This is a genomic window from Cellulosimicrobium composti (assembly GCF_009711085.1).
In the GTDB taxonomy this organism is placed as follows: Bacteria; Actinomycetota; Actinomycetes; order Actinomycetales; family Cellulomonadaceae; genus Cellulosimicrobium; species Cellulosimicrobium composti.
This window is the reverse complement of sequence record NZ_WMKA01000018.1, coordinates 1-55,721: the sequence shown is the minus strand read 5'-3', so window position 1 is coordinate 55,721 and position 55,721 is coordinate 1. Positions and strand designations below refer to the sequence as shown.

The following is a 55,721-nucleotide window of genomic DNA, read 5'->3' as shown; positions in this document are numbered from 1 at the left end:
CTCGCGCGGCGCCTGGACCAGGTGAGCCGCCTCGGGCAGGCGCTCGACCCCGCGGCGGACCGCCTCTTCATCCTCGTCACCCTCCTCGGCCTCGCGTGGCGCGACGTCGTGCCCGTGTGGCTCGTCGTCGTCATCGTCGCGCGCGACGTGCTGCTCGCCGGCCTCATGCCGCTCCTCGCCCGCCACGGGTACGGCCCGCTCCCGGTGAGCTTCGCCGGCAAGGCGGGGACGTTCGCGCTGCTGTACGCGTTCCCGCTGCTGCTGCTCGCGGAGATGCCGGGCTGGGTCGGCGACGTCGCCGCCGTCACCGCGTGGGCGTTCACCTGGTGGGGCGTCGGCCTGTACTGGCTCGCGGGCGCGCAGTACGTGCTGCAGACCCGGGCCCTCGTGATCAGCGACCGCGCCGCGTCCCGCCGGGGCGAGGACGCGGGCCCCGCGACGGAGGAGGCGCCGTGACCCCGCAGCGACCCGAGCAGCGACCGGGCGTGCGCCGGGCACCGGTCGACGCGTCCATGACGCTGCTCAACGAGGTCATGTTCCGCCCGCTCGACCCCGGGTACGCGGACGCGGCCGCGCGCCGCGCCGCCGGGGGAGCGCCGCCGCGCGGCCGGGCCGGCGCGGTCGGTCTCGTCGCCCTCGCGGTCGTGCTCGGGCTCGTGACGACGGCCGCCGCCGTGCAGCTGCGCGCCCCGCAGCCCGGGGTGATCGCCGCCCGCGAGACGCTCGAGCAGGAGATCCTCACCCGGCAGGGCGTCGCCGAGGAGCTGTCCGTGCGGGGCGCGGCGCTCTCCGCGGAGATCGAGCAGCTGCAGGGCGAGGCGCTCACCGGCGCGAGCGCCGACGTGCTGCAGGGCCTGCAGGCGGAGGGCGCGCTCACCGGCACGCAGGCCGTCGAGGGGGAGGGCGTCGTCGTCACGCTCGACGACACGAGCGGCGGCCTGTCGTCCGACGACGTCGACGCCAGCTCGCTCGTGCACGACTCCGACCTGCAGCGCGTCGTCAACGCGCTCTGGGCCGGGGGCGCCGAGGCCGTCGCCATCAACGACCAGCGCCTCACCGGGCTGTCCGCGATCCGCAGCGCCGGCGACGCCGTGCTCGTCGACCTCCAGCCGCTCGTCGGACCCTACCGGGTCGAGGCCGTCGGCGACCCCGACGCGCTGCGCACCTCGCTCCTGCGCTCCGGCACGTCCGACTTCCTGCAGCTGCTCGGCACCCAGTACGGCATCCGGTCGAGCGTGACCACGCAGAGCCGCATCGACCTGCCGGGCCGCTCCGCCCCGACGCTGTTCTTCGCGCAGCCGCCGGACGCGACCGTAGACTCCGACGCACCCGCCGGGACCACCGACGGCACCACGACCGACGGGTCCGGGGCGGGCCCGGACGCGCACGAGACAGGGCAGGAGATCGTCGAATGATCGCAGCAGTCGGACTGGTGGTGGGCATCGTCGCGGGGCTCGTCCTGCAACCCACCGTGCCCGTGTCGCTGCAGCCCTACCTGCCGATCGCCGTCGTCGCCGCGCTCGACGCCCTGTTCGGCGGTCTGCGCGCCCGGCTCGACGGCCTGTTCGACGACAAGGTCTTCCTCGTGTCGTTCCTGTCGAACGTCGTCGTGGCCGCGCTCATCGTGTTCCTCGGCGACCAGCTCGGCGTCGGGAGCCAGCTGTCCACCGCGGTCGTCGTCGTGCTCGGCATCCGCATCTTCTCCAACGCCGCCGCGATCCGGCGCCACATCTTCAAGGCGTGAGCGTGAGCCCCGACCCCCGCGACCGGACCGGCGCCGACACGCCCCAGGACCAGACCCCGGCCGCCGTCGACCCCGACGTGGCCGAGACCGGCCCGCCCGCGCCCACCGACGCCACGGCCGACGCGCCCGACGCGGGACGGACCGACGACGGCCGCACCACCGACACGCCCGTCGCCGAGACGTCCTCGGACGACGCCCCGGCCCCTGACGAGGACGTCCCGGCCGACGGCTCCGCGCCCGACGACGCGCGCGAAGCTGCCGACGCCGCGACCGAGCCGGCCGACGAGGCTGCTGACGCCGTGGGGACGGCCGCCACCGAGCCGGACGCTCCCGCACCGGCGCAGGAGCCGGCGCCGACGGACCCGGACGACGAGGACACGGGCGAGGACGGCGGGGCGGTCGCGTCCGCACCGGACGCTGCAGACGTGGACACCGCGGACGTGCACACCGCAAACGTGGACACCGCCACCGAGGACGACGACCCCGGCACCGCGGTCGACGACCACGCGACGCACGACGACGCCGCCACGGACCCTTCCGACGCTCGGCAGGCCGCGGACGCGGACGTGCCCGGCGACGCGCCCGCGGAGCCCGCAGCCGCGACGACACCGGGCCGGCCGGAGGAGCCGCCGGCCACGACGGGCGCGATCGGCGCGGTCGGGCGGCACGGCACGCCCAGCCGGCCCGAGCCCCGCGGCCTGCGCGGCCTCGGCAGCGCGCTGCGGCCCCGCGCGTCCCGGTCGCAGATCGTCGTCGGCGTGCTGTGCGCGCTGCTCGGGTTCGCGCTCGTCGTCCAGGTGAGCCAGACGCAGGAGGACCAGCTGTCCTCGCTGCGCCAGAGCGACCTCGTGCGACTGCTCGACGACGTGACGCAGCGCTCGGGCGAGCTCGAGGACCAGGTGTCGTCGCTCGAGGCGACGCGCGACGAGCTGCAGTCCGGCTCCGGCCGCGAGCGCGCGGCGCTCGAGCTCGCGGAGGAGCAGGCGCAGACGCTCGGGATCCTGTCGGGGCGCCTGCCCGCCGAGGGGCCGGGGGTGACGATCGACGTCGTCGAGGGTCCCGAGGCGCTCGACGCGTTCGCGCTCTTCAACGTGCTCGAGGAGCTGCGCAACGCCGGCGCGGAGGCCATGGAGGTCAACGGGGTCCGGCTCGTCGCGAGCAGCTACTTCGAGGACTCGGCGGACGGCGTCGTCGTCGACGGGCAGACGATCGAGTCCCCGTACCGGTGGTCGGTGATCGGCGACCCGTCGACGCTCGAGACCGCGCTCGAGATCCCGGGTGGCGCCATGGCGTCGCTGCGTGCCGACGGCGCGCGCACCACGGTCACGCAGGAGGACCGGGTCGAGGTCGGCGCGACCGTCGAGCCCCGTGCGCCCGAGTACGCGACCCCCGTCCCGGCCGACGAGTGACCGCGGCTTCACGCAGCCCGTGGGCCGGGGTAGGTTGGGACGACTGCGGGTCGCGTGCACCGTGTGACCTGCGGGTGTAGTAGTTTTCGAGCACGATTCCCCGCACGAGGGCCGGTGCCCTCCGGTGCGGGATTTCCGAGGTCGAGCACGACGTGCGTGAGCCCCGAGGAGGCGAGATGAGTGTCCCAGGCGGTCCTGAGGTGCCGAACCGGGCGGGTAGCGACACGACGGTCAGCTTCGGCCGGATCGAGGCCCCGATCGAGGAGGGCGTGCAGCCCGGTGGCCTGAGCCCCGAGGAGCACGCCGCGGTCGCGGCCCTGCCGCGCCACTCCGCCCTGCTCATCATGCAGCGCGGCCCCGGGCAGGGGTCGCGCTTCCTCCTCGACGCCGAGCGCACCGTCGCCGGCCGGTCCGAGCACGCGGACATCTTCCTCGACGACGTCACCGTCTCGCGCAAGCACGCCGAGTTCGTGCGCGAGGGCGAGCGGTTCGTCGTGCGCGACGTCGGGTCGCTGAACGGCACGTACGTGAACCGCAGCCGCATCGACGCCGTCGCGCTCTCGACGGGCGACGAGGTGCAGATCGGCAAGTACCGGCTCACGTTCCACGCCAGCCCGCACGCGGGGGCCCCGGCGGGCGGCACGGCACCGCGGTCGTGAGCGCCTCGACGGGAGCCGCGCACGCCACGGTGCCCGAGCCCGCGGGCGGCCCCGAGCCGTGGCCGCAGGGCATCTCGCGGCGCGCGACCATGCGGATCTCCGACGTGCTGCGGGCGCTGCGCGCCGAGTTCCCCAACGTCAGCCACTCCAAGCTGCGCTTCCTCGAGGAGCAGGGGCTCATCGAGCCCGTGCGCACCGCGTCGGGGTACCGGCAGTACAGCCCCGCGGACGTGGAGCGCCTGCGCTTCGTGCTCGTCGAGCAGCGTGACCGGTACCTCCCGCTGAAGGTCATCAAGGAGCGCCTCGCCGCGCTCGACGCGGGCACCGAGGTCGAGCAGCTCGCCCCGCGCCTCGCGACGAGCGACGGCGAGCCCGGCTCCGCGGCCGTGCGCCAGCGGTACACGGTCGACGCGCTCGTGTCCGCGGCGGGCGTCGAGCGCGAGCTCGTCGAGGGCCTCATCGAGGCGGGCGTGCTGCGGCAGGCGCCGGGCGGTCAGCTCGACGCGCGGTCGCTCGACGTCGTCGTGCTCGCCGCGGGCCTCGCCGAGTACGGCATCGAGCCGCGCCACCTGCGCTCCCTGCGCACCGCCGCCGACCGCCACGTGAGCCTCGTGCACCAGGTCGTCTCGCCGTGGCGCGGCCAGCAGAGCGCGTCCGCCCGCGCCCACGCGGGGACCGTCGCGTCGGAGGTCGGGGAGCTCTGCGCCCAGCTGCACACCGTGTTCGTGCGGCAGGGCATCGACGACCTCACCCGCTGACCGCCGGGACGCGCCCGCGTCACGACGAGTCGGCCGCACCCCCTGCCGGATGCCGGGCGGAGTCGTACCGTGGAGGGGTGAGCGACGACGTCCCGATGGTCCCGGTCGAGGTGCTGGGGGTCCGTCAGCAGCAGCGCGACCAGGAGATCGTGGTGCTGCTGCTCGACGACGCGTCCGAGCTCGTCGTCCCGATCGTCATCGGGCCGCGCGAGGCCAGCGCGATCGCGATGGCCCAGGCCGGGCTGCCCACGCCGCGACCCATGACGCACGACCTGCTGCGCGACCTCCTCGACGCGGTCGGGGTCCGGCTCGAGCGGGCGGAGATCGTCGCGCTCGACGGCGGGATCTTCTTCGCCGAACTCGTCCTGAGCAACGGCGTGCGGCTCGACTCGCGCGCGTCGGACGCGATCGCGGTCGCGGTCCGCACCGGCAGCCCCGTGCTGTGCTCGGCGGAGGTCGTCGCGACCGCGGGCGTCGAGGTCGTGGACGTCGCCCAGCAGGAGGAGGTCGAGAAGTTCCGTGACTTCCTCGACCACGTCCAGCCCGAGGACTTCTCGGTGGACGAGTAGGGGAGCCCGGCACGCTCGACCTCCAGGACAGGTCGAGACCTCCGGGCACAACGGACGAAGCGGACCTTCGACCTCAGGTTGAGGGTTGGGCGGTCGGGTCGGCGCACGCGCGGGCGCGACACACCCCCGCGCTCGGGCGGTCGGTCGTTGACGGCCCCCGGCGGCGCCCATAGCGTGGTCGTGGACATCACCCCAGGAGGCGACAGTGAACAGCAGCGGTGAGGCGAGCGTCGGTGCCGGCGCGGCAGTTCCGCAGGGTGCGCAGGGTCTCCTCTTCGGGGAGGACATCACCGAGCAGGACACCACGACGGGCTACCGCGGACCCACCGCGTGCCGCGCCGCCGGCATCACGTACCGCCAGCTCGACTACTGGGCCCGCACCGGGCTCGTCGAGCCCACCGTGCGCCCGGCGTCCGGTTCCGGCTCCCACCGGCTCTACAGCTTTCGCGACATCCTCGTGCTCAAGGTCGTCAAGCGGCTCCTGGACACCGGGGTCTCGCTGCAGCAGATCCGCCAGGCCGTCGAGCACCTGCGCGAGCGCGGGGTCGACGACCTCGCGCAGATCACGCTCATGAGCGACGGCGCGAGCGTGTACGAGTGCACGTCGCCCGACGAGGTCGTCGACCTCGTGCAGGGCGGGCAGGGCGTGTTCGGCATCGCGGTCGGCCGGGTCTGGCGCGAGGTCGAGGGCACGCTCGCGGAGCTGCCGACCGAGTCGCTCGAGGACGACGACGCCACGGCGAGCCCGCAGGACGAGCTCGCCCAGCGCCGTCGCGCGCGCTCCGCCGGCTGACGCCGCCCACCCGCGCCCGCTGCGGTCGGGCGCCCCGGACCCGCCCGACGGCTGTGGACCACGTCACAGCCGGTGCGGCGGCCTGCCCTGCGAGGCCGTGGGAGGATCGCCCGGTACGTGGTGCGTCGCGCCCTCCCCGGTGCGTCGGCGCCGCCGGTCGAGGGATGGAGTCCCGGTGTTCTCGAAGGTCCTGGTCGCCAACCGCGCGGAGATCGCCGTCAGGGCGTTCCGCGCCGCCTACGAGCTGGGGGCCCGCACGGTCGCGGTCTTCCCGCAGGAGGACCGGAACTCCGAGCACCGCCTCAAGGCCGACGAGGCCTACCTCATCGGGGAGCCCGGCCACCCCGTGCGCGCCTACCTCGACATCGACGAGATCGTGCGCGTCGCGCGCGAGGCCGGCGCGGACGCCGTCTACCCCGGTTACGGCTTCCTGTCCGAGAACCCGGACCTCGCGCGGGCGTGCGCCGACGCCGGCCTGACCTTCGTCGGACCCCCGCCCGAGGTGCTCGAGCTCGCCGGCAACAAGGTCCGCGCGCTCAAGGCCGCCCGCGAGGCGGGGCTCCCCGTCCTCGCGTCGAGCGAGCCGTCGTCCGACGTCGACGAGCTCGTCGCGGCCGCCGACGCCATCGGCTTCCCCGTGTTCGTCAAGGCCGTCGCCGGCGGCGGCGGGCGCGGCATGCGGCGCGTCGACACGCGCGAGGAGCTCCCCGAGGCGCTGGCCGCGGCGATGCGCGAGGCCGACGGCGCGTTCGGCGACCCGACCGTGTTCCTCGAGCAGGCCGTGCTGCGCCCGCGCCACATCGAGGTGCAGATCCTCGCCGACGGCGCCGGGAACGTCGTGCACCTGTACGAGCGCGACTGCTCGCTGCAGCGCCGCCACCAGAAGGTCGTCGAGATCGCGCCCGCGCCGAACCTCGACCCCGCGATCCGCGACGCGCTGTGCGCCGACGCCGTGCGGTTCGCGCGCCACATCGGGTACCAGAACGCGGGCACGGTCGAGTTCCTCGTCGACACGGTCGGGGAGCGCGCCGGGCAGCACGTGTTCATCGAGATGAACCCGCGCATCCAGGTCGAGCACACCGTGACCGAGGAGGTCACCGACGTCGACCTCGTCTCCGCGCAGATGCGCATCGCGTCCGGCGAGACGCTCGAGGACCTCGGCATCCGCCAGGAGGACGTGCGCGTCAACGGCGCCGCCCTGCAGACCCGCATCACGACCGAGGACCCGGCGAACGGGTTCCGCCCCGACACGGGCCGCATCATCGCCTACCGCTCCCCGGGCGGCGCGGGCGTCCGGCTCGACGGCGCGACCGCGACCGCCGGGTCCGTCGTCTCCGGCCACTTCGACTCGATGCTCGTCAAGCTCACGTGCCGCGGGCGCGACTTCCCGACGGCGGTGCGCCGCGCCCGGCGCGCGCTCGCCGAGTTCCGCATCCGCGGTATCCGGACGAACATCCCGTTCCTGCAGGCCGTCCTCGCCGACCCCGAGTTCGTCGCCGGGAACGTCGCGACGTCGTTCATCGACGAGCGCCCCGAGCTGCTCGCCGCGCGCGAGAGCGCCGACCGGGGCACGCGCCTGCTCGCCCACGTCGGCGACACGACGGTCAACCGCCCGCACGGCGAGCCGCGGCGCACGATCGACCCCGCGACGAAGCTGCCCGCGCTCGACCTCGCCGTCGCGCCCCCGCCCGGGTCGCGCCAGCAGCTCCTCGAGCTCGGCCCCGAGGGCTTCGCCCGCGCCCTGCGCGCCGAGCAGCGGCTGCGCGTCACCGACACCACGTTCCGCGACGCCCACCAGTCGCTGCTCGCGACGCGCGTGCGCACCCACGACCTCGCGGCTGTCGCGCCGTACGTCGCGCGAGCCACCCCGCAGCTGTGGTCCGTCGAGGCCTGGGGCGGCGCCACGTACGACGTCGCGCTGCGCTTCCTCGGCGAGGACCCGTGGGAGCGGCTCGCCGCGCTGCGCGAGGCGATGCCGAACCTCGCGATCCAGATGCTGCTGCGCGGGCGCAACACCGTCGGCTACACGCCGTACCCGCACCGCGTCACCGAGGCGTTCGTCGAGGAGGCCGCGGCCACCGGGATCGACGTGTTCCGCATCTTCGACGCGCTCAACGACGTCGACCAGATGCGCCCCGCGATCGAGGCCGTGCGCGCGACCGGCACCACGGTCGCGGAGGTCGCCCTGTGCTACACGGGCAACCTCCTCGACCCGGCCGAGGACCTGTACACGCTCGACTACTACCTGCGCCTCGCCGACCGCATCGTCGAGGCGGGCGCGCACGTGCTCGCGATCAAGGACATGGCGGGGCTGCTGCGCCCCGCCGCCGCGACGCGCCTCGTGAGCGCGCTGCGCGAGCGGTTCGACCTGCCCGTGCACCTGCACACGCACGACACGTCCGGCGGGCAGATGGCGACGCTCCTCGCCGCCGCCGCGGCGGGCGTCGACGCCGTGGACGCCGCGAGCGCCGCGATGGCCGGGACGACGAGCCAGCCGTCGCTGTCGGCGCTGGTCGCGGGGCTGGAGCACACGGAGCGTGACACGGGACTGTCGCTCGCGGCGGTCGCGGACCTCGAGCCGTACTGGGAGGCGGTGCGCCGCGTGTACGCGCCGTTCGAGTCGGGTCTGCCGGGGCCGACGGGGCGCGTGTACGAGCACGAGATCCCGGGCGGGCAGCTGTCGAACCTGCGGCAGCAGGCGATCGCGCTGGGTCTGGGGGACAAGTTCGAGCAGGTCGAGGCGATGTACGCGGCGGCGGACCGCATCCTCGGGCGTCTGGTCAAGGTGACGCCGTCGTCGAAGGTCGTGGGCGACCTCGCGCTGCACCTGGTGGCGGTGGGTGCGGACCCGGCGGAGTTCGCGGCGGACCCGCAGGCGTTCGACATCCCGGACTCGGTCGTCGGGTTCCTCGGCGGCGAGCTCGGTGACCCGCCCGGCGGGTGGCCGGAGCCGTTCCGGTCGCGTGCGCTGGCGGGGCGTGCTGCGCGCGGCGGCGTGACGCCGTTGGCGCCGGAGGACGAGGCGGAGCTCGCGCAGCCGGGGGAGGTGCGCCGTCGTCGGCTCAACCACCTGCTGTTCGCGGGGCCGACGAAGGAGTTCGAGCAGGTGCGCCAGACGTACGGGGACGTGTCGGTGCTGGACACCCCGACGTACCTGTACGGGTTGGAGCCGGGTCAGGAGGTCGCGGTCTCGCTGGGCAAGGGCGTGCGTCTGCTCGTGGGCCTGGAGGCGATCGGGACGCCGGACGAGCGCGGCATGCGTACGGTGATGTTCACCCTGAACGGTCAGCTGCGCCCGATCCAGGTGCGCGACCGGTCGGTCGACGTGGACGTGCGCACCGCGGAGAAGGCGGACCCGACGCAGCCGGGGCAGGTCGCGGCGCCGTTCGCGGGCGCGGTGACGCCGGTGGTCGCGGTGGGCGACGTCGTCGAGGCGGGCCAGACGGTCGCGACGGTCGAGGCGATGAAGATGGAGGCGGCGATCACGACGCCGGTCGCGGGCACGGTCCAGCGTGTCGCGGTGGGTGCGGTGCAGCAGCTCGAGGGTGGCGACCTGGTCCTCGTGGTGGGCTGACCGCAGCAGGACGGCGGCCGGCTCGCGACGGGCCGGCCGGGTGAGAGGGCGAGTCGAGGAGGTTCCATGCGCGTCACGTTCCACGGCCACGCGTGCGTCACGGTGCGCCACGGCGGGCAGGTGGTCGCGGTCGACCCGGGCGCGTTCAGCGACGCCGCGGGTGCGCTGCGCGACGCGGACACGGTGCTCCTGACGCACCAGCACCCGGACCACCTCGACGTGGCGGCCCTCGGCGCGGCGCTGGCGTCCCGGCCGTCGCTCGCGGTGTGGGGGTCCGAGGCGGTCGCGGACGTGCTGCGCGGCGCGCTGGCGACGGACACGACGTCGCGCGTGCACGTCGTCGCACCGGGCGACCGGCTCGACCTCGGCGGGCTGGAGGTCGTGGTGGGCGGCGGGCTGCACGCCGTGATCCACGACGACGTGCCGCGCCTGACGAACCTCGCGTACCTCGTGCGCGGGGACGGCGGCGCGCTGTGGCACCCGGGCGACTCGTTCGACGAGCCCGCGCCCGGTCTGCTCGGGGGTGAGCGGCTCGACGTGCTCCTCGCGCCGGTGTCCGCGCCGTGGCTCCGGCTCGGCGAGACGATCGACTTCGTGCGGTCCCTGGACCCGTGGGTCGTGGTGCCGGTCCACGACGCGGTGCTGTCGGACGCGGGGCACGCCCTCGTGGACCGGCTGCTGGGGGAGCAGCGCACGGGCGGGACGTACGCGTACCGCCCGCTCGCGGTCGGGGAGTCGCTCGACGTCGCGGCGGGGAGCCTGGACGGCGCCGCGGACGCCGCGGCGGGGGCCCTGCGGCGGGAGCACCCCGAGTTCGGGGAGGTCGCCCTGCTCGAGGCGGACGAGACGGTGCCGCCGCGCCCCGAGGAGGCCGTCGCGGACGTGGCGCGGTCCGACCCCGCCCGGTGACGCCGTCGACGGGCTGCGGCCCGCGCCCGGGTGCTACAGGAGCGGGCGCAGCGGCGTGAGGACGATCTCGCTGAGCTTTGCGGCGAGCGACCGCGACTCCCACTCGGCGAGGGTGAGCTCGCGCGAGTTCGACAGGTCGACCTCGAACACCTTCTCCATCTGCTCGGCGACGCCGGGGTCGGTGATCTCGAGGTTGACCTCGTAGTTGCCGGTGAGGGACAGCCGGTCGATGTTGGCCGTCCCGATCGTCGTCCACGCGCCGTCGATGGTCGCGGTCTTGGCGTGCACCATCGCGTCCTCGTACAGGTGGATGCGCACCCCGCCCTTGAGCAGCGCCGTGTAGAGGCCGCGGGAGAGCCAGTCGGCGAGCACGTGGTTGGAGCGTTCCGGCACGAGGACCCGCACGTCGACGCCGCGGGCCGCGGCCGCGAGGAGCGCCGCGAGGATCTCGCGGTCGGGGATGAAGTACGCCTGCGTGATGTAGACGTGGGAGCTCGCGCGGTCGATCGCGTCGAGGTAGATCCCGCGGATGGGGAACACGAGGTGCGCCGGCGCGTTGCGGGCCGCGCGCAGCCGCGGCTCCCAGTGCACCGAACCCGGGTCGGCGAGCAGCGGCTGGTCGGACGCGCGGTTCGCGTTCCAGAAGTCGACGAACGCGTTGCGCAGCTCCCACGCGCTGGGGCCGACGAGCCGGACGTGGGTGTCGCGCCACTGCGTCGCGTACAGGGCGCCGATGTTGTACCCGCCGACGAACGCGATCTCGTCGTCGACGACGAGGATCTTGCGGTGGTCGCGGCCCGACTTGCGCACGTTGAGCAGCAGCACGCCGGGCCGGAACACGGGGTAGCGGATGACGTGGATCGGGGCGGGCAGGTCGAAGAACGACTGCGGCACGACGAGGTTGGCGAACCCGTCGTAGACGACGAACACCTCGACGCCGCGCTCGCTCGCCTCGACCAGCGCGCGCTTGAACTCCTCGCCGAGCGCGTCGGCCTTCCAGATGTACGTCTCGAAGAGGATGCGGCGGCGGGCGCCGCGGATCGCGGCGAGCATCTCGCGGTACACGTCCTCGCCGTACGTGAAGACGGTCGTCGTGGTGCCCGCGACCTCGACGTCGGCGGGGGAGGAGCGGGGGAACGTCGCCTCGACCGTGTTGCGGCGCTTGCGCACCGCGTCGGTGGCGACGAGCACGCCCGCGACGGTGACCGGCGCCGCGACGGCGAGCACGAGCGCGCGGGAGAGCAGGCGGCGGGTGGTGCGCAGGACGGCGTCGGCGGACAGGTGCACGCACTCACCGTAGCGGGCGGCCTCCACGGCGCGACCCGGGCGCGAGCGGGGGCGCGGGTGAGATCCGCCGCACCGCGGCTCGCGCGCGGCCGCGGTGCGGCGCCCCGACCGTCAGTGCGAGCGCAGGGCGCGCACGAGCTCCGCCTTGCGCATCGAGGACCGGCCGTCGATGCCGATCTCGGCGGCCCGCTTGCGCAGCTCGTCGACGGTCCAGTCGTCGTAGTCGCCCGACTTCCCGCCCTTGCGCGCGACGCTCGAGCGGGACGACCCCGCTGCGGCGTTCGCGATGCGGGCCGCCTTCTCCTTCGAGTCGCCCTCGTCGCGCAGCTTCTCGTACAGCTCGGGGTCCTTCACGCTCGGGCCCGGCTTGCGCTTCGGCACGTCGGCCTCCCTCCCGTCGGTCCGGCAACCCGGTCGGCGCCGGCTCCTCGCCAGGCTCTCGCCGACCGGTGGTGCTCGCACGCGGAGGTCGCTCGTGCACGACGACGGGCCGCGGCGTCCGGGCCGGGTGCGCCCGACGCCGACGTGCGGTCCCCTACGCTCTCCGGATGGGTCTGAGCTTCTCTCTGCTGGCGTACTCGCGGGACGGCGCGCTCGACCTCACGAGGCCTGCCGGCGAGGCGGAAGCCGAGTCCGTGATGCGGCGCCTCTTCCCGCGAACCCCCTACCGCCTGGTGGGGCTGCGCCCCCTGCTCGAGACCTGTTTCCCGCCGCGGGAGAGACCTGCGGTGGGGGTGTTCGACGACGGGGTGCTCATCGCGACGAGGGACGCCCACCTGTACGACCCGTCCATGCTCCACGCGCGGTACCTCAAGCTCGCCGAGTGGCCCGACGTGGAGCTGCTCACCGCGTCGTCGTCGAACGACATGTTCGCCTACGGCCGGTGGTTGTCCGGTGCGCTGTCACGCTCCCTCTCGGTCAACGCCGTGGCCGGGGTGTGGTCCGACCGAGGAACGCCAGGCGCCTTCCCGGGCGACGACCTGGTGACGCCTCAGAGGTGGCTCGACCTGTGCAACGCGGCGCTGGCCTCGGTGCTGGCGCTCGAGGGGGACGCGGCTCCACCGGTCGCGCAACCGGTGCCCTGGGAGGACGTCGCCCTGCACGCTTTCGCGCGGTCGGTACCACCCGCGTCGTGAACCGGCACCGGACCTGCGCTCCCGGTGAACCGTCGGTCGAGCCGCTCCACCTCGACCGCGCCGCACCGAGACGACGCTGCGTCTCCGCGGGTGCAGGACGTCAGGCTTGCGTGGGCTCGAGCGCGGCCGTCAGCGGGTGGGCGCGGATCGCGGCCGCGAGCTCGCCCTCGATGCGGTCGAGGTACACGCCCGTCGTCGCGATGGACGCGTGCCCGAGGAGCTCGGCCACGACCTTGACGTCCCAGCCCTCGGCGGCGAGCAGCGTCGCGGTCGTGTGACGCAGGGCGTGCGGCGTGGCCTCGCGGCGGTACTGCGCGGGCATGCGCTCGACGCACCGACGCAGGAGTCCCCGCACGGCCTGCGCGTCGATGCGCCGCCCGCGCCACGACAGCAGGAGCGCGCGCTGGGCGTCCGGGTCGTCGGGGCGCCGCGCGAGGAGCGCGGGCCGCAGCCGCGCGAGGTACTCCTCGAGCGCGTCGGCGAGCGGGGGCGAGAGCGTGACGGTGCGCACGTGACCGCCCTTGCCCTGGATGCGCCACCGCGTCTGGTCCGGCCCGCGGGAGAAGTCGTCGAGGTTCGCGCGCTCGAGCTCGGACACGCGCGGCCCGAGGACGAGGAGGAGCGCGACGACGAGGCGGTCGCGCAGCTGGAGGTCCTGGTCGCGCCGCGACGCCGCCGCGGTGCCGGGCGAGCGGGCGGCGGACACCTCCAGCAGCGACGCCGCCGACCCCGCGGACAGCGCGGTGCGGGCCACGCGCAGCCCGTCACGCAGACGCGCCGGGGGAGCGGCCCACTGCATCGGGTCGGCCTGCACCCAGCCCTCGCGCGCGGCGTGCGCGAAGAAGCGGGTCACGGACTGGCGGAAGCGGTTCACCGTCGCGGCGGAGCGACCCGTGGTCCCGGGCTTGCGGGACGCGTCCGCGTACCGGCCGTCGGGCGTGATCTGGTAGCGCAGGAGCACGTCGTCGACGTCCTCGCCGCTGACGTCGTCCAGCACCCGCGCGGGCCCGGCGAGGCGGGCGAACTCGGCGACGTCGCGCTCGTAGCTGCGGCGCGTCGTCGGGGACAGCACGCCGCGCAGCGTCTGCGCCGCGACGGACGCGAGGTAGCGGTCGGCGGCCTCGGCGACGGTGATCCGCTCGAGGCGGGGCGGGGCGACCATGGGGCCTCCTCGTCGTGTCGGTCGTCGGCGTGTCGGGTCGTGGCGTCAGCCTAGGCCGGGGCACCGACACGCGCGGACCGTCCCACGGCGCCGTGACCTGCGCCGACGCGGCATCCGGGGGAGCGGGTCGNGGGTCGGAGCCGAGGGGGACGGAGCCGAGGGGGACGGAGCCGAGGGGGACGGAGCCGAGGGGGACGGAGCCGAGGGGGACGGAGCCGAGGGGGACCGGTGGGCGGACGGCGCACCTGCGGCACGTGCGCGGGGAGTGACCTGGTGGCGCGGTGCGAGCCCGGCGTGACGGGCGAGCCCAGCCTGGTGGGTGAGCCCGCGCCGGTGGGCGGTCAGACGTCGACACGTCGTGGGGGCTGCGCCGTCTCGCAGCACGACCGGTCACGACCTACGTGTCACCACGCTGTTGACCTAAACACAATGGTTTGAACTGTATGTCCGATTCTAGGCATCGTAGCCGAGGGTGCGGTCGCGCACCAGGCGCCGCCGCGGGCGGTCCTGCGAGCCGTTCGGCGCGGAGGCCGGGCGCGGTGCGTCACCCTCGGGCGCGGCAGGTCGCGCCTGCCCGGGGGACACCGAGCGCCAGGCCCACACGGACGCCGCCGCGACGCCCGCGACGACCCCGACGACGAGGAACGCCACGACGGTCAGCGCGAGCACCGGGAGCCATCCGAGCGTCGCGAGCACCGTGACGACGACGCCTCGCGGGCGCCGCCGGCCGTCCGGAGCGAGCCTGGCGAACGGCGCCGTCACGGTCGACGTGGCGAACGGTGCGCCCAGCGACGCCCGGACCGGCCGTCCGGGCGTCGCCCAGCGGCGATCCCGCGGGGACGCGAGGCCGGGGAGCCGAGGTACGGAGGTCGTCGTGCTCATGCCTGAAGGGGAGCGCGCGAGCCGCCTGCCTGATGCGCTCCGAGGGCTCTCGATGCGCCGAAATGACATAATGTACATTATCGGCGCAACGCGGAAGGGTTCGTCAGAACAGGTGCAGCGCTCCACGAGCCCCTCTCGGGCCTCTCTCGTGTCGAGCAGATGGTCGTGGTTCGTCCGTCCGTGCTCACGCACCGGGTCCGCCTGCTCGACCGGCGGCGTCGCCCGTCGCCTCCCCGGCGCGTCAGGCGGCGAGCAGCGGCACGGCCGCGGCGGCCATGACCGCCGCGGTGCTGCCGTGCGCCGGGGTCCACCGGAGTGCACGACGACGACCGCGTCACCGGCGGGTATCGCCGCGGCGACGAGGAGGCACGCGCCGAGCAGGCCGGGTGACCCGGCGGCCAGGACGACGAGCAGGAGCAGGCCGCTGCCGACGTCCCGGACGGCCTTGACGCGCAGCCAGGCACGCACGGCGGGGTCGTCGGTCGTCGTGCCGGGGATGCCGAAGCCGGCCGCCGTGCGGGGCGCGCGCCACCCGTGCACGCCCAGCGCGACGACGCCGAGGGCGACCAGGCCCGCGAGCGCCGTCGCGACGTGGACGAGCGTCGTGGTGCCGGTCATCGGTGGTGCTCGTCGGCCGGGTGCTCGTCAGCCGGGTGGTTGTCGTGGCGTGCGTGGAGCTGCGGGAGGTCGTGCTCGTCGGTGGTGGCGAGCGCGGCGAAGTAGTCCTCGCGCGGGACTCCGGGTGTGAGGAGCATGAGGACCGTGGCGGGTTCGGGGCGGGTCTTGCGCAGGGCGTGCACTCCCCCGCGTGGTGCGTGGGCGGTGTCGCCGGGTCGCAGGGTGCGCCAGGTGGTGCCGTCGTAGTAGTCGATCTCCCCCGTCTCGACGACGAACGTCTCGTCGAAGGTGGTGTGCCGGTGGGGTGCGGGGCCGCGGCTGGTGGGTGCGAGGCGCCACCGGTAGAGGCTGGCGGCGCCGCCGGTCTGGGTGGGTCGGGCGAGGATCTCGACGGTGGAGCCGTTGGCTCCGAGGGCGATGGTGCGGGTGTCGGTGTGGGTCATGGTGGGAGTCTTCGCGTGCGGCGCGGGTGCTGGTGCTCGTTTCGGTCGTGGCCGCACAATGTGCGGGTGATCCGGTATCGGCTGGGGCCTGGTGCGTCGGGTGTGCGGTGGGCGATGTCGCCGGTGCACGAGGTGGTGAGCCTGGCGCGGGTGCTGACGCAGCCGGGGCGGCACGCGGGGTTCGGTCCGTGGTTGCGGCGGCGTCGGGAGCGGTGGGCGGGTCTGGACCTGTCGGCGTTGACGGTGTTCATGGCGGACGGCGCGTACCGGCCGGACTTCCTGGACCCGCCGCCGGCGTCGGACGAGCCGTCGTTCGAGGACGGGTTGGCGGCGGTGCTGGCGGCGCCGGTGGAGCAGGTGCGTGCGGAGCTGGTGGACGCGACGCGGCGGTGCGCGCCGGCGGTGCGGGCTCGGCTGCTGGGTGACCCGGAGGGTGCGCGGTCGGCGGCTGCGGACGCGGTGCGCCGGTTGTGGGAGGCGGCGGTGGAGCCGGAGTGGGTGTCGATGCGTCGTGCGTTGCGTGCGGAGCTGGTGGACCGGGCGCTGCAGGTGGGTCGTGAGGGGCTGGGGGCGGTGCTGCCGCGGCTGCACGGGTCGTTGACGTTCGCGGAGGGAACGGTCGCGGTGCGCTCGGCGGTGGACGTCGAGGTCGCGGGGCGCGGCGGGTTGGTCCTGGTGCCGTCGTTGTTCATCACGGACCGGGTGCAGTGCGCGACGTCGGACCACTGGTCGCCCGCGGTGTTCTACCCGGCGTCGGGGCGTTACCTGTGGTCGCCGCCGCCGGCGCCGCGGTCGTTGGACCGGTTGGTGGGGGCGAGCCGGGCGCGGATCCTCGCGTCGCTCGCCACTCCCCTGCAGACGACGGCGGTGGCGGGCCTGCTGGGGGTGGCGGCGTCGACGGCGAGCGAGCACCTGGCGGTGCTGCGTGACGCGGGCCTGGTGGACAGCACGCGTGCGGGGCGCACGGTCACGCACGAGCTCACGGACGCGGGCCGGGCGCTGCTGGCCGCTGCGGGCGGGGCGGGCACGGCGTAGGGGGTGGCGGGGTCGTCGGCTGCGGTCGCGGGGTGTCTACTAGGTCCCATGAGCTCTCCGGTGCTGGGCCCTGGGACGCGCTGGGCGATCGACGCGGTGACGGCGCTGCGTCTCGTGCGGGAGGACCCGGGTCTGGGTGGGCGGCGCCCGCTCGTGGGGCCGTCGGTGCTGCGCAGCCATGCGCTGTCGATCCTTTACGGCGACGTGCGCCGGGGTGTGCTGGACGAGGCGACGGCGCGCGCCCACCTGGACGGTGTGGCGACGCTGAAGGTGCGTCTGCTCGGTGACCGCGTGTCCCGGGCGGTGGCGTGGCGGGTCGCGCGCGAGCTCGACGCGCCGGACACCGCGGTCGCGGAGTACGTGGCGGTCGCGATGCTGCAGGCGGACGTGCTCGTGGCGGGCGACGCGGGCGTGGCGGCCGCGGCGGAGGGCCGGGTGCCGCTCGTCGCGTACGAGGACCTGCTGCGCTGACCGCCCGCACCGCGGGGTGTCAGTCGTCGAACACGTGCCAGCAGAGGGCGCTGCGTCGCCTCTGGTCGTCGAGCACGAGCTCGCGCAGGGCCGCCGGGACGCGGGTGCGCTGCCAGTCGCGCTCGGCGAGGCGCGCCGCCTCCGGGTCCTCGCCGCGTGCGGCGGCGTCGGCCGTGGCGGCGCGGATCGCGTAGGCGGCGGCGCCGAGGTCGTGCGCGGCGACGTGCGCGACGGCGACCGCCTGGCCGGCCGCGAGCGCCGCGTACTTCACGGGCGGGGGCTGGTCGCGGCCTGCGGCGTTCGCGGTGAACGCGGTGCGGTGGGCGGTCTTCATGGGGACGTCGCCGCGGATCCAGGCGCGGGCGACGTCGAGCGCGTCGCGGGGCCGGGTGTCGTCGGGCCGGGCCTGCTCGAACAGGGGCAGGACGTGCTCGGCGCAGGCGACGGCCCAACGGGCGAGGTCGTGGTGGTGCTCGTCGGTGAGGGTGCCGCCGCGGCGGACGGTGACGAGGCGGGGGTCGCGGTCGGCGGGCAGGATCGGCATGCCCCGATGGTCCCGCACGCGCCGGTGCGCGGGCGAGTCGTTCCGGTCGTGCCACGGTCCCGGTGTCGGGTGCGTCGCTCCCCCAAGTGTGGCCGGTCGTGTGCGTCGTGCGGTCGTCCGGCAGGGTGCTGGTGCGCGGGCTCGGGCGGGCGTACGGTGCGAGGCGTCCCGTCACCCGGTCCGGGGCTCCGCACGGAGCGGTCCCGGTCCGGGCCGGTGCGGCCGGTCGCCGCACCGGTGCCGCTCCCCCACTCCGCTGGGGGTGCGCGGGGCGGACGCGAGGCGAGGAGGTGCGCGTGGCACGGTTCTCCCGCTCCGACGACCTGCGGGGTGCGACGTTCGAGGGTGCGGACCTGCGGGGTGCGCGGTTCGTGGACGCGGATCTTGCGGGCGTGGTGATGCGCGGCGTCCAGGTGGAGGGCATGGACGTCGACGCGCCGTGGCTGCCGGACGGCGACGTGCCGTTGCGCGTCAACGGCGTCGACGTGGTGGGTTTCGTGGAGGCGGAGCTGGACCGCCGGTTCCCGGGGCGCGGGCTGCGCCGGGCGGCGGACCCCGAGGGGCTGCGCGCGGCGTGGGCGGCGCTCGAGTCGACGTGGGCGGCGACCGTGGAGCGCGCGGTGGCGATGCCGCCCGGCACGGTCGACGTGTCGGTCGACGGCGAGTGGTCGTTCGCGCAGACGCTGCGGCACCTGGTGCTCGCGACGGACGCGTGGCTGGGGCGCGCGGTCCTGGGGCTGGAGCACCCGTTCCACCCGCTCGGGCAGGCGGGCCCCCAGGCGGCGGACGACGGCCTGGACCTGTCGCTGTTCGTCACGGGCACGCCCGCGTTCGGCGACGTGCTCGACGCGCGGGCGGGCCGGGTCGCGATGGTGCGGGACGTCCTCGCGCGGGTGACGGAGGGGGAGCTCGCCGCGGTGCGGTCCAACCCGTGGTCGCCGCAGTACCCGGAGACGACGCTGTCGTGCCTGCACGTGATTCTCGAGGAGGAGTGGGAGCACCACCGGTTCGCGGTGCGTGACCTCGACACGATCGAGCGCGCGTCCGGGGCGTGAGCCCGGGCGGGGCGAGGGTCAGGGGGTGCGGTCGACCGTGGCGGCGAGGTTGGGCGTCACCCGGGTGAGGTCGCCGTCCGTGGGGAGCCCGTCGGGGACGAGTGCCGCGGTCACCCGCACCCCCGACATCTGCACGTCGACGGGGAGGTCGGAGCCGTCGAGGCCGGTGACCGGGCCGCACGTCGACGCGCCGGAGTCGCCCGTCGGGGTGGCCCCCGGGAGGGCGACGACGAGACAGACGAGATCCTCCCCGTCACGCGTGCCGGAGCCGGCGTAGAAGACGACGCCGTCGAGCTCGCCCAGGCGTCGCGCCGAGCCGGGGTCCATCTCGGCGGGGACCAGCGTCCCGGGCAGGGAGTCCGCGGACGTGGGCTCGTCGGCGAGACGCGTCACGAGGTCAGGTGGCGTCACGGGCCCGGCGCAGGCGGCGAGCGCGGCGAGCGCGGCGACGGCGCAGGTGACGGTCCGGGCCTGGCGGTGGCGGTGGTCCATCGACGATGGATATCACGGCGCGGTGCGCGTCCGGGGGCGTGCCCGGCCGTCGGCACGTCGAGTGCGTACGCTCGAGATGTGACAGCCGGCGGCGGGGCGGTGCGCGCGCTGGGGCAGGCGGTGGTGCTGCTCCTCGTGGTGGTCGCCGTGCCCATGGCCGCGGGGCTGGTGCTCGGGGACGCGGCGACGGCGTCGGTCACGGCCGTGGGCGCGGTCTACGGGGTGCTGCTCGCGCTACGCGCGGGGTGGCGCCGGGCGCTCGCGGTGGTCCCGGTCCTCGTCGTCGTGTCGGTCGCGGCGGCGCTGTCCGCCGGGTCGGCGTGGTGGGTCGTGGTGCTCGGAGCCCTCGGGCTCGCGGCCGGGTGGTCGGCACGGTGGGGCTTGTTGCCGGTCCTGGCGCTCGTGGGGGCGGCCGCGGCGTCCGCTCCCCCGCTGCCGACCGACGCGTCCGTGGTGCTGCGGTTCGCGTGGGTCGCGGGCGCGGCGGCGTACGCGGTGGTCGTCGCGCGTCTGCTGGGGCTGCCCGCCGTGGTCGAGGGCGTCCGGGTCCCGGGCCGGGTCGCGACCGCGGGCGCACTGCTGCTCGGTGCGGTCGTCGCGCTCGCCGCGGTGCTGGCGCAGCAGTGGGGCGCGCGGCTCGCGTACTGGCTCCCTGCGACCGTGTTCCTGCTCGTGCTGCCCACCCCGGTGCGGCTGGGCCTGGCGGTCGTGGCCGCCGCCGTCACGGTCGCGGTGACGCGGCCGGTGTGGGCGAACGCCGCGGCGACCACCGTGACCCTCATGCTCGTGCTCGACCCGGGCGGGACGGGGCTCGTCGTCGGTGAGGAGCGGCTCGTCGCGACGGCGGCCGCGGCCGCGCTCGTGCTGACCGGCGGGGCGCTGCTGGCGTGGTGGGCGCCGCGTCTCGTCCCCGCGTCGGGCGACACGTCCCTGCCGGTGCTGCGCGACGTGCGTGACCCCGTCGCGGACGAGGACCGCACCACCCCGTGACCCGGGTGCGGGTGCTCAGCCGAGCAGGGCCTGCTTGGCGCGCGCGTACTCGGCGTCGGTGAGGTCGCCCGCGCGGTGCAGGGCGGCGAGCCGCTCGAGGCGCGCGACGAGCTCGGCTCCCCCGTCGCCCGTCGTGGCGCTCGCGGCTGGCGTGGCGGGCGTGGCGCGCCCGACGACGCGCCACAGGGTGCGCGCGAAGACGCCGGGCCGGCGTGCGGTGCCCGCCCGGCCGGGTCGCAGGCGCGGCACGCGCGGCGACGGGACGGTGCGGTCGTCGAGGACGACGCTCCCGGGGCGGGTGGCGGCGAGCGACCGGGCGAACCGGGCGAAGCGCGCCGACGACCCGTCGAGGAGGACGGCGCGGGTCGTGCGGGCGGTCGGGTGCCGCTCGTCGCGCCACGTCACGACGACGGTCGGCCCGTCCCCGCTGACGGTCACGACGGGCACGCCGGCGGGCTCGAGGACGGTCCCGTCCCCGCGCGCGAGGCGCAGCCGCGCGCCGTCCCACACGAGGCGCCCGCCCGCGACGTGGAACATGGCGGGGTAGCGCGGCGCGGCGGCGAAGCGGGACGTGTCCGGGGCGCGGCCGGGCACCGTGACGACGCCGACGGGACGCCGCTCGGGCGGCGCCGCGGGTCGACGCTCGGCGAGGGCCTCGACGACGGGCACCGCGAGGGTCTCGGGGGCGACCGCCCCGGTCGCGACGGCCCCCGTCGAGGAGGTCGCCGCGTGGTGCTCGGTCGCGCTCGTGCCCATCGTGCTCCCCCGTCGTCATCGGTCCCCCGATCCTGCCGCGCGTCGCCGCCCGGGGCAAGCCTCGCCGTGGGCGTCGGCGCAGGTCAGGGCACGGCGACGCCCCGGCCGGAGCACCGGCGGCCGGGGCGTGCGGGGGCGGCGGGTCAGAGCCCGCCGAGCAGGGCCGTGAAGTCCGGGGTCCCGGCGAACGGGTCCGCGGGGCCCTCGTTGCGGCGCAGCGCGACCTTCTCCGCGAGCTCGCGGCCCGCCCGGGTGATGCGCGCGGGCAGCCCGCCGCCGTCCTCGCCCTCCGCGGCGGCCCAGTCGTCCGTGGCCGCGAACACGGACGTCGTGGTGACGTCGGCCCGCAGGTAGGTGAACAGCGGGCGCAGGGAGTACTCGAGCGCGAGCGAGTGGCGGGCGGTGCCGCCGGTCGCGCCGAGCAGCACCGGCGTGCCGGTGAGCGAGTCCTTGTCGAGGACGTCGACGAACGACTTGAGCAGCCCCGAGTACGTGGTGGTGAACAGCGGGGTGGCCACGACGATCCCGTCCGCGGCGGTGAGCCGCTCGAGGACGCCGGCGAGCTCGCCCGAGGGGAACCCGGTGAGCATGGCGTCGACGACGGCGTGCGCGTGGTCGCGCAGCTCGACGGTCTCGACCTCGGCGGTCAGGCCGAGGCCCTGCAGCTCGCGCACCGCGGCGTCGCCGAGCCGGTCGGCGAGCAGGCGCGTGGAGGACGGCTTGGACAGCCCGGCGGACACCACGACGAGGCGGCGGTCCGGGGCGGGGGTGCTGGTGGTCATGCGGTGCTCCTGGTGCTCCTGGTGTGCGGTGCGGTGGGCGCGTCGCGGGCTACAGCCCGAACGCGGCGCCCGCCGGCGCGGGCTGCGGGTCGTCCTCGGCGGTGCGCCCGGTCCAGCGGTCCTCGCTGCCGCCGACGTGCGCGGCGCCGTCGGTCCCGGCGGCCCGGGCGGCGGCGACGCGCTCGGCGTGGCTCGGCGGGTTCGCCGGGACGTGCGCGGGGCGCACGGACTCCATCTCCTGGCGGAGCACGGGCACGACCTCGCCCGCGAGGAGGTCGATCTGCTCGAGCACCGTCTTCAGCGGCAGGCCGGCGTGGTCGATGAGGAACAGCTGGCGCTGGTAGTCGCCCACGTGCTCGCGCATCGTGGCGTACCGGTCGATCACCTGCTGCGGCGAGCCCACGGTGAGCGGGGTCTCGCGCGTGAAGTCCTCCATCGACGGGCCGTGCCCGTAGACGGGCGCGTTGTCGAAGTAGGGGCGGAACTCGTCCCACGCCTTCTGGGAGTCCTTGCGCATGAAGACCTGACCGCCGAGACCGACGATCGCGGTGTCCGCGGGCCCGTGCCCGTGGTGCTCCCAGCGCTGCCGGTAGAACTGCACCATCTGCCGCGTGTGGCTCATCGGCCAGAAGATGTTGTTGTGGAAGAACCCGTCGCCGTAGTAGGCGGCCTGCTCCGCGATCTCGGGGCTGCGGATCGACCCGTGCCACACGAACGGCGGCACCCCGTCCAGCGGGCGCGGGGTGGACGTGAACCCCTGCAGCGGGGTGCGGAACTTGCCTTCCCAGTCCACGACGTCCTCGGTCCAGAGGCGGCGCAGGAGCGCGTAGTTCTCGATCGCGAGCGGGATGCCGTTGCGGATGTCCTGCCCGAACCACGGGTACACCGGGCCGGTGTTGCCGCGGCCCATCATGAGGTCCATGCGCCCGTCGGAGATGACCTGGAGCATCGCGTACTCCTCGGCGAGGCGCACCGGGTCGTTCGTCGTGATGAGCGTCGTCGACGTCGACAGCACGATGTTCTTCGTCACGCCCGTGAGGTAGCCGAGCATCGTCGTCGGGGACGACGGCACGAACGGCGGGTTGTGGTGCTCGCCCGTCGCGAAGACGTCGAGGCCCGCCTCGTCGGCGTGCCGGGCGATGGTGAGCATGGCCCGGACCCGCTCGGTGTCGTCCGGGGTCCGGCCCGTCGTGGGGTCCGTCGTCACGTCGCCGACGGTGAAGATGCCGAACTGCATGGTGCGCTCCCGTGGGTCCTGGGTCGATGCGTTTGCATGTACATGCCGCTCAACCCGGCTCCCCGGCCGTTTGTTCCCGCCCGGGTGTGAGCGTGCGCACGTCTGCCCCCGCGAGGGGCCCGACGAGTTGCGTCGGGCATCGAAACCCGGGAGCCTGGGACGGCGACGCGCCGAGGCGGCCCGGCCCGGCGCCGCGGGGGCGACGACCACCCCTGCGACGTTCACCGGACCTTCACGGCACGTCGGAACACCGACCGACGGTAAGGCGTTGCCTTCCGTAGACCGGGCCGCCGCCGGCACCCCACCGGGCGCGCCCACCCACCCCCGAAGACCCCCTCAGGAGGACACCATGGCCGACCGTTCGCTGCGCGGGATGAGCATCGGTGCCAAGAGCATGGAGTCGGACGAGGGCGTCGACTTCGCCCCCCGCTTCCAGGCGCACTACGACTGCCCCAACGGGCACACCATCATCCTGCCGTTCTCCACCGACGCCGAGGTCCCCCCGGTGTGGGAGTGCCGCTGCGGCGCCGAGGCGCTGCTGCGCGACGCCGAGCGCCCCGAGCCCAAGGCCGGCAAGCCCGCCCGCACCCACTGGGACATGCTGCTCGAGCGCCGCACCATCTCCGAGCTCGAGGAGCTGCTCGACGAGCGCCTCGGCCTGCTGCGCGCCGGCAAGCTGCGCCGCAGCGCCTGAGCCGCCCGCCGCGAGACGCGCCAGAGGCCCGGACCCCCGAAGGGGTTCCGGGCCTCTCGCACGTCCGGACCGCTCCGCTCGCGACCACGCGGCCCGCAGAGGCGGTGCCCGCCGGTCGCCCGCGTCAGCGCACGCCCCGCCGGGCGCGGGGCCGCAGCGCCGCGACGACCGCGTCCGCGCGCCGGCGCACCCCCCACGCCGTGACCTTCCACAGCGCCTCGGTGACGATCGCGCGGCTCATCTTCGACCGCCCCGCCGTCCGCTCGACGAACGTGATCGGCACCTCCACGACGCGCCCGCCCCCGCGCGCGACGCGCCACGCCATGTCGACCTGGAAGCAGTACCCGTGCGACTCGACGCTCGCGAGGTCCACCGCCCGCAGCGCCGCCGCCCGGTAGGCGCGGAACCCCGCCGTCGCGTCGCCCAGGCGCAGCCCCAGCGCGAGCCGCACGTACGCGTTGCCCGCCCGCGAGAGCAGCTCACGGTGCCGCGGCCAGTTCTCCACCCGGCCCCCCGGCACCCAGCGTGACCCGATGACGAGGTCCGCTCCCCCGCGCTCCCCCGCGGCGTCGCCCACCGGGCCCAGCGCGGCGAGCAGCGACGGCAGCTGCTCCGGCCGGTGCGACCCGTCGGCGTCCATCTCCACGAGCACGTCGTACCCGGCGGCCAGTCCCCACCCGAACCCCGCGACGTACGCCGCGCCGAGCCCCTCCTTGCCCGCACGGTGCAGCACGTGCACCCCCGGGTCCGCGGCGGCCGCGGCGTCGGCGAGGTCGCCCGTCCCGTCGGGGCTCGCGTCGTCGACCACGAGCACGTCCGCGTCCGGCACCGCGGCGCGCAGCCGCGCGAGCGTGCCCGGCAGCGTCAGCGCCTCGTCGTACGTGGGCACGACGACGAGCACCCGGCCGGGCATCCCCTCGGGGTGCGCGCTCACGCGGCCCCGCCCCGGGGCGCGTCGCCGCCGTCCGTGCGCGACGCGCGGCGCTCGCGGACCGCGGCCACCGCGGCGGCGGCCAGCGCCCCGAGCGCGAGGAGCTCGACGACGCGCCCCGGCCACGCCCCGGCCCGCACGGCCGGGGTGAGGCTCGTGCGCAGCGGCAGGTCGGCGACCACCTGGTCGGCGGTGAACAGCCCCGTGCTCTGCAGCAGCGTGCCGTCGGGCGCGATGACGCCGCTCACGCCGACGGTCGAGACCTGCACGGTCGCGCGCCCCGTGGAGATCGCGCGCAGGCGCGACATCGCGAGCTGCTGCGTCGACTCGGCGGTGTACCCGAAGGACGCGTTGTTCGTGGGCACGACGAGCACCTCGGCGCCCGCGGCGACGGCGTCGTCGACGAGCCCGGCGTACGCGACCTCGAAGCAGATGACGACGCCGAGCGGCACGGTGCGCCCGAGCCGGTCCGACGCGAGGTCGACGACGCCCGTCCCGACGCCCGGGATCATGTCGATCGTCACGCGGTCCACCTGGTCGGAGAACACGCGCAGCAGCGACCGCAGCGGGATGTACTCCCCGAACGGGGCGGGGTGCTGCTTGGCGTACCGGTCCACGACGCCCGCGCCCGGCTCCCACAGCAGCGCGACGTTGTAGCGGCCGCCGGTCTCGGGGTACTCCTGCGCGCCGACGAGGATCGGCGCCCCGACCTCCCGTGCGGCGTCGTCGATCGCGCGGCTCACGTCGGGAGCGGTCTGCGGGTCGAGGTCGGACCCGTTCTCGGGCCACAGCACGACGTCGAGGTCGCCCGGCTCGACCTGGTCCAGGAGCGCGAGCGTGCCCTGCAGGTGGTTGTCGAGCACCTCGGCCCGGTTCGCGAACGACCCCAGGCCCGGTTCGCCTACGTTGCCCTGCACGGCCCCCACCGCGAGCGTGCCCGCCTGCGCGCGCGTGTCGAGCGGCACGAGGAGGGGCGCCGCGACGAGCGCGCCCGCGACCGCGACGGGCACGACGGCCCGCCGCACGACGTCGCGACGTGCCGCGAGCGCGAGCACCGCGACCGCGAGGAGGGAGCCGCCCAGCGCGACGAGGAGGGACACGAGGACCTCCCCGCCCAGCCATGCGGCACGCCCGAGCGGGGAGCCGGCCTGGGAGAACGCGAGCCGCCCCCACGGGAACCCGCCGAACGGGACCTCGCTGCGCGCCTGCTCGGCCGCGACGAACAGGACCGCGAACGCCACGGCCTGCCGGCCCGGGCGGTCCGCCAGCCAGGACCGGCGCCGCACCAGGGCCCACGCCGCGCCCACCACGCCGACGAAGCACGCCTCCATCACGGACAGCGCGACCCACGGCACGGTCTCCGTCGCGTACCGGGCCCACCACAGGTGCGGCAGGAAGAACGCGAGGCCCCACACGAGCCCGACGAGGAACCCGCGCCGCGCGCCCCCGGCACGGAGGGCCACGAACGGCGCGGCCACGCCCACGAACGCGAGCGGCCACCAGCCGCGGTCGGGGAACGCCGCGTCGGTGACGAGGCCGCCCGCGGCCGCGAGCAGCAGCGCGAGCGGGAGCGACGGGGGCGAGGCGGGGGTGCGGGAGCCCGCGGCGCCGGGGTCGTGACGGTCGGACGCGGCGGGGGCCGGGTCGGGAGCGCCCGGCGCCGAGGGGCGGGACCTCCCGGCCGGGGCGGCCGTGGGCTCGGGGGCGTGCACGGGTGCACCTTACGCCACGCACCTGCACACGACCCGGGTCGGGCGGTGCGTGCGGGCTCGCGCGCCCTTCGGCCCGTACGACGCCGCCACCGACGCAGCACGTTTTCTACTGAGCGCGCGAGCCCGGCCAGGTACCCGGCGCGGCACGCCGAGGGGTCGTCGTCGGTGGCTGATCCCCCTGCGGCCGCGGGGGCCGGAACACCCCCACGAAACTACTCCGGCTCACGCCCCTGTCAAGCGGTGGCGCTCAGACGAACGTGTCGTACAGCGGCACGCCCGCCCGCACCGTCTGCAGGCACCGGGGCCGCGGCACGTCCGGCCCGAGCTCGGGCAGCAGCGGCTGTCCCGCACGCGCGTCCGTGCTCCACGACGACGTCTGACGCCCGAGCGCGCCCTGCACCACCAGGTGCTCGCCCTGCCACACCGCCAGGTGCGCCGGCGCCCCCACCCGCAGCTGCCCCGCACCCGTGTGGTCCAGCCCCGCGATGCGCCACCCGCCGCGCGTGTGCGCCCGGAACGCCGCCCGCGCCGAGATCTGCTGGTCCGGGTCCACGTGCGACATCGCCGCCAGCACCCCCGCCCACGGGTCGATCCGCGTCACCGGAGCGTCCGACCCGAACGCGAGCGGCACGCCCGCGCCCGCGAGGTCCGCGAACGGGCTCAGCCCCTGCGCGCGCATCGCGCCCACGCGCGCCGCGTACATGCCGTCCGGGCCGCCCCACGCCGCGTCGAACGCCGGCTGGATGCTCAGGCTCACCCCGAACAGCAGCAGCGTCGCCAGCGCCGTCGCGTCCACGAACAGCGCGTGCTCCACCCGGTGGTGCGCCGCACGCACCGCGCCCTGCCCGTGCACCTCCGCCGCGACCTTCAGGCCCAGCACCAGCTCGTCCATGGCCCGGTCCCCGATGACGTGGAACCCGCCCTGCGTGCCCGCCGCCCCGACCGCGGACAGGTGGTTCGCGATCTGCTCCGCGCTCAGGTAGAGCGACCCCCGGGCGGACCGGTCCGGCCCGTCCTGGTACGGCAGGCGCATCGCCGCCGTCCGCGACCCGATCGACCCGTCCACGTTGAGGTCGCCCGCGATCCCCGTCAGGCCCGGCACGTCCGCGAGCAGCGCGCGCGCGTCGTCGACCGTCGTGCACAGCTCGCCCCGGTACCCCACGACGTGCGCCAGCCCCGAGGCCGCGTCCGCCGTGAGCTCCAGCAGCTCGCGCAGCCCCGCACGCGTGTCGATGTACGGGGCGCTCATCTCGTGCACCGACACCACGCCCTGCTCCGCCGCCGCGCGCAGCGCCGACCGGTACAGCTCCGTGCGCCGCGCCGGCGACACGTCGCGCGCCACGTCCCGCGCCACGTGGTGCGCCTCCCCGGACACCCAGCCCGACGCGTCCCAGCCCGCGCGCCCCTCCAGTCCGCACCGACGCGCGAGCTCGCTCGACACCACCGCCGAGTGCACGTCCACGCGCGCCGCGTACACCGCACGCCCGCCCGCGGCCGCGTCCAGCTCCTCGCGCGTCGGCGGGCGCCCCTCCGGCCACGCGCGCTCGTCCCACCCGAACGCGAGCACCACGTCGTCGTCCCCGGACGCGGCCGCCGCCTTCGCGACCGCCTCCAGCGCGGCCGCGAGCGACGTGACGCCGGCGCTCGCGGACAGGTCGACGCCCGCGAGGGCGAGCCCGACCTCGAACAGGTGGACGTGGGCATCGACGAAGCCGGGCGCGACGAGCGCGCCGTCGAGGTCGATCACGCGGTCGGCGCGGGCGGCGAGCCCGTCGGCCGTGTCGTCGGCGCCGATCCAGGCGATCACGCCGTCGTCGACGAGGAGGGCCTCGGCGAACGGGTCGGCCGAGGAGTGGATCACGCCACCGCGGTACAGGGTTGAGGCCACAATCCTTCACGATACCGCCACAACCGCACGAAACTCATCCTCCCGGCCCGGCGTCCGCGCAGGTCGCGGCGGGTGTCGCGCACGTCACGCGCGGCGGCTCACACGCTGGAGTACGCGACGACGCCGCGGCGCAGCCGGTCGATCGCCTGGCGGGCGGTGCGCCGCACCTCGGGCGTGGGGGCGGCGCCCGCGACCTGGTCGAGCACGTCGATGACCTGCTTGCACCAGCGCACGAAGTCGCCCGCGGCGATCTCCGAGCCGCGCAGCACCGCGTCGAGGCTGCGGCCCACGGCCCACCGGTGCACGGCGGTCACGAGACCCTCGTCGAGCGGCCCCGTCGCGTCGATGTCGTGCTCCTCCTCGAGATCGTCCACCTCGGACCACACGCGCGTCGTCGCCTCGAGCGCGCGGGCCAGCTTCCCGTGCGGGCCGCCGGGCACGTCGGGCTCGCCGTGGTGGTCGTCGCGCCGCCCCGCGTACACGCACGTGGACACGACGGCGGCGAGGGCGGGCGCGTCGAGGTCCTCCCACACGCCGCGGCGCAGGCACTCGGCGAGCAGCAGGTCGTTCTCCGCGTACAGGCGGCGCAGCCACCGCCCGTCGCGGGTGACGCGCAGCCCGCCGCGCGACGCCCGGGCGTCGTCCGTGGGCTGCTCGGCGTCGAGCGCGTCCTCGAGCGGCGCGGCCGGGTCGTCCTCGACGTCGCCGGGGGCGAGGTACCCGAGGGTGAGGAGGACGTCGCAGATGCGGTCGAACACGCGCGCGATCGAGCCCGTGCGACCCTCGACGCGGCGCACGAGCTGGTCGTGCTCCTTCTTCAGCCGCGCCCACCGCTCCGCCCAGCGGGCGTGGTCCTCCCGGTCGGGGCAGTCGTGGCAGGGGTGCGCGCGCAGCTGGGCGCGCAGGCGCGACAGCTCGGCGTCGTCCGCCGCGCCCGAGCGGGCGCGGGTCGTGCGCCCGGGCCGGGCCCCGGGCTCGTCGAGCGCCCCGAGCGCGTTGCGCAGCGTGGACGCGAGGTCGCGCCGCTGCGCGGGGACGCGCGGGTTGAACGCCTTGGGGATGCGGACCTTCGCCACGGTGCGGATGCCGCCCGGGGCGTCGGCGACGGTGAGCTTCTTCACCTGCCGGTCCTGCGTGAGCACGGTGGGGCGCGGCCCGTCGAACCCGGCCCCCTCCCCCGGGTCGAGCACGACGACGAAGCCCGCGCGCCGCCCCGACGGCACCTCCACGACGTCCCCGGGACGCAGCCGCTCGAACGCGGCCACGACCTCGGCGCGCCGCGCCCGGCTCGCGGCACGCGACAGGTCGCCCTCGCGCGCGGTGATGCGCCGCCGCAGCGCCGCGTACTGGGCGAAGTCGCCCCGGTCGCACGTCATCGCGCGCGCGTACCCGTCGAGGGCCTCCGCGTGCGCCTGCGCCTGCTTCGCGAGCCCGACGACGCCGCGGTCGGCCTGGAACTGCGCGAACGACGTCTCCAGCACCTCCCGCGCCCGGTCCCGCCCCACCTGCGCGACGAGGTTGACCGCCATGTTGTACGTGGGCCGGAAGCTCGACCGCAGCGGGTACAGGCGCTTGGACGCCAGGCCCGCGAGGTGCACGGGGTCCAGGCCCGCGTGGTCGACGACGACGGCGTGCCCCTCGACGTCGATGCCGCGCCGCCCCGCGCGCCCGGTGAGCTGTGTGTACTCGCCGGGAGTGACGTCCACGTGCGCCGTCCCGTCCCACTTGACGAGCTTCTCCAGCGCGACCGAGCGCGCAGGCATGTTGATGCCGAGCGCGAGCGTCTCGGTCGCGAACACGACCTTCACCAGCCCACGGCTGAACAGCTCCTCCACGGTCTCCTTGAACACCGGCAGCATCCCCGCGTGGTGGGCCGCGATCCCGCGCGCGAGCGACTCCGTCCACGTCCAGTAGCCGAGCACCTCGAGGTCCTCCGCCGGGATGGTCTGCGTCCGCTCCTCCGCGACGCGCCGGATCTCGGCCTCCTCCGCGGGCGACGTCAGGCGCAGACCCGCCGCGAGGCACTGCTGCACGGCGCCCTCGCACCCCGCGCGGGAGAAGATGAAGTAGATCGCGGGCAGCAGCCCGTCCGCGTCGAGGGCGTCCACGACCGCGAACCGCGCCGGGGTGCGCCGCGTCCCGACGGCACGGTCCGGGCCGGGGCGTCGCCCACCGCGCCCCCGGTACCCGCGGTCCCCGGGGCCGCGCCGCCCGCCCGGGCCCGACGCGCTCGTGCGCGGGGCCGCGCGGAACGCGGCCAGCAGGTCCGGGTTGATCGGCGGGTTCACGCCCGGGTCGGTCGGGTCCACGTGCCCCGCGTACAGGTCGAGCAGGTCCGCGCCGAGCGCGCGCCCGCCCCCCGCGTGCGCGACGCCCGTCGCCGGGTTCGCCGACGCGACGAGCACGTGCTGCCACAACGGGACGGGTCGGCGCTCGCTGACGACGACGGTCGTGTCGCCGCGCACCATCTCGAGCCAGTCGCCGAACTCCTCCGCGTTGGACACGGTCGCGGACAGGGAGACGAGCTGCACGTCGTCGGGCAGGTGGATGATGACCTCTTCCCACACCGGCCCGCGGAACCGGTCGGCGAGGTAGTGCACCTCGTCCATGACGACGAACGCGAGACCGTCGAGCGTGCTCGACCCCGCGTACAGCATGTTGCGCAGCACCTCGGTCGTCATGACGACGACGGGCGCGTTGCCGTTGATGGTGGTGTCGCCCGTGAGCAGCCCCACGGAGTCCGCGCCGTAACGGCGCACGAGGTCGCCGTACTTCTGGTTGGACAGCGCCTTGATGGGCGTGGTGTAGAACGCCTTGCGACCGCCGGCGAGGGCGAGGTGGACGGCGAACTCCCCCACGACGGTCTTGCCGGCGCCGGTGGGGGCGGCGACGAGCACGCCGCGGCCCTCCTCGAGCGCCTCGCACGCGCGCTCCTGGAAGTCGTCGAGCGGGAAGTCGAGGATGGCGCGGAACTCCGCGAGCCGCGTGCGGGACGCCGCCTGGCGGGCCCGGGACGCGGCGTAGCGGGCGGCGGGCGAGTCGGCGGCCGTCATGGGGCCAGCCTACGGTCCGGCGGCGCCCTCGCAGGTCGCGGCGACCGTCCGTCGCCGGCAGGTCAGGGACGGGGCGACGCGGTGCCGGTCGCGTGCAGCACGCGCACCGCGCCGGGCGCGACGTCCACGCGCACGGGCAGCGGGCCGAGGTGCTCCCCGTCGGCGAACGCGTGCGGCGGGGGCGCGCCGGCGGCCGTCGGGGCGATCGTCACCGACGTCGCGCGCAGCGTCCCGACCGCCGGGTGAGCGAGGTGACGCCCCGCGTACATGCCGGGGAAGACGCGCGTGGCACCCCACCGCCCGAACGCGCCCGCGACGACGACGTCCAGGAGCCCGTCGTCGAGCGCGGCGTCCGGCGCGATGCGCACCCCGCCGCCGAAGCGCGGGCCGTTCGCGACCGACACGAGCGCGCCCGGCGACTCCCACACGAGCGTGCCGCCGTCGTGCGCGTCGGCGCCCGCCCCGGTGCGGTGGCCGTCGCGCAGGAGGGGAGCGCCCGCGAGGACGTCCGGCACGTCGTCGCCCACGGGGACGCCGCGCACCGTGACCCGGTACCCGTACGGGCGGTAGCGGGAGAGCTCGGCGAGGGCGGAGCGCGCGTACCGGGCCCGGCCCCGCGGCCACGTGGCAGCGTTCGCGTGCGCGTTCACGGCGGCGTCGATCCCGGCGGACAGCACGCCCGCGTACCAGCGCGGCGCGCCGAGGTGCTCGCCCGTGACCCGGCCCGCGTCGACGGCGCGCACGGCCGGGTCGGCGCCCGCACCGCCGAGGGCCGCGAGGAGCGTGTCCACGCACCGGTCGGCGCGCCCGGTCGGCAGGCCGACGGCGTGCGCGAAGTCGTTGCCCGTGCCAACCGCGACGACGCCGAGGGGCACGCCGGTCCCGGCGGTCGCGTTCACCCCGAGGTGCACCATGCCGTCCCCGCCGACGACGACGAGCGCGCCGACCGCGGAACCGCCACCCGTGCCGCCGCGCACGGCGGCGTCCGCGGACTCCTGCGCGAGGGGCAGGCTCGGGGCGCTCAGGTCGACGACGTCGTGCCCGGCGTCGCGCAGGGCGCGTGCCGTGCTCTCGCCCGCGGCACGGCCGCGCCCCCGGCCCGCCGTCGGGTTGACGACGAGCGCGACCGTGCTCATGCCCGCGCGCCGCGCCCGGCAGGGCGCGGACGGACCCGACCGGTCACAGGGCGAGCCGCGCGGCGTCGCGCTTGTCGACGCGCCGGTCGTGGAGGTAGCTGATGCCGAGCGCCGCGAAGTACAGGCCGCAGATCGGCAGCGCCACGAAGATCATCGTCAGCGCGTCCGGCGTCGGCGTCATCACGGCCGCGAACACGAACGCGATGAGCACCGCCCACCGCCAGCCCTTCGCCATGCTCGACGCACGCAGCATGCCCGCCGCGTTGAGCGCCACCAGCACGACAGGCAGCACGAACGCCAGGCCGAACGCCAGCACGAGACGCATGACGAAGCTCAGGTACCCCTGCGCGTCCGCCAGGTTCGTCGCCCCCTCCGGCACGAAGCCCGCCAGGATGTCCACCGCGTGCGGCAGCACCCACCACGCGAGCAGCGCCCCACCGAGGAACAACGGCACCGACGCACCGAGGAACGCGAACGCGTACCGCTTCTCCCGCGTCGTCAGACCCGGCGTGATGAACGCCCACAGCTGGTACAACCACCACGGGCACGTGACGATCACACCGAGGAACAGCGCGACCTTCACCTTCATGTCGAGCGCCGAGGCCAGACCCGAGAAGTTCAGGCTGATGACCTTCCCCTGCTCCTCAGCCGCCTTCAGCAGCGGGGCCTGCAACGCCTCGAGCAGCGGCTCGTAGAGGAACCACCCCACGACCGCGCCCACGACGAGACCGCACGCCGAGAGGAACAGGCGCTTGCGCAGCTCCAGCAGGTGCTCACGGAGCGGCATCCGCCCCTCGGGGTCACGGGACGTACGTGACACCGCCTACGCCTTCGGGGGGTCGTCCTGCACGGGCGCGGTCGTCCCACCGGTGGCGGTCGACGAGCCGGTCGAGGTCGACGAGCCCGTGCCCGCGGCACCGGAGGCGGGGGGCGTCGCGTCGTCGTCGCGCAGGTCCTTGACCTCGCTCTTGAAGATCTTCAGCGACTGCCCGACGCTCCGGGCCAGGTCCGGCAGACGGCGCGCGCCGAAGAGGAGCAGGATGACGACGACCAGCACGATGATGTGCCAGGGCTTGAGCATGCCCATGGGCTAACTCCTCCTCAGGGGGGGACGGCGCTACGCGCGGCAGTCTACGCGTTGAAACGGCGCCAGCGGGACCACACCAGCTCGTCGCGCCGACGCCGGTCCGCCCTGCGGTCCACGCGCCGCGCACGCAGCACGTCCACCCGCTCCTGCAGCACCACCGGGTCCTCGAACAGCGTCGGCGCCGTCGACGGCTGCGCCTCCTGCAGCGCCCGCGACAGCTCGTCCGCGCGCGCGCCCATCTGCGCCGCCACCTCCGACGCACGCGACAGCTCGCGACCCAGCCCCCTCACCGACCGCCACAACCGGCGGGCCAGGAAGAACGCGCCCACGAGCGTGCCCACCACGAGCACCGTCCAGACCCAGAACCACATGCCGCCCACCCTAGCCAGCAGCCCGCGCACCGGCGCCCGGCCCGTCGACGGGGTCCGCCGGCAGGTGCGCGTACGCCGCCAGCGCCGCGCTCGCGGCCTCGCGCACGTCCTGCGCGACCGCCGCCGGCTCGACCGCCAGCACGTGCCGCGCCCGCTCCGTGAGCAGCTGACGCAACCACACCGGGTTCGTCACGCGCAGCCGCACCTCGAACGCGCCGTCCGGCAGGTTCCGCACCGACTCCACCGGCACCTGCTCCGCCACCGCACGCGCCGGGCTCGCGAACGTGATCGTCGCGAGCGGCGCGTCGCCGGTCGGGGTGAAGTCCACGTCGGGATCGACGTCGTGCCCCTCCACGGGCTGGTCCAGCTCGGTCGCGGCGAGGATGCGGTCGACGCGGAACGTGCGGCGCCCGCGCGCACGGTGGCACCACGCCAGGAGGTACGCGTGCTCGTCCTGCGTGTGCAGCGACACCGGGTCGATCTCGCGCTCCGACTCCTCGTCCGCCGCCGTGACGTACCGGATCCGCAGGCGATGACCCGCGACGAGCGCGCTCGTGACCGCCGCCACCACCCGCCGGTCCCCCTCCGGCGCGAGCTGCACGTCGAGCGCCGCCGCCGCCTCCCCCGTCGCGTCCGTCAGCTTGCGCAGCACCGACTCCACCACGCCCGCACGCTCCGGGTCCGCCTGCACCGCCGCCGTCTCACGCATCGCCCGCAACGCCGCGATGAGCGCCACCGCCTCACGCGTCCCCAACCGCAACGGGCGCGTCATCCCGCGCGCCTCCGTCAACCGCACCACGCCACGCTCGAACGAGTCCGCGTCGAAGTCGATGAGGTCGTCCGGCCAGTACCCCGGCGTCCCCGACACCCACAGGGCGTCCACGTCGTCCAGCACCTGCCGCTCGCTCACGCCGAAGTGCCGCGCCAGCTCCCCCACCGGCACCGGCCCCGCACCGTCCAGGTACGCCACGATGCCCAGCAGCCGCACCAACCGGTCGTCCGCGCGCTCAGCCACGCTCCCCCACCTCCGCCGAGCCCGACCCCGCAGGCAGCACGAGCGCCGCCGCGGCCCGCAACCGGCGCACCACCGCCTCCCGCAGGTCCGGCGGCCCCAGCACCAGCACCGCATCCCCGTACCCCACGACCTCGTCCGCCATCGCGTACCGCACGTCGTACGGCACCTCCAGCACGTCCCGGCCCGCGCCGTCACCCGCCCGCGCGTCCGGCACCGACCCCACGACCGTCCCCCGCGCCCGCAACGCCCCCGCACGCTCCGGCACCACCGCCAGCCGCGCCACACCCCCCGCGTCCCGCGACCCCAGCGCCGCGTCCACGTCCACGTCCACCGGCACCTCGAACGCGTCCCGCGGCCCCGTCGCCCGCACACGCCCCTCCACCCGGCTCAACCGGTACGACCGCGGCGCACCCCGGTCCAGGTCGAAACCCACCAGGTACCAGCCGCCCCGCCGCGCCGCGATCCGCCACGGCTGCACCCGCCGCGACCGCACCTCGCCCGTGCTCGCCGCCCGGTACGTGAACGACACCGCCCGCCGCGCCGAGATCGCGTCCATCAACGTCCCGTACGCGTCCCCCACCGGACGCACCCGCGGCGCCAGACCCGCCACGACGTCCATCGCCGTCTCACCCGCACCCGCCGCCCGCAGCTTCGTCAACGCCCGCGAGATGTCCGTCCGCAACGTCTTGTCCTGCCAGAACTGCGCCGCCAGCGCCAGCACCCCCAGCTCCGCCGGCGTCAGGTCCACCGCCGGCAGCGCGTACGCGTCCTGGTCGATCCGGTACCCCACCTCGTCCGCGTGCCCACCCGCGTCCACCGTGACGATCGGGATCCCCAGCTCGCGCAACGTGTCCTTGTCCCGCTCGAACATCCGCTCGAACGCGTCCGGCGACGGCGCATCCCCGTACCCCGCCACGCTCGCCCGGATCTGCTGCTTCGTCATCGACGCGTTCGTGTTCACCAACGCGATCACCAGGTTCAGCAGACGCGCCGCCGGGTTCGTCGGCGACCCCGCCGACGCGGGCACGGCGGACGACGACGAGGACGAGGGCGAGGGAGCGGACATCGGGCACCACGCTAGTCGGTCGATAGGGTGTGCCGCGTGATCACGTGGCGGACCGCGACCGTGGTGTCGCACGCGAAGGCCTGGACCGGAGCCCAGGAGCTGCACGTCCGGCTCCACGCACCCCTCCCCGGGCGCGACGACGACCCCGACGCCACCGTGCGCGCCCTCGCCTACACCCACCTCGTCGGCACCCCCGCCCCCGGCGACCACGTGCTCCTCAACGTCTCCGCGCTCGCCCGCGGCCTCGGCACCGGCGGCTACGCCCTCGTCGTCGGCCCCGCCAGACCCGGCACCCCCCTCCCGCCCGACCCCACGCCCGGACCCGGCCACCTCGTCAAGGCCCGCTACACGCCCCTGCAGGCCCTCGTCCTCGGCGTCGACGAGCAGGAGTCCCCCCACCACGACACCCTCCGCGACGCCGACGACCTCGCCCGCACCCCCGTCGTCGTCGCCGACCTCCACTCCGCCCTGCCCGCCGTCGTCGCCGGCGCCCGGCACGCCGCGGCGCTCGCGGACCGTCCGGCCCCGCGCGTCGCGTACGTCATGACCGACGGCGGCGCGCTCCCGGCCGCGTTCTCCCGCACCGTCGCGACGCTGCGCGACGCGGGGTGGATCGACGCGTGCGTCACCGTCGGCCAGGCGTTCGGCGGCGACCTCGAGGCCGTCACGGTGCACACCGGCCTGCTCGCCGCGCACCACGTCGTCGGCGCCGACCTCGTCGTCGTCGCCCAGGGGCCCGGCAACCTCGGGACCGGCACGCGCTGGGGCTTCTCGGGCGTCGCCGCGGGCGAGGCCCTCAACGCGGTCGTCGCGCTCGGCGGGCGTCCCGTCGCCTCGCTGCGCGTCTCGGGCGCCGACGCACGTGACCGCCACCTCGGCGTCTCCCACCACTCGCTCACCGCGTACGGCCGCGTCGCGCTCGCCCCGAGCGAGATCCCCGTGCCGGTGCCCGCGCCCGAGGTCGAGGCGCTCCCCGGGTGGGGGCAGGACCTCACGCACCGCGTCGCCCGGCAGGCCGCGTCGCTCGCAGCCCCGGACGGGCGTCATCACCTCGTCGACGTCCCCGCCGGGACCGACCTCGTCGACGCCCTGCGCGCGACCCCCGTCCGCCTCTCGACGATGGGGCGCGGACTCGACGCCGACCCGGCCGCGTTCGTCGCGGCGGCCGTCGCCGGGGTGCACGCCGAGGCGTCGCGGCACGCCTGACCGGGCCGCACGGGCGCCGACGGTTCCTCGCCGTCGCCCCTGCGAGGTCCTCCTGCGAGGTCGGCCCGCGTCCCCGGCGTCGGGCGCTCGTCCTGCGAGGAGCGCCCGGGCGCCCCACGATGGGCCAGGACGGCACCGCCGGCCGTCCCCGCCGCGACGCGGCGCGCGCACCCGACCCGAGGAGGCACCCATGGCCGCTCGTCCCCTGCCCAAGTACACGGTCCCGTCGCTCACCCCGGAGGAAGGGGCGAAGGTGGCCGGCATCCTCCAGGAGCGTCTCCACGCGCTCAACGACCTCCAGCTGACGCTCAAGCACATCCACTGGAACGTCGTCGGACCGCACTTCATCGCGGTGCACGAGATGCTCGACCCGCAGGTCGACGCCGTGCGCGCGATGGTCGACGCGACCGCCGAGCGCATCGCGACCCTCGGCGTCTCGCCGCAGGGCACCCCCGGGGCGCTCGTCGCCGCGCGCAGCTGGGAGGACTACTCGCTGGGCCGCGCGTCGACGATCGCGCACCTCGGCGCGCTCGACGAGGTGTACGTCGGCGTCATCACCGCGCACCGCGAGGCCGCGACCGCCACCGAGGAGCTCGACGACGTCACGAACGACCTCCTCGTCGGCCACCTCCACGAGCTCGAGCTCTTCCACTGGTTCGTCCGTGCGCACCTCGAGTCGACGCGCGGCGACCTGTCCACCGAGGGCGCGAGCACCGAGAAGGGCGCCGCGCGCAAGGCCGAGGAAGCCGCCACCGGCCAGCCCTGACACGAGGCGCTCCCCTGCCGCCCCAGCGCGGGCAGGGTCACGAGGGGCCGTCACGCACCGCCGTGGCGACCCCTCCTCGTCTGTGCTGGGTGGTGAGGTGTCCGCGGTGGTGATGGTGTGAATGAAGCGCTTGGCACACTATTTTTTCCGCAAGGCCACTAGAGTCGGGGGCATGACCGACGAGACCACCCCGCCGCCCGCCGTCCGCCAGCTCCGCCTCGTCGTCGAGGCCGAGGACTACGACGCCGCCCTCGCCTTCTACCGCGACGTCCTGGGCCTCCCCGAGCGCATCGCCTACGCCGACGGCGAGGACGACCGCGTGGCGATCCTCGACGTCGGGCGCGCGACGCTCGAGATCGCGAACCCCGCGCACAAGCGGGCGATCGACGACCTGGAGGTCGGGCGCCAGGTGGCCGGGCACCTACGCGTCGCGTTCGAGGTCGACGACGCCCAGGAGGCGACGCGACGCGCGGTCGAGGCCGGGGCGGAGCTCGTCGCTCCCCCGACGACCACGCCCTGGCGCTCGCTCAACTCACGCCTCGACGCCCCCGCGGGCCTCCACGTCACGCTGTTCCAGGAGCTCGACGGCGAGGAGGGCGTCCCGCCCGGCGTCGTCACCGAGTCCGGGGCCGGCGACGATCCCGCTGCCCGCCGGGGCTGACGCCTCGACCCACGCGCGCCGCACCTGCTCGAAGCGCGTCGGCAGCGGCGCGCGCACCGCGCCGTAGCGCGCGTTCGTCCGGTGCACGAACCGCCGCCACGACAGCACGAGACCCTGCTTCGTGATCGGCAGGCCGCTCGACACGGTGACGCCGTTGTCGTGCGTGTGGTGCACCGTGAGCAGCAGCGCGCGCGGCACCGAGCCCTCCAGGTCGGCTGCGAGCACCTCGCGCACGGCCATCCAGCGGCGCAGCACGACGACGACGCTCGCGCTGAGCACGTGCTCGCGGACCGTGCGGTGCTTGCCGTGCGTCAGCACGACCCTCCCCTCCCCCGCCCGCGCCGTCGACGGGCCGAGGTCGATCGCGTCGGTCGTGCAGCGCAGGAGGTCGCCGTACCGGGCGCCGGTGGCGCGCGTGAGCCCCGCGACGACGGCCAGGCGCACCGTCTCGGGCTTCGCCGACTCGACCATGGCCTCCGTCGCGAGCAGGCGCCACACCCACTCCGCCTCGGCGAGCGTGACCGTCGGGCGCGGGTAGCGGGACGCCCTCCCCTGCGCGCCCGGCGCGACGGCGCGCGTCGTCCCGGGCTCGGCGTCGGCACCGCCCGGTGACACCGGGGCCTCGCGGGGCGCGCCGTCCGGCGGCGGGCCGTCGGGGCCGGCGGGTGGGACGACATCGTCGGTGCGCATGGTGAGGACCGTACTGCTTGGCACACTTTTTGTGCGGATGGCGCGCCGCGACGCGCCGGGAGGAACCCGGCGCGCGGCCTCAGATTGAATACCTATGCAGAATCGCGCATACTTTGACTATGTCCAAGGTTCTCACCTCCCTGCCCGTGGGCGAGCGCGTCGGCATCGCGTTCTCCGGCGGCCTCGACACGTCCGTCGCCGTCGCCTGGATGCGCGACAAGGGCGCCGTGCCGTGCACCTACACCGCCGACATCGGCCAGTACGACGAGCCCGACATCGCGTCGGTGCCCGGCCGCGCGACCGCGTACGGCGCCGAGATCGCGCGCCTCGTCGACTGCCGGGCCGCGCTCGTCGAGGAGGGCCTCGCCGCCCTGGCCTGCGGCGCGTTCCACATCCGCTCGGGCGGCCGCGCGTACTTCAACACCACTCCCCTGGGCCGCGCCGTCACCGGGACCCTGCTGGTGCGCGCGATGCAGGAGGACGACGTCCAGATCTGGGGCGACGGCTCGACGTTCAAGGGCAACGACATCGAGCGGTTCTACCGCTACGGCCTGCTCGCCAACCCCGCGCTGCGGATCTACAAGCCGTGGCTCGACGCGGACTTCGTCGCCGAGCTCGGCGGGCGCAAGGAGATGTCGGAGTGGCTCCTCGCCCACGACCTCCCCTACCGCGACAGCACCGAGAAGGCGTACTCCACGGACGCCAACATCTGGGGCGCGACGCACGAGGCGAAGACGCTCGAGCACCTGGACACCGGCATCGAGACGGTCGAGCCGATCATGGGCGTGCGGTTCTGGGACCCCGAGGTCGAGATCGCGACCGAGGACGTGACGATCGGGTTCGTGCAGGGCCGCCCCGTGTCGATCGACGGGCGCGAGTTCGAGTCCGCGGTCGACCTCGTCAAGGAGGCCAACGCGATCGGCGGTCGTCACGGGCTCGGCATGTCGGACCAGATCGAGAACCGCATCATCGAGGCGAAGAGCCGCGGCATCTACGAGGCCCCCGGCATGGCGCTGCTCCACGCCGCGTACGAGCGCCTCGTCAACGCGATCCACAACGAGGACACGCTCGCGCAGTACCACACCGAGGGCCGCCGCCTCGGCCGGCTCATGTACGAGGGCCGCTGGCTCGACCCGCAGGCCCTCATGATCCGCGAGTCCCTGCAGCGCTGGGTCAGCACCGCCGTGACGGGCGAGGTGACGCTGCGCCTGCGCCGCGGCGAGGACTACTCGATCCTCGACACGACGGGGCCCGCGTTCAGCTACCACCCGGACAAGCTCTCGATGGAGCGCACCGAGGACTCGGCGTTCGGCCCCATGGACCGCATCGGCCAGCTCACCATGCGCAACCTCGACATCGCGGACTCGCGCGCCAAGCTCGAGCAGTACGCGGGCATCGGCATCGTCGGCACGACCCACGCCGCCCTCATCGGCGCGGCGCAGGGCGCATCGACCGAGCTCATCGGCGCCATGCCCGAGGGCGGCGCGGAGGTCATCGCGTCGCGCGGCAAGGTCGAGGAGGACGACGCGCTCCTCGACCGCGCCGCGATGGAGTCCGGGACGGACTGACCGTCTCTCCTCGCGCGCCGGTGCCCGGGTCGGAGCCCTCGACCCGGGCACCGCTGCGTCCGGGCCAGCACGCCCGGACGGCTTCGTCCGGGACCGGAGCATCAGGACCGGTGCTCTCCGGACCGGTGCTCTCCGGACCGGTGCGGTTCGCGCCGTGGCGCTCTGTCGCGCCCGCGGGCGGGGCCCCGGACGGGGCCCCCTCCTCGCGCCGCTAGGCTCGCTCGCATGAGCACGGGTACCGGCGAGCTGTGGGGCACGATCGCCCGTCCGGTCGACCACGAGCTCGTCGTCAAGAAGTCGCGGTTCCTCGCGCACCTCTCCCCCGTCGCGACCGTCGCCGAGGCCGACGCCGTCGTCGCGCGGCTGCGCAAGGAGCACTGGGACGCCCGGCACCACTGCGTCGCGCTCGTCGTCGGCGCGCACGCCGACCAGCAGCGCTCCACGGACGACGGCGAGCCCTCGGGCACGGCGGGGATCCCCATGCTCGAGGTGCTGCGCCACCGCCGGGTCACGGACGTCGTCGCCGTCGTCACGCGGTACTTCGGCGGGGTGCTGCTCGGCGCGGGCGGCCTGGTGCGCGCGTACTCGACCGCCGTGAGCGAGGCCCTCGACCGGGCCCGCCCGGTGCGTCGCGCCGTGCTCACCGCCGTGCACGTCGACGTCCCGCACGCCGACGCGGGTCGCCTGCACGGCGTCCTGCGCGACTGGTGCACCCACCACGACGGCACGCTCGACGACGTCGCGTACGGCGCCGTCGCCGCGTTCACCGTGCTCGTCCCGCCCGCCGCGCTCGACCGGTTCGACGCCGACCTCGCCGCGGCGTCGTCCGGCGCCCTCACCGCGCGCCGGGGCGACAGCCGCGTCGTCGACCTCCCGGCCTGACCCCACCCGCCGACCATGCGGTCCTGCCCCGTGCGGGGCCGCTCCTGGGCAGCAACCGCATGCTCGGCGGGGAGGGTCAGTCGCTGACGCCGTCCGGGCCCACGACGGCGCCGTCGGGCACGCGGGCGGAGCCGCCTGGGTCGGCCAGCACGGCGTCGCCCGTGACGGTGACGCCGGAGCCGAAGGCCCAGTCCCCGCGGACCGTGAGCGACCGCGCGGCGCACAGGGAGGGCGTGCCGTCGTCGAACCGGGCGTCGAACGCGGCGATGGTCTTGTAGTGCGCAGGGTCGAGGTCGACGAGCGGCGCGTCGGTGCGCGCGACGAACCGGTAGGCGTCGTCGAGGTCGTAGACGTCGGAGCGCAGCACCAGCAGGTCGTTCGTCGTCTTGACCGGCAGGAACCGGTCGCGGCCCACCTCGATCGCGACGGCGCCGTCGAACACCTCGACCGCCGCGCCCATGGCGGACTCGATCTGCACGACCTCGGGCGACGACGGGTCGGTCGGGTCCACGGTCTTCGTGTTCTTGATGAGCGGGAGCTCGAGCACGCCACCGGTGCGGTCGAGCTCGGCCGCGAGCGCCTCGAGGTCGAGCCAGAGGTTGTTGGTGTTGAAGTACCGGTGCCGGGAGATGTCGGCGGCGGCGTCCTGGTCGTCCTTCGGGGTCTGGGCGGTCTCGCGCAGGACGAGGCGGCCGTCGCTGCGGCGGACGACGAGGTGTCCGCCCTTGCGGTCGGCGGGGGTGCGGCGGGCGACCTCGGCGGCGAAGGGGGCGCCGCTGGTGGCGAACCAGCCGGCCATGGTGGCGTCGGGGGCGGCGCCGAGGTTGTCGGAGTTGGAGACGCTGGCGTAGCGGTAGCCGGCGTCGAGGAGGGCGCGGAGGGCGCCGGAGGCGTGGAGGGCGGTGTAGAGGTCTCCGTGGCCGGGCGGGCACCATTCGAGCTCGGGGTCGGCGGGCCAGTCGACGGGGGTGAGGTCGGTGGCGAGGAGCTTGGGCTCGCGGTTCTGGAGGAAGTCGAGCGGGAGGCCGGTGACGGGGAGGTCGTCGTGGGGGGTGAGGGCGGCGAGGGTGTCGGCCTGGGTGCGGAAGGAGTTCATGAGGAGCAGGGGCAGGGGTGCTCCGGTGGTGTGCCGGGCGGCGCGGACCTGGGCGACGATGACGTCGAGGAAGGTGAGGGGGCCGCTGTCGGGGCGTTGGGGGTCGGTGTCGCGGACGGTGAGGAGGGACTTGGCGCGGTCCATGCCCATGGAGGTGCCGAGGCCGCCGTTGAGCTTGATGACGGCGGTGCGTCGCAGGGCGTCGCGTGCGGTGTCGTCGGGGACGTGGAGGTCGTCGCGGTGGGTGACGTCGGTGAGGGGTTCGACGTCGGCCTCGGGGATCATGCCGGTCGCGCCGGACTCGAGGAGCCGGTAGAAGCGGGCGAAGACGTCGACGGCGGCGGGTGCGACGCCGGCGTCGCGCATGCGGTCGGTGGACTGGGCGAGGCCCTGGCTGCTCATGCCCTGATGGTAGGGGCGGGGTGTGGCGGGTGGCCTGGTGGCGGGGGTGGGCGGCGCGCGGGTGAGACGCGGATCACGTGCCTACCGTGAGGGGATGACGGGCGGGTGGTCGCCGGGTGAGGCGGGCTGGTGGGGGTCGTGGTTCTGGGGGGCGGACTACGACGTGGCGCGCGAGGTGCTGCAGCGGGGTACGGCGGCGGTGCTGGTGGTGGCGTTCGTGGTGGTGGTGCGGCAGTGGCGTCCGTTGCTGGGTGAGCGGGGGCTGCTGCCGGTGGCGGGGTTCGTGGCGCGCACGTCGTGGCGGGTCGGGCCGAGCGTGCTGCGGTGGCGGTGCTCGGACGGGTTCGTCGTGGGGCTCGGGTGGTGCGGGGCGGTGCTGGCGACGCTGCTGGTGGTGGGGGTGCCGCAGCGGGGGCCGTGGTGGGTGACGACGCTCGCGTTCCTGCTGCTGTGGGCGGCGTACCTGTCGGTGGTGAACGTGGGGCAGCGGTTCTACGGGTTCGGCTGGGAGTCGTTGCTGTGCGAGGTGACGTTCCTCGTGGGGTGGTTGGGCTCGTCGGGCGGGGGTGCCGCTCCCCCGGTGCTGGTGCTGCTGGCGGCGCGGTGGTGCCTGTTCCGGGTGGAGCTGGGCGCGGGGCTGATCAAGCTGCGTGGGGACCGGGCGTGGCGGGACCTGACGGCGCTGGACTATCACCACGAGACGCAGCCGCTGCCGGGCCCGTTCTCGTGGCACGCGCACCACCTGCCGCGGTGGTGGCACCGGGTGGAGGTGGCGGGCAACCACGTGACGCAGCTGGTGGTGCCGTTCGCGCTGTTCGCGCCGCAGCCGGTGGCGAGCGTGGCGGGCGGGGTGGTGGTGCTGACGCAGGCGTGGTTGCTGGTGACGGGGAACTTCGCGTGGCTGAACTGGTTGACGGTCGTGCTGGGGCTGGGCGTGGTGAGCGACGGCGTGTGGGCGGCGCTGGGGTCGTGGCTGGTGCCGGCGCTGGGTGCGGGGTCGGTGCCGGACGGCGGCGGGTCGGGCGTGGGCGGTCCGGTCGCGCTGGTGGTGGCGGTGGTGGCGGTGTCGGTGCTGCTGGCCGTGCTGAGCGTGCGCCCGGCGCGGAACCTGGTGTCGCGTCGCCAGCTGATGAACGCGAGCTTCGAGCCGTTCCGGCTGGTCAACGCGTACGGGGCGTTCGGGTCGGTGTCGCGGCGTCGGGACGAGGTGGTGGTGGAGGGGTCGACGGCGCGGTCGCCGGGTCCGGACGACTGGGTGGAGTACGCGTTCCGCGGCAAGCCGGGTGACGTGTCGCGGCGTCCGCCGCAGGTGGCGCCGTACCACCTGCGGCTGGACTGGCAGATGTGGTTCCTGGCGTTGGGGTCGCCGGGCACGCGCTGGTTCGAGGTGCTGCTGCTGCGGCTGCTCGAGGCGGACGGGCCGACGTTGCGCCTGCTCGGGGCGGACCCGTTCGCGCACGACCCGGAGGGCCCGGCGCCGCGGTGGGTGCGGGCGCGCGTGTTCCGGTACCGGTTCACGACGCGCGCGGAGCGGCGGCGCTCGGGCGACTGGTGGGTGCGCGAGGAGCGCGGGACGCTCGTCGACCCGGTGGACCTGGTGCGCCTGCGTCGTCTGCTGGGCCCGCCCGGGTGAGCGCCGAGCACGGGGTTGCTGTCGTCATCGGGCGCTTTCCGGCAGCAACCTCGTGCTCGACGGCGAGCGGGGTCGTTCTCGGCGCACGTCGCCGGGCGCAGCCGTTCGGGACGGGGTGGGCCGGTTCCGGTGAGAGCGAGGTGCGCGGTTGGCTACTCGAAGCGCGCGGGGTCGCCCGCGCCGACGCGCACGACCTCGGGGACGCCGTCGGACACGTCGACGACGGTCGTGGGCTCGCTGCCGCGCTCGCCGCCGTCGACGACGGCGTCGACGACGTGGTCGAGCTCCTCCTTGATGGCCCACCCGTCGGTGAGCGCCTCGGTGGAGCCGGGGAGGATGAGCGAGCTCGACAGGATCGGCTCGCCGAGCGCGGCGACGATGGCTTGCGCGACGGTGTCGTCGGGGATGCGGACGCCGACGGTCTTCTTCTTGGGGTGGGCGAGTCGGCGCGGCACCTCGGAGGTGGCGCGCAGGATGAACGTGTAGGGGCCGGGTGTGGCGGCCTTGATGGAGCGGAACACCGCGTTGTCGACCATGACGAAGTGGCCGAGCTGGGCGAAGTCGGCGCACACGAGCGTGAAGTGGTGGCGGTCGTCGAGGTGGCGGATGCGGCGGATGCGCTCGGCGGCGTCGCGCGCGTCCATGCGGCACCCGAGCGCGTACCCGGAGTCGGTCGGGTAGACGACGAGGCCGTCGTCCTCGAGGAGCGCGACGACCTGCGCGATCGCGCGCGGCTGCGGGTTGTCGGGGTGCACGTCGAGGTAGCGGGCCATGGCCCGAGCCTAGGCCCGGCCGCCGCTGCGGGCAGGTGGTGCGGCGCGCCGCGCCCGTGCGCCCCGACCTCGCGGCGGCGGTGGGTGCGCTCAGCGCGGCAGGTGCGCGCACACGCGCCGCAGCTCCGCAGGGCTCGCGTTGCCGCCCGAGCACACGACGCCGACGCGCCGCCCGGCGAACCGGGCGGGGTCGGCCAGGACGGCGGCGAGCGCTGCGGCGCCCGCGCCCTCGGCGACGGTGCGGGCCGCGGTGAGGTAGAGGGCGGCGGCGCGGTCGATCGCGTCGTCGTCGACGAGGACGAAGTCGTCGAGGTGCTCGCGCAGCACGGCCTGGGTGAGGTCGAACCCGGTGCCGGTGGCCAGGCCCTCGGCGCGGGACGTGTTCGGGCGGGACACGGGCTGCCCGGCGCGCCACGAGTCGTGCGCGGCGGGTGACGCGGAGGACTGGACGGCGACGACCTCGAGGCCGGGGGCGACCGCGCGGGCGACGAGGCACGCGGCCGCGGCGCCGCTGCCGCCGCCCACGGGGACGACGAGGACGTCGAGGTCGGGGGCGTGCTCGAGCAGCTCGACGTACGCGGTGGCGACGCCCGCGACGAGGAGCGGCTCGTTCGCGGCGCTGACGAGGCGCGACCCGTCGTCGGCGGCGAGCGCGGTGGCGTGCTCGCGCGCGTCGTCGAACGTGGTGCCGGCGAGGACGAGGCGGGCGCCGAGGTCGCGCACGGCGGCGGCCTTGGTGGGGTTGGGGTCGGTGGGCATGACGACGGTGCACGCGGCGCGGGCGGCGCGGGCGGCGTGCGCGACGGCCTGGGCGTGGTTGCCGGTGGAGAATGCGGTGACGCCGCGGGCGCGGTCCTCGGGGGTGAGGCGCAGCAGGAGGTTGAGGGCGCCGCGGACCTTGAACGCGCCGGTGGGCTGGAGGTTCTCGTGCTTGACGACGACGCGCGCCCCGGTGGCGCGGTCGAGCGCCGGGTAGGTGCGTGCGGGCGTGAGGTCGAGGTGCGGCGCGAGGAGCCGGCGGGCGTCGAGGACGTCGCGCATCGTGGGCGGGGCGAGGTCTGCGGGGGCCATGTGTCCACGGTGCCGCGCGCCGACTCATCGGTCCAATGCCTGTTCCGACTGGACCGATCGACGCGGCCTATGATTCGTCCCATGAGGGCGGGGACGTGGACCTGACGCGGCTGCGGGTGCTGGCGGCGGTCGCGCGCGAGGGCTCGGTGACGGCGGCGGCGCGATCGCTGCACTACGCCCAGCCGTCGGTGAGCCACCACCTGGCGCGCCTGGAGGCGGAGGTGGGGGTGCCGCTGCTGGAGCGGCACGGGCGGGGCGTGCGCCTGACGGCGGCGGGCCGGCTGCTCGCGGCACGCGCGGAGGAGATCCTGGGGCGCGTGGGCGCGGCGCGCGAGGAGCTGGACGCGCTCGTGTCGCTCTCGGCAGGGCGGGTGCGGCTCGCGGCGTTCCCGTCGGCGCTGGCGACGCTCGTGCCCGACGTCGTGGGGCGGCTCGCGCGCGACCACCCGGGCCTGGGCGTGGGGCTGGTCGAGGCGGAGCCGCCGGAGGCGCTCGACGCGCTGCGGCGCGGCGCGGTGGACGTGGCGCTGGTGTTCGAGCACGACCGCTCCCCCGTCGACGTCGAGGGCCTGCGCGCCGTGCCGGTGCTGGCCGAGGAGCTGTTCCTCGTGCGCCCGGCGGGCCCAGGGGACGCCGGCACGGACGACCGCCCGGGTGCCGGGGACGACGCGGCGCCGGGCCGCGACCCGGACGACGCACCCGTGGACCTCGAGCCGCTCGCCGACACCGCGTGGATCGCCGGGTGCGAGCGCTGCCGGGCCGACCTCGTGGGGCGGTGCGAGCGTGCCGGGTTCACGCCGCGCGTCGCGTTCGAGACGGACGACTACGTCGCGGTGCAGGCGCTCGTGGCGTCGGGGGTCGGCGTCTCGCTCCTGCCGGCCCTGGCGCTGCGCGCGCACCGGGACCCGCGCGTGGTCGCGCACGCGCTGCCGGGCGCGGCGCGCCGCGTGCTCGCCGTCACGTACGGGGAGCGACCGGCCCCGGGCGCGGCGGCCGTCGTGGACGGGCTCGTCGCGGCTGCGCGCTGAGCGTCGCGGAGCGCGTGCGCTCGGCGGGCCTGCGTGGGACGCTCGCCTCGTGCCGCAGAACACGACCCAGGGAACCGGTGCGAGCGTCGCCGTCCCGGCGGGCGTGCCCGAGCCCCAGGCGGTGCTGGGCGGCCTGACCGAGTCGGCGGTGTTCCTCGTCGTGTCCGCGTCGGGCGTGCCCGGGTCGCGCGCCCGGCTGCTCGACGTCGCGTCGTCCGTGAACGACCTCGTGCGCGCGGTCGGCTTCCGCCAGGCCGCGGCGGGCCTGACGTGCGTCGTCGGCCTCGGGTCCTCGTTCTGGGACGCGGTCCGCCCTCCGGGCGCGCCGCGGCCCGAGGGGCTGCACCCGTTCCGCGCGGTGCACGGCGCGGTGCACGACGCCCCGTCGACCCCGGGCGACGTCCTGTTCCACGTGCGCGCCGACCGTGCGGACCTGACGTTCGAGCTCACGCGCCAGCTCATGGCGGCGCTCGGCGACGCGGTGCGCGTCGAGGACCACGTCACGGGCTTCCGCTACTTCGACTCCCGCGACCTGCTCGGGTTCGTCGACGGCACGGAGAACCCCACGGGCCGGGCCGCCGTGGGCGCCGCGATCATCCCGGACGGCCCGTTCGCCGGGGGCAGCCACGTCGTGGTGCAGAAGTACGTGCACGACCTCGCGGCGTGGGGCGCGCTGCCCGTCGAGGCGCAGGAGCGCATCATCGGGCGCACGAAGCTCGACGACGTCGAGCTGCCCGACGACGTGCAGCCCCCGGACTCGCACGTCTCGCTCAACACGATCGTCGAGGAGGACGGCACCGAGCGGGACGTGCTGCGCGACAACATGGCGTTCGGCGACCCCGCCGCGGGCGTGCTCGGCACGTACTACATCGCGTACGCGGCCGACGTGGGCGTCGTCGAGCGCATGCTCGACCGCATGTTCGTCGGCAGCCCGCCCGGCCGCTACGACCGCATCCTCGACGTGTCGACACCCCTGACGGGCACGTCGTTCTTCGTCCCGTCGCTCGACCTGCTCGAGTCGCTCGCCGACGACGCCCCGGACGTGCTCGACGCGGCCGACCCCGGCCCCCCGCCGGCCGACGCGACGCCCCCGTCCGCCGCCGCACCCACCGCCTCACCCGCCACCGCCGCGCCCGTCGGGTCGCTCGCGATCGGGTCGCTGAGAGGAGAACCGTCGTGAGCGTCACGGAACCGGACCCGGGCTCGGTCGCCCCCACGAGCGGCGCGGGTGCGCCGGGTGACTCGACGCTGCACCGCTGGCTCGCGCCCGTCACGGACGCCGCGTGGGCCGAGATCGCCGACGAGGCGCGGCGCACGTTCGTGCGCAACGTCGCGGGGCGGCGCGTCGTCGACGTGACGGGGCCGCTCGGCTTCGGCACCGCCGCGGCCCGCACGGGCCACGTCACCGACGTCGAGGCGCCCCACGACGGCATCCGCGCGCGCCTGCGCGGCGTCGTCCCGCTCGTCGAGCTCCAGGTGCCGTTCACCCTCTCGCGCCAGGCGGTCGACGACGTCGCGCGCGGCTCGAAGGACTCGGACTGGCAGCCGGTCAAGGACGCCGCGACGGCGCTCGCCCGCGCCGAGGACCGCGCCGTGTTCGAGGGGTACGCCGCCGCCGGGATCACCGGCATCGGGCCCGGGTCGGACAACCCGCCGGTCGCCGTACCGAGCGACCCGCGCGACCTGCCCGACGCCGTCGCCGCCGCGCAGACCGAGCTGCGCCTCGCGGGCGTCGAGGGCCCGTACGCGCTCGTGCTCGACGCCGACCTGTACACGGCCGTGTCCGAGACGCGCGACCACGGCTACCCGATCCGCGAGCAGCTCGAGCGCATGGTGCAGCGCGACATCGTCTGGGCGCCCGCCCTGCGCGGCGGCTACCTGCTCACCACGCGCGGCGGGGACCACGAGCTGACGATCGGGCAGGACGTGTCGATCGGGTACCTCGACCACACCGCCGACGAGGTCCGCCTCTACCTGCTCGCGTCGCTCACCTTCCAGACGTACACCGCCGAGGCGTCCGTCCACCTCACGCGCTGACCCGCAGGGCCGGTCAGCCCGCGAGGACGACGGCGGGCGCGGCGAGCACGAGCAGCACGACGCACACGCCGGCCACCGCCATCGACAGCGCGAACGGGGCGCGGCTGCGCGGGCGCGCGACCCCGCTCCCCCCGGCCGTGACGGCCAGCACGACGGCGACCGCCCCCAGCGCCCAGCCCGCCGGCCCGGGCGGGCCCGGCGGCGCGAGCACGACGAGCACCGACGCCGCGCCGAGCAGCACGGGCGCGAGGACCGTGCTCGCCCGGCGGCCGAGGCGGTGCGGCAGCCCCCGCACCCCCGTGGCCGCGTCGTCCTCGAGGTCCGGCAGCGTGTTCGCGACGTGCGCACCGACGCCGAGCAGCGCGGCCGCCGCGACCGCCCACGGCGCGGGCCGCCCGTCGCCGGGCGCCGCGAGCACGACGAACACCGCGAGCAGCCCGAAGGACAGCGCGTACGGCGCCCACGACCACCACGTCGCCTTGAGCACCGCGTTGTACGACCACGCGCTCGCGACCGCGACGACGTGCACGGCCCCCGGCACGACGCCCGTCGCGAACGACAGCACCACGCACGCCCCGAGGGCGACGAACGCCGCGGCCCGCAGCACCCCGGGCGTCACGAGGCCCGCCACGACCGGCTTGTCCGCGCGCCCGACGGCGAGGTCGCGGCGCGCGTCGAGCCAGTCGTTGCACCACCCGACCGAGAGCTGGCCGGCGAGCACGGCGAGGGCGACGAGCGTCGTCGTGCGCGCCCCGGCCCCGATGCCGGCGCTCAGCACGAGCGCGAACGCGGTGACCATCACCGTGGGCGGGAAGTGGCTCGCGACGACGAGGGCCCGCACGAGCCCGCCCGGGCGACCGGTCACCATGGGCGCAACCTAGCCCGACCGGGCGCCGCGCGCGCGCCTGCCGGCGCGACCCGCCGCACCCCGCGCGGGCGGGCCGGGCCGGTGCGACGATGCGGGCATGTCGCGAGTCGTCGCCGTCGGGACCTCGCTTCCCGAGCACGCGTACCGTCAGGACGAGATCTCCCGGGTCACGAGCGAGCTGCTCACGGACGACCCGGTGCGCCGCGCGCTCACGCGCCGCCTGCACGCCCACGCGGGCGTCGAGACCCGTCACCTCGCCCTGCCCCTCGCCGACTACGGCGGGCTGTCGTTCGGGTCCGCCAACGACGCGTTCCTCGCCCACGGCACCGACCTCGCCGAGCGCGCGTGCCGCGCCGCGCTGGACGACGCCGGGCTGCGCGCCGACGAGGTGGACCACGTCGTCCTGACGACCGTCACCGGGGTGGGCGCGCCCACGCTCGACGTGCTCCTCGCCGCCCGGCTCGGGCTGCGCGCCGACGTGCGGCGCACGCCCTCGTTCGGGTGGGGGTGCGCGGGCGGCGCGGCCGGGCTCGCGCGCGCCGACGACCTGCTGCGCGGGCGACCGCGCGACGTCGCGCTCCTCGTCGCGGTCGAGCTGTGCTCCCTCACGCTGCAGCGCGGCGACCCGTCCACGGCGAACCTCGTCGCCTCCGGCCTGTTCGGCGACGGCGCCGCCGCGGCCGTCCTCGTGGGCGACGAGCACCGCCTCGCGCGGCGCCCCGGCGCGTACGGCGCGCCGCGCCGCCGCCCCGGCGCCCGCGTCGTCGAGTCGCGCTCCCACCTGCACCCGGGCACCACGGGCGACCTGGGCTGGCGCGTCGGCGACACCGGGTTCGAGATCGTGCTGTCCGCGCGCCTGCCGGAGCTCATCGGCGCGCACCTGCTGGGCGACGTCAAGGCGCTGCTCGCCGAGCACGACCTCGAGCCGGCCGACGTCGGGGCGTGGGTCGTCCACGCGGGCGGCCCGCGCGTCCTCGACGCGGTGCGCGACGCGCTCGGCCTCGACGACGAGGACCTCGCGACCAGCCGGGACGCCCTGCGCACGACCGGCAACCTGTCGTCGGCGTCCGTGCTCCACGTGCTCGCCGCGACGCTCGCGCGCACCGACGCCCCGCCCGGCGTCCCCGCGGTCCTCCTGGCGTTCGGCCCGGGCGTGAGCACCGAGCTCGTGCTGCTGCGCCTCGAGGGCCGTGCGCCCCGGAGCGCGGCCGCGACCCGGCAGGGGGCACGCGCATGAGCCTCGCGTGGTACGTCGCGCTCGTCGGCGCGACCGCGCTCGAGCGGCTCGCCGAGCTCGTCGTCTCGGCCCGCAACGCGCGCTGGTCGTTCGCGCGCGGCGGCGTCGAGTCCGGGCGCGGGCACTTCCCCGCCATGGTCGCCCTGCACACGGGGCTGCTCCTCGCGTGCGTCGCCGAGGCGTGGCTCGCCGACCGCCCGTTCCTGCCGTGGCTCGGGTGGCCCATGCTCGTCCTCGTGCTCGCGAGCCAGGGCCTGCGCTGGTGGTGCATCGCGACGCTCGGTCCGCGCTGGAACACGCGCGTCATCGTCGTGCCCGGCCTGCCGCTCGTGGCGCGCGGGCCGTACCGGTGGCTGCGCCACCCCAACTACGTCGCCGTCGTCGTCGAGGGGTTCGCCCTGCCGCTCGTGCACTCGTGCTGGGTGACGGCGGTCGCGTTCACCGTGCTCAACGCCGTCCTGCTGGCCCGGTTCCGCATCCCCGCCGAGGAGCGCGCCCTCACGCTCGCGACCACCGCGACCCGCCCCGGCGCCGACGCACCCGGAGCGGGCACGCCGTGACCCGCGCGCGCACCGACGTGCTCGTCGTCGGGGGCGGGCCCGTCGGGCTCGCCGCCGCGCTGCACGCGCGCCGCGCCGGGCACGACGTCGTCGTCGTCGACCGCCGCGCGGGCGTCATCGACAAGGCGTGCGGCGAGGGCCTGCTGCCCGGCGCGCTCGCCGCCGTCCTCGACCTGGGCGTCGACCCGCCCGGGCACCCGCTCGCCGGCATCAGCTACCGCGACGCCACGCGCCACGCCGACCACCCGTTCGCCGCGGGACCGGGCCGGGGCGTGCGCCGCACCGCGCTGCACGCGGCGCTGCGCGAGCGCGCGCTCGCCGAGGGCGTGGTCGTCGAGCACGCGACGCTGCGCACGCTCACGCAGGACGCCCGCGGCGTCGACGTCACCCTCGACCCGCACGACGACGCGCCCTCCGACCAGGGCGACGGTTCGCGCGTCGTCCGGGCCGACTGGCTCCTGGGGTGCGACGGGCTGCACTCGACCGTGCGGCGCCTCGCCGGTCTCGAGGCCCCCGCACGCGGTCGCGCCCGGTTCGGGCTGCGCACCCACTACCGCGTCGCGCCCTGGACCGACCTCGTCGAGGTGCACTGGGCGCCGCACGCCGAGGCGTACGTGACGCCGGTCGCGCCCGACGTCGTCGGCATCGCCGTCCTCACCCACCGCGACACCTCGCGCGCCGGCGGGCGCGACGCACGGGCCGGCCTCGACGCGTTCCCCGAGCTCGCCGACCGCGTGCGGGACGTGCCCGTCCTCGGGCGCGTGCGCGGCGCCGGGCCGCTGCGCCAGCGCGCCCGGCGCCGCACCGCCGGGCGCGTACGGCTCGTCGGCGACGCGTCGGGGTACGTCGACGCGCTCACGGGCGAGGGCGTGCGCGTCGGGCTCGCGCAGGCGCAGGCCGCGGTGCGCCACCTCGACGACGCGGCGGCGTACGAGCGCGCGTGGGCGCGCGCCACGCGCGACTACCGCGTGCTCACCGCAGGGCTCCTGGCCTGGGCGGGCAGCCCCGCGCGCCGCGCGATCGTGCCCGCCGCGAGCGCCGCGCCGTGGCTGTACGGGGCGGTCGTCGAGCGCCTGGCGCGGTGAGCGACCTCCGCGCCCGACGGCGCGGGCGGGGTGTGGGCGCGGACCGCTACGGTGCGGCGCATGACCTCGCTGGACCTGCACGTCGTCCCCGACCGATTCCTGCTCGCCCACGTCCCGGGCGCCACGTTCCCCGAGGACGACGAGTGGGTCGCCCTCGTGCGCGCGCCCGAGGGGCTGACGGTGGTGCGGCACGCGTCGCCGTTCGACGAGGCCGAGCGGTGGGCGGGGTTCTACGGGTCGGCGCACGGGCTGGAGACGACGGGGGTGCTCGCGTCCGTCGTCGGGCCGCTCGCCGAGGCCGGGGTGCCGGTGTTCGTCGCGTCCACGTTCCACGCGGACCTGGTGCTCGTCCCGGAAGGGCGGCTGGCGGCTGCGACCCGCGCGCTGCGCGACGCCGGGCACGCGGTCGCCGGCGCGCGCTGAGGTCCCTGAGGTCCGCGCGGCGCGAGGCGCCCGGTCGGGTCGGGGGCGGGCGCCGGGACCCCGGCGTCGCTCAGCGGCGCACGGCGGCCGCGGCGGCGTCGAGGAGGGGGCGGGCGCGCTCGCGCGTGAGGAACGCGAGCAGCGCGTCCTTGTCGCCGACGCGCACGGGCGCGGCGACCTCGAACCCGAGCGTGCGCATGCGGGCGTGGGCGCGGTCGTTCGCCGTGTCGGGCTCGACGACGACCCGGTCGGCGCGCGGGTCGTCGAGGCAGAACCCGACGACGAGCGGGCCGAGCGCGTCCCACAGGCGCGTCCCGCGCGGGCCGCGACCGCCGAGGAGGAAGTGCGCGCCGACGTCGCCCGGCCGCACGACGTAGGCGTCGGCGACGGGGTCGTGCGCGGGCTCGTACGTCTGCAGGAGCGCGACGGGCTCCGCGTCCCAGCGCACGAGGAACGCGTGGTGGGTGGGCAGCGACCCGACGTGCGCGTAGAGGTCGCGCAGCGCGGACCGCGTCAGTCCGCCGAGGCCCCAGAACCGTGCCCACGGCCGGCTCACCCACGCGTGCAGCACGTCGAGGTCGGCGTCCGGGTCGAGGACGCGCAGCGTGAGCTCGCCGCCGTCGGGCGCGGTGTGGGTGCGCAGGAGCTCGCCGGGCGTGCCCGTGCGCAGGGGGCCCTCCCCCGGGCCGGGCAGGCCGCGCGCCGGGTCGGGGGCGCGCGTGGTGGGCGCGGTCATCGGGACTCCTCCAGGGTCAGCCGGGTCCAGTCGGTCACGACGGGCACGGTCGCGGCGTGGGCCCACGCGTCGAGCTGGTCCGCGAAGTGGGGCGAGCGCGGGTCGCCGCTCGCGCCGAACGGGACGCCCCAGCGGCTCGCGTCCCGGTCGGCGAGGTCCCACACCCACCGCGCGACCGATCCGCGCACGCACGTGTCGGTGGTGCCGGGTGTGCTCGCTGTGCATCGCACGGTGTCGGTGTCGCCGCCGAGCGGCACGGCCGGAACGCGCGGCGCGGGGGCGCCCGGGACGTCGAGGAGCACGTGCAGTCCGAGCACGCGGTGCGTGTCGCCCCACGTCGGCGCCGGTCCGGTGCGGCCGTCGTCGGCGTGGGCCACCTCGGCCAGCGCGGCCCACGCCTCGGCGGCGCAGTCGATCCCGAGCCACGCTGCGCCGAGCAGCGCGGGCAGGGCGTCGGCGACGCGCCCCGGGACGGACATCCACGGCGCGAACACCTCGTCGAGGCCGTGCGGCGCGTGCAGGGGTGCGATCGCCGGGTGCGCCGTGACCCGGCGCACGAGGGCCGACCTCCATGCGGCGAACAGCGCCGCGTCGGTGCTGCCCGCGTCCATGCGCCGGTCCCACGCGCGCAGCCGGGCCGCGGCGCGCGCGGTCGCGGGCGCTCGCCCGCCCGGCTCGTCGTCGAGCCACCGCAGCAGGCCGTCCGCGCCGCCGAGCAGCGTGTCCGCGTGCACGCGCGCC

Annotated in this window: 55 protein-coding genes (1 of these 55 running past the window's edge); 29 read left to right on the top strand and 26 right to left on the bottom strand. The window is 76.0% G+C overall.

Annotated features, from left to right (window positions below; all coding sequences use genetic code 11):
- From GJV82_RS09745 to GJV82_RS09700, 10 genes are all read left to right on the top strand, one after another.
- Positions 1-456 carry the 3' portion of a CDP-alcohol phosphatidyltransferase family protein gene (locus tag GJV82_RS09745; protein WP_115942539.1) on the top strand. 171 nt of this gene lie to the left of the window's left edge, so the window shows 456 of its 627 coding nt (coding positions 172-627); its start codon lies off the left edge, out of view; its stop codon occupies positions 454-456.
- Positions 453-1,415 (top strand): DUF881 domain-containing protein, encoded by a 963-nt coding sequence (locus tag GJV82_RS09740; RefSeq protein ID WP_318657484.1) that lies wholly within the window; start codon positions 453-455, stop codon positions 1,413-1,415. Before GJV82_RS09745 ends, GJV82_RS09740 begins: the two co-directional genes overlap by 4 nt.
- Complete coding sequence (locus GJV82_RS09735; RefSeq protein WP_024839669.1) at positions 1,412-1,744, top strand: small basic family protein; 333 nt, start codon at positions 1,412-1,414, stop codon at positions 1,742-1,744. Before GJV82_RS09740 ends, GJV82_RS09735 begins: the two co-directional genes overlap by 4 nt.
- 2 nt (positions 1,745-1,746) lie before the next feature.
- Positions 1,747-3,153 (top strand): DUF881 domain-containing protein, encoded by a 1,407-nt coding sequence (locus tag GJV82_RS20735; RefSeq protein WP_155099077.1) that lies wholly within the window; start codon positions 1,747-1,749, stop codon positions 3,151-3,153.
- 176 nt (positions 3,154-3,329) lie between these two features.
- Positions 3,330-3,812, top strand: coding sequence for an FHA domain-containing protein (locus GJV82_RS09725; protein WP_024839671.1), 483 nt, complete (start codon positions 3,330-3,332; stop codon positions 3,810-3,812).
- Entirely contained in the window at positions 3,809-4,570 is a 762-nt protein-coding gene (ftsR, locus tag GJV82_RS09720) for a transcriptional regulator FtsR (protein WP_318657483.1), read from the top strand. Before GJV82_RS09725 ends, ftsR begins: the two co-directional genes overlap by 4 nt.
- Positions 4,571-4,665: 95 nt before the next feature.
- Positions 4,666-5,139: a bifunctional nuclease family protein gene (locus GJV82_RS09715; RefSeq protein WP_024839673.1), complete on the top strand. Its 474-nt coding sequence runs from the start codon at positions 4,666-4,668 to the stop codon at positions 5,137-5,139.
- A 205-nt stretch (positions 5,140-5,344) separates the two neighbouring features.
- Positions 5,345-5,932 (top strand): MerR family transcriptional regulator, encoded by a 588-nt coding sequence (locus GJV82_RS09710; protein ID WP_024839674.1) that lies wholly within the window; start codon positions 5,345-5,347, stop codon positions 5,930-5,932.
- 175 nt (positions 5,933-6,107) lie between these two features.
- Positions 6,108-9,506, top strand: a complete 3,399-nt coding sequence (locus GJV82_RS09705; RefSeq protein WP_318657482.1) for a pyruvate carboxylase — start codon at positions 6,108-6,110, stop codon at positions 9,504-9,506.
- A 66-nt stretch (positions 9,507-9,572) separates the two neighbouring features.
- Entirely contained in the window at positions 9,573-10,415 is an 843-nt protein-coding gene (locus GJV82_RS09700) for an MBL fold metallo-hydrolase (protein ID WP_155099076.1), read from the top strand.
- A 33-nt stretch (positions 10,416-10,448) separates the two neighbouring features.
- On the opposite strand, the gene GJV82_RS09695 is transcribed toward GJV82_RS09700, so the two are convergent.
- Both GJV82_RS09695 and GJV82_RS09690 read right to left on the bottom strand, forming a co-directional pair.
- The gene (locus GJV82_RS09695) at positions 10,449-11,696 is read right to left on the bottom strand and encodes a phospholipase D-like domain-containing protein (protein WP_203231500.1); all 1,248 of its coding nucleotides are present in this window, start codon (positions 11,694-11,696) and stop codon (positions 10,449-10,451) included.
- 117 nt (positions 11,697-11,813) lie between these two features.
- Positions 11,814-12,083 (bottom strand): DUF7218 family protein, encoded by a 270-nt coding sequence (locus GJV82_RS09690; RefSeq protein WP_318657481.1) that lies wholly within the window; start codon positions 12,081-12,083, stop codon positions 11,814-11,816.
- Between the two features lie 167 nt (positions 12,084-12,250).
- Here GJV82_RS09690 and GJV82_RS09685 point away from each other — a divergent pair, with 167 nt between their 5' ends.
- A complete protein-coding gene (locus GJV82_RS09685) occupies positions 12,251-12,838 on the top strand; it encodes a DUF6928 family protein (protein ID WP_155099075.1) in 588 nt (195 codons plus the stop codon).
- A 100-nt stretch (positions 12,839-12,938) separates the two neighbouring features.
- Here GJV82_RS09685 and GJV82_RS09680 read toward each other — a convergent pair whose 3' ends face one another.
- The 3 genes from GJV82_RS09680 to GJV82_RS09665 all read right to left on the bottom strand — a co-directional run bounded on the left by GJV82_RS09680 (position 12,939) and on the right by GJV82_RS09665 (position 15,943).
- Positions 12,939-14,000 (bottom strand): tyrosine-type recombinase/integrase, encoded by a 1,062-nt coding sequence (locus GJV82_RS09680; RefSeq protein WP_155099074.1) that lies wholly within the window; start codon positions 13,998-14,000, stop codon positions 12,939-12,941.
- A gap of 453 nt (positions 14,001-14,453) precedes the next feature.
- Positions 14,454-15,500: a DUF4267 domain-containing protein gene (locus GJV82_RS20025; RefSeq protein ID WP_225873243.1), complete on the bottom strand. Its 1,047-nt coding sequence runs from the start codon at positions 15,498-15,500 to the stop codon at positions 14,454-14,456.
- Positions 15,497-15,943, bottom strand: coding sequence for a cupin domain-containing protein (locus GJV82_RS09665; RefSeq protein ID WP_155099072.1), 447 nt, complete (start codon positions 15,941-15,943; stop codon positions 15,497-15,499). Before GJV82_RS09665 ends, GJV82_RS20025 begins: the two co-directional genes overlap by 4 nt.
- A gap of 15 nt (positions 15,944-15,958) precedes the next feature.
- Here GJV82_RS09665 and GJV82_RS09660 point away from each other — a divergent pair, with 15 nt between their 5' ends.
- Together GJV82_RS09660 and GJV82_RS09655 are read left to right on the top strand one after the other, a co-directional pair.
- Complete coding sequence (locus GJV82_RS09660; RefSeq protein ID WP_318657480.1) at positions 15,959-16,978, top strand: ArsR/SmtB family transcription factor; 1,020 nt, start codon at positions 15,959-15,961, stop codon at positions 16,976-16,978.
- Positions 16,979-17,026: 48 nt separating this feature from the next.
- Positions 17,027-17,449, top strand: a complete 423-nt coding sequence (locus GJV82_RS09655) for a hypothetical protein (protein WP_155099071.1) — start codon at positions 17,027-17,029, stop codon at positions 17,447-17,449.
- Positions 17,450-17,468: 19 nt separating this feature from the next.
- Here GJV82_RS09655 and GJV82_RS09650 read toward each other — a convergent pair whose 3' ends face one another.
- The gene (locus GJV82_RS09650) at positions 17,469-17,993 is read right to left on the bottom strand and encodes a putative immunity protein (protein WP_155099070.1); all 525 of its coding nucleotides are present in this window, start codon (positions 17,991-17,993) and stop codon (positions 17,469-17,471) included.
- 296 nt (positions 17,994-18,289) lie between these two features.
- Between GJV82_RS09650 and GJV82_RS09645 the strand changes: the two genes are divergently transcribed.
- Positions 18,290-19,048 (top strand): DinB family protein, encoded by a 759-nt coding sequence (locus GJV82_RS09645; protein ID WP_318657479.1) that lies wholly within the window; start codon positions 18,290-18,292, stop codon positions 19,046-19,048.
- Positions 19,049-19,066: 18 nt separating this feature from the next.
- On the opposite strand, the gene GJV82_RS09640 is transcribed toward GJV82_RS09645, so the two are convergent.
- Positions 19,067-19,540: a hypothetical protein gene (locus GJV82_RS09640; protein WP_155099069.1), complete on the bottom strand. Its 474-nt coding sequence runs from the start codon at positions 19,538-19,540 to the stop codon at positions 19,067-19,069.
- A gap of 78 nt (positions 19,541-19,618) precedes the next feature.
- Here GJV82_RS09640 and GJV82_RS09635 point away from each other — a divergent pair, with 78 nt between their 5' ends.
- Positions 19,619-20,530: a hypothetical protein gene (locus tag GJV82_RS09635; protein ID WP_155099068.1), complete on the top strand. Its 912-nt coding sequence runs from the start codon at positions 19,619-19,621 to the stop codon at positions 20,528-20,530.
- Positions 20,531-20,545: 15 nt separating this feature from the next.
- Here GJV82_RS09635 and GJV82_RS09630 read toward each other — a convergent pair whose 3' ends face one another.
- The 3 genes from GJV82_RS09630 to GJV82_RS09620 form a co-directional block, all read right to left on the bottom strand.
- Positions 20,546-21,286: an SHOCT domain-containing protein gene (locus GJV82_RS09630; RefSeq protein WP_024839690.1), complete on the bottom strand. Its 741-nt coding sequence runs from the start codon at positions 21,284-21,286 to the stop codon at positions 20,546-20,548.
- A 143-nt stretch (positions 21,287-21,429) separates the two neighbouring features.
- Positions 21,430-22,068 carry an FMN reductase gene (locus tag GJV82_RS09625; protein ID WP_024839691.1) on the bottom strand — a complete coding sequence of 213 codons (639 nt, stop codon included), beginning with the start codon at positions 22,066-22,068 and terminating at the stop codon, positions 21,430-21,432.
- A gap of 49 nt (positions 22,069-22,117) precedes the next feature.
- Positions 22,118-23,305, bottom strand: a complete 1,188-nt coding sequence (locus GJV82_RS09620) for an LLM class flavin-dependent oxidoreductase (RefSeq protein ID WP_155099067.1) — start codon at positions 23,303-23,305, stop codon at positions 22,118-22,120.
- 349 nt (positions 23,306-23,654) lie between these two features.
- Here GJV82_RS09620 and GJV82_RS09615 point away from each other — a divergent pair, with 349 nt between their 5' ends.
- Positions 23,655-23,999: an RNA polymerase-binding protein RbpA gene (locus GJV82_RS09615; protein ID WP_021483180.1), complete on the top strand. Its 345-nt coding sequence runs from the start codon at positions 23,655-23,657 to the stop codon at positions 23,997-23,999.
- 124 nt (positions 24,000-24,123) lie between these two features.
- On the opposite strand, the gene GJV82_RS09610 is transcribed toward GJV82_RS09615, so the two are convergent.
- The 10 genes from GJV82_RS09610 to GJV82_RS09565 all read right to left on the bottom strand — a co-directional run bounded on the left by GJV82_RS09610 (position 24,124) and on the right by GJV82_RS09565 (position 36,258).
- Positions 24,124-24,912, bottom strand: a complete 789-nt coding sequence (locus GJV82_RS09610) for a polyprenol monophosphomannose synthase (RefSeq protein ID WP_115943655.1) — start codon at positions 24,910-24,912, stop codon at positions 24,124-24,126.
- Positions 24,913-24,929: 17 nt separating this feature from the next.
- The gene (gene lnt, locus GJV82_RS09605; RefSeq protein WP_318657478.1) at positions 24,930-26,642 is read right to left on the bottom strand and encodes an apolipoprotein N-acyltransferase; all 1,713 of its coding nucleotides are present in this window, start codon (positions 26,640-26,642) and stop codon (positions 24,930-24,932) included.
- Positions 26,643-26,889: 247 nt separating this feature from the next.
- Positions 26,890-28,530, bottom strand: coding sequence for an amidohydrolase (locus GJV82_RS09600; RefSeq protein WP_162288985.1), 1,641 nt, complete (start codon positions 28,528-28,530; stop codon positions 26,890-26,892).
- 98 nt (positions 28,531-28,628) lie between these two features.
- A complete protein-coding gene (locus tag GJV82_RS09595; protein WP_155099066.1) occupies positions 28,629-31,583 on the bottom strand; it encodes a DEAD/DEAH box helicase in 2,955 nt (984 codons plus the stop codon).
- Positions 31,584-31,645: 62 nt separating this feature from the next.
- Positions 31,646-32,719 (bottom strand): diacylglycerol/lipid kinase family protein, encoded by a 1,074-nt coding sequence (locus GJV82_RS09590; RefSeq protein WP_155099065.1) that lies wholly within the window; start codon positions 32,717-32,719, stop codon positions 31,646-31,648.
- Between the two features lie 43 nt (positions 32,720-32,762).
- Positions 32,763-33,506, bottom strand: a complete 744-nt coding sequence (tatC, locus tag GJV82_RS09585; RefSeq protein ID WP_024839698.1) for a twin-arginine translocase subunit TatC — start codon at positions 33,504-33,506, stop codon at positions 32,763-32,765.
- Positions 33,507-33,542: 36 nt separating this feature from the next.
- Complete coding sequence (gene tatA, locus GJV82_RS09580; protein ID WP_024839699.1) at positions 33,543-33,806, bottom strand: Sec-independent protein translocase subunit TatA; 264 nt, start codon at positions 33,804-33,806, stop codon at positions 33,543-33,545.
- Positions 33,807-33,850: 44 nt separating this feature from the next.
- Entirely contained in the window at positions 33,851-34,177 is a 327-nt protein-coding gene (locus GJV82_RS09575; protein WP_155099064.1) for a hypothetical protein, read from the bottom strand.
- 10 nt (positions 34,178-34,187) lie between these two features.
- On the bottom strand, positions 34,188-35,192 hold the full coding sequence (locus GJV82_RS09570) for a helix-turn-helix transcriptional regulator (protein ID WP_115942559.1): 1,005 nt from the start codon (positions 35,190-35,192) through the stop codon (positions 34,188-34,190).
- Positions 35,185-36,258, bottom strand: coding sequence for a helix-turn-helix transcriptional regulator (locus GJV82_RS09565; protein WP_081772212.1), 1,074 nt, complete (start codon positions 36,256-36,258; stop codon positions 35,185-35,187). Before GJV82_RS09565 ends, GJV82_RS09570 begins: the two co-directional genes overlap by 8 nt.
- A gap of 36 nt (positions 36,259-36,294) precedes the next feature.
- On the opposite strand from GJV82_RS09565, the gene GJV82_RS09560 reads away from it, so the two are divergent.
- The 5 genes from GJV82_RS09560 to GJV82_RS09535 all read left to right on the top strand — a co-directional run bounded on the left by GJV82_RS09560 (position 36,295) and on the right by GJV82_RS09535 (position 42,031).
- Complete coding sequence (locus GJV82_RS09560) at positions 36,295-37,464, top strand: DUF3866 family protein (protein ID WP_318657477.1); 1,170 nt, start codon at positions 36,295-36,297, stop codon at positions 37,462-37,464.
- A 190-nt stretch (positions 37,465-37,654) separates the two neighbouring features.
- Complete coding sequence (locus GJV82_RS09555) at positions 37,655-38,230, top strand: Dps family protein (RefSeq protein WP_024839704.1); 576 nt, start codon at positions 37,655-37,657, stop codon at positions 38,228-38,230.
- A 172-nt stretch (positions 38,231-38,402) separates the two neighbouring features.
- The gene (locus tag GJV82_RS09550; RefSeq protein WP_155099063.1) at positions 38,403-38,891 is read left to right on the top strand and encodes a VOC family protein; all 489 of its coding nucleotides are present in this window, start codon (positions 38,403-38,405) and stop codon (positions 38,889-38,891) included.
- A gap of 809 nt (positions 38,892-39,700) precedes the next feature.
- Positions 39,701-41,149, top strand: a complete 1,449-nt coding sequence (gene argG, locus GJV82_RS09540) for an argininosuccinate synthase (RefSeq protein ID WP_155099061.1) — start codon at positions 39,701-39,703, stop codon at positions 41,147-41,149.
- A gap of 225 nt (positions 41,150-41,374) precedes the next feature.
- Entirely contained in the window at positions 41,375-42,031 is a 657-nt protein-coding gene (locus tag GJV82_RS09535) for a YigZ family protein (protein WP_155099060.1), read from the top strand.
- Between the two features lie 76 nt (positions 42,032-42,107).
- Here the strand turns inward: GJV82_RS09535 and GJV82_RS09530 are convergent, their stop codons facing one another.
- A complete protein-coding gene (locus tag GJV82_RS09530; RefSeq protein ID WP_155099059.1) occupies positions 42,108-43,529 on the bottom strand; it encodes a UTP--glucose-1-phosphate uridylyltransferase in 1,422 nt (473 codons plus the stop codon).
- 94 nt (positions 43,530-43,623) lie between these two features.
- Between GJV82_RS09530 and GJV82_RS09525 the strand changes: the two genes are divergently transcribed.
- Positions 43,624-45,162 carry a lipase maturation factor family protein gene (locus GJV82_RS09525; RefSeq protein ID WP_155099058.1) on the top strand — a complete coding sequence of 513 codons (1,539 nt, stop codon included), beginning with the start codon at positions 43,624-43,626 and terminating at the stop codon, positions 45,160-45,162.
- A 152-nt stretch (positions 45,163-45,314) separates the two neighbouring features.
- On the opposite strand, the gene GJV82_RS09520 is transcribed toward GJV82_RS09525, so the two are convergent.
- Complete coding sequence (locus tag GJV82_RS09520; protein WP_155099057.1) at positions 45,315-45,935, bottom strand: L-threonylcarbamoyladenylate synthase; 621 nt, start codon at positions 45,933-45,935, stop codon at positions 45,315-45,317.
- Positions 45,936-46,025: 90 nt separating this feature from the next.
- Positions 46,026-47,006, bottom strand: coding sequence for a threonine ammonia-lyase (locus GJV82_RS09515; RefSeq protein ID WP_155099056.1), 981 nt, complete (start codon positions 47,004-47,006; stop codon positions 46,026-46,028).
- 95 nt (positions 47,007-47,101) lie between these two features.
- Between GJV82_RS09515 and GJV82_RS09510 the strand changes: the two genes are divergently transcribed.
- The 3 genes from GJV82_RS09510 to GJV82_RS09500 are packed head-to-tail and all read left to right on the top strand — an operon-like array spanning position 47,102 to position 50,071.
- Positions 47,102-48,034, top strand: a complete 933-nt coding sequence (locus GJV82_RS09510; RefSeq protein WP_318657476.1) for a LysR substrate-binding domain-containing protein — start codon at positions 47,102-47,104, stop codon at positions 48,032-48,034.
- A 49-nt stretch (positions 48,035-48,083) separates the two neighbouring features.
- A complete protein-coding gene (locus GJV82_RS09505; RefSeq protein WP_318657475.1) occupies positions 48,084-49,214 on the top strand; it encodes a Dyp-type peroxidase in 1,131 nt (376 codons plus the stop codon).
- Complete coding sequence (locus tag GJV82_RS09500) at positions 49,211-50,071, top strand: family 1 encapsulin nanocompartment shell protein (RefSeq protein WP_024839715.1); 861 nt, start codon at positions 49,211-49,213, stop codon at positions 50,069-50,071. The genes GJV82_RS09505 and GJV82_RS09500 overlap by 4 nt, the downstream gene beginning before the upstream one ends.
- A 13-nt stretch (positions 50,072-50,084) precedes the next feature.
- Here the strand turns inward: GJV82_RS09500 and GJV82_RS09495 are convergent, their stop codons facing one another.
- Positions 50,085-50,939, bottom strand: a complete 855-nt coding sequence (locus tag GJV82_RS09495; RefSeq protein WP_155099054.1) for a UbiA family prenyltransferase — start codon at positions 50,937-50,939, stop codon at positions 50,085-50,087.
- Between the two features lie 97 nt (positions 50,940-51,036).
- Between GJV82_RS09495 and GJV82_RS09490 the strand changes: the two genes are divergently transcribed.
- The 4 genes from GJV82_RS09490 to GJV82_RS09475 are packed head-to-tail and all read left to right on the top strand — an operon-like array spanning position 51,037 to position 54,244.
- On the top strand, positions 51,037-52,176 hold the full coding sequence (locus tag GJV82_RS09490; protein WP_155099053.1) for a type III polyketide synthase: 1,140 nt from the start codon (positions 51,037-51,039) through the stop codon (positions 52,174-52,176).
- Positions 52,173-52,736 carry an isoprenylcysteine carboxyl methyltransferase family protein gene (locus GJV82_RS09485; RefSeq protein ID WP_155099052.1) on the top strand — a complete coding sequence of 188 codons (564 nt, stop codon included), beginning with the start codon at positions 52,173-52,175 and terminating at the stop codon, positions 52,734-52,736. Before GJV82_RS09490 ends, GJV82_RS09485 begins: the two co-directional genes overlap by 4 nt.
- Positions 52,733-53,821, top strand: a complete 1,089-nt coding sequence (locus GJV82_RS09480; protein ID WP_318657474.1) for an NAD(P)/FAD-dependent oxidoreductase — start codon at positions 52,733-52,735, stop codon at positions 53,819-53,821. Before GJV82_RS09485 ends, GJV82_RS09480 begins: the two co-directional genes overlap by 4 nt.
- A 60-nt stretch (positions 53,822-53,881) precedes the next feature.
- Positions 53,882-54,244: an ACT domain-containing protein gene (locus GJV82_RS09475; RefSeq protein WP_155099051.1), complete on the top strand. Its 363-nt coding sequence runs from the start codon at positions 53,882-53,884 to the stop codon at positions 54,242-54,244.
- 70 nt (positions 54,245-54,314) lie between these two features.
- Here the strand turns inward: GJV82_RS09475 and GJV82_RS09470 are convergent, their stop codons facing one another.
- Positions 54,315-54,980 (bottom strand): GNAT family N-acetyltransferase, encoded by a 666-nt coding sequence (locus tag GJV82_RS09470; RefSeq protein ID WP_155099050.1) that lies wholly within the window; start codon positions 54,978-54,980, stop codon positions 54,315-54,317.
- On the bottom strand, positions 54,977-55,721 hold a 745-nt coding region (locus GJV82_RS09465), incomplete at its 5' end, for a penicillin acylase family protein (RefSeq protein ID WP_196217215.1). The genes GJV82_RS09470 and GJV82_RS09465, both read right to left, overlap by 4 nt.

What these genes read in the sequence shown, in the direction of transcription:
- GJV82_RS09735 (WP_024839669.1), top strand. Translation starts at nt 1,412, where the DNA reads ATGATCGCAGCAGTCGGACTGGTGGTGGGCATCGTCGCGGGGCTCGTC.
- GJV82_RS09725 (WP_024839671.1), top strand. Translation starts at nt 3,330, where the DNA reads ATGAGTGTCCCAGGCGGTCCTGAGGTGCCGAACCGGGCGGGTAGCGAC.
- GJV82_RS09715 (WP_024839673.1), top strand. Translation starts at nt 4,666, where the DNA reads ATGGTCCCGGTCGAGGTGCTGGGGGTCCGTCAGCAGCAGCGCGACCAG.
- GJV82_RS09700 (WP_155099076.1), top strand. Translation starts at nt 9,573, where the DNA reads ATGCGCGTCACGTTCCACGGCCACGCGTGCGTCACGGTGCGCCACGGC.
- GJV82_RS09685 (WP_155099075.1), top strand. Translation starts at nt 12,251, where the DNA reads ATGGGTCTGAGCTTCTCTCTGCTGGCGTACTCGCGGGACGGCGCGCTC.
- GJV82_RS09680 (WP_155099074.1), bottom strand. Translation starts at nt 14,000, where the DNA reads ATGGTCGCCCCGCCCCGCCTCGAGCGGATCACCGTCGCCGAGGCCGCC.
- GJV82_RS20025 (WP_225873243.1), bottom strand. Translation starts at nt 15,500, where the DNA reads ATGACCGGCACCACGACGCTCGTCCACGTCGCGACGGCGCTCGCGGGC.
- GJV82_RS09665 (WP_155099072.1), bottom strand. Translation starts at nt 15,943, where the DNA reads ATGACCCACACCGACACCCGCACCATCGCCCTCGGAGCCAACGGCTCC.
- GJV82_RS09655 (WP_155099071.1), top strand. Translation starts at nt 17,027, where the DNA reads ATGAGCTCTCCGGTGCTGGGCCCTGGGACGCGCTGGGCGATCGACGCG.
- GJV82_RS09650 (WP_155099070.1), bottom strand. Translation starts at nt 17,993, where the DNA reads ATGCCGATCCTGCCCGCCGACCGCGACCCCCGCCTCGTCACCGTCCGC.
- GJV82_RS09640 (WP_155099069.1), bottom strand. Translation starts at nt 19,540, where the DNA reads ATGGACCACCGCCACCGCCAGGCCCGGACCGTCACCTGCGCCGTCGCC.
- GJV82_RS09630 (WP_024839690.1), bottom strand. Translation starts at nt 21,286, where the DNA reads ATGGGCACGAGCGCGACCGAGCACCACGCGGCGACCTCCTCGACGGGG.
- GJV82_RS09625 (WP_024839691.1), bottom strand. Translation starts at nt 22,068, where the DNA reads ATGACCACCAGCACCCCCGCCCCGGACCGCCGCCTCGTCGTGGTGTCC.
- GJV82_RS09620 (WP_155099067.1), bottom strand. Translation starts at nt 23,305, where the DNA reads ATGCAGTTCGGCATCTTCACCGTCGGCGACGTGACGACGGACCCCACG.
- GJV82_RS09615 (WP_021483180.1), top strand. Translation starts at nt 23,655, where the DNA reads ATGGCCGACCGTTCGCTGCGCGGGATGAGCATCGGTGCCAAGAGCATG.
- GJV82_RS09610 (WP_115943655.1), bottom strand. Translation starts at nt 24,912, where the DNA reads ATGCCCGGCCGGGTGCTCGTCGTCGTGCCCACGTACGACGAGGCGCTG.
- GJV82_RS09595 (WP_155099066.1), bottom strand. Translation starts at nt 31,583, where the DNA reads ATGACGGCCGCCGACTCGCCCGCCGCCCGCTACGCCGCGTCCCGGGCC.
- GJV82_RS09590 (WP_155099065.1), bottom strand. Translation starts at nt 32,719, where the DNA reads ATGAGCACGGTCGCGCTCGTCGTCAACCCGACGGCGGGCCGGGGGCGC.
- tatC (WP_024839698.1), bottom strand. Translation starts at nt 33,506, where the DNA reads ATGCCGCTCCGTGAGCACCTGCTGGAGCTGCGCAAGCGCCTGTTCCTC.
- tatA (WP_024839699.1), bottom strand. Translation starts at nt 33,806, where the DNA reads ATGGGCATGCTCAAGCCCTGGCACATCATCGTGCTGGTCGTCGTCATC.
- GJV82_RS09575 (WP_155099064.1), bottom strand. Translation starts at nt 34,177, where the DNA reads ATGTGGTTCTGGGTCTGGACGGTGCTCGTGGTGGGCACGCTCGTGGGC.
- GJV82_RS09565 (WP_081772212.1), bottom strand. Translation starts at nt 36,258, where the DNA reads ATGTCCGCTCCCTCGCCCTCGTCCTCGTCGTCGTCCGCCGTGCCCGCG.
- GJV82_RS09555 (WP_024839704.1), top strand. Translation starts at nt 37,655, where the DNA reads ATGGCCGCTCGTCCCCTGCCCAAGTACACGGTCCCGTCGCTCACCCCG.
- GJV82_RS09550 (WP_155099063.1), top strand. Translation starts at nt 38,403, where the DNA reads ATGACCGACGAGACCACCCCGCCGCCCGCCGTCCGCCAGCTCCGCCTC.
- argG (WP_155099061.1), top strand. Translation starts at nt 39,701, where the DNA reads ATGTCCAAGGTTCTCACCTCCCTGCCCGTGGGCGAGCGCGTCGGCATC.
- GJV82_RS09535 (WP_155099060.1), top strand. Translation starts at nt 41,375, where the DNA reads ATGAGCACGGGTACCGGCGAGCTGTGGGGCACGATCGCCCGTCCGGTC.
- GJV82_RS09530 (WP_155099059.1), bottom strand. Translation starts at nt 43,529, where the DNA reads ATGAGCAGCCAGGGCCTCGCCCAGTCCACCGACCGCATGCGCGACGCC.
- GJV82_RS09525 (WP_155099058.1), top strand. Translation starts at nt 43,624, where the DNA reads ATGACGGGCGGGTGGTCGCCGGGTGAGGCGGGCTGGTGGGGGTCGTGG.
- GJV82_RS09520 (WP_155099057.1), bottom strand. Translation starts at nt 45,935, where the DNA reads ATGGCCCGCTACCTCGACGTGCACCCCGACAACCCGCAGCCGCGCGCG.
- GJV82_RS09515 (WP_155099056.1), bottom strand. Translation starts at nt 47,006, where the DNA reads ATGGCCCCCGCAGACCTCGCCCCGCCCACGATGCGCGACGTCCTCGAC.
- GJV82_RS09495 (WP_155099054.1), bottom strand. Translation starts at nt 50,939, where the DNA reads ATGGTGACCGGTCGCCCGGGCGGGCTCGTGCGGGCCCTCGTCGTCGCG.
- GJV82_RS09490 (WP_155099053.1), top strand. Translation starts at nt 51,037, where the DNA reads ATGTCGCGAGTCGTCGCCGTCGGGACCTCGCTTCCCGAGCACGCGTAC.
- GJV82_RS09485 (WP_155099052.1), top strand. Translation starts at nt 52,173, where the DNA reads ATGAGCCTCGCGTGGTACGTCGCGCTCGTCGGCGCGACCGCGCTCGAG.
- GJV82_RS09475 (WP_155099051.1), top strand. Translation starts at nt 53,882, where the DNA reads ATGACCTCGCTGGACCTGCACGTCGTCCCCGACCGATTCCTGCTCGCC.
- GJV82_RS09470 (WP_155099050.1), bottom strand. Translation starts at nt 54,980, where the DNA reads ATGACCGCGCCCACCACGCGCGCCCCCGACCCGGCGCGCGGCCTGCCC.